This window comes from Streptomyces ortus (genome assembly GCF_026341275.1).
Classification (GTDB): Bacteria; Actinomycetota; Actinomycetes; order Streptomycetales; family Streptomycetaceae; genus Streptomyces; species Streptomyces ortus.
The window spans coordinates 245,244-302,914 of sequence record NZ_JAIFZO010000001.1 but is presented as its reverse complement, the minus strand read 5'-3'; the positions used below and the strand labels follow the sequence as shown (position 1 = coordinate 302,914).

Sequence of the window (57,671 nt, the reverse complement as noted above, 5' to 3'; positions counted from 1 at the left end):
TGCAGCGGGTCCTCGAAGCCGGTGCCGTACGCCCAGCGGGTGTCGTCCTCGTGTCCCTCGGCGAGGGACAGGTAGACATGGTCGTCGCTCATGCCCTGCTCCTCAGATGTGCGGGACGTCGTCGGGGATGTCGTAGAAGGTCGGGTGGCGGTAGACCTTGTCGGCGCTCGGCGCGAAGAACGGGTCCTTCTCGTCGCGGGTGGACGCGGCGATGTGCTCGGAGCGCACCACCCAGATCGAGACGCCCTCGTTGCGGCGGGTGTAGAGGTCGCGGGCGTGGGTGAGGGCCATCGTGTCGTCGGCGGCGTGCAGAGAGCCGACGTGCACGTGGTTCAGGCCGCGCTTGCCGCGCACGAAGACCTCGTACAGCGGCCAGTCGCCCCTGGAGGTCTCCGGAGTCGTGCCCGCCGGAGTGGAGTCACTCATGCCGTCGCCCCTTCCCGGGTGTGCGCACGCGCACGCCCGGCCTGCTTGGCCGCGTGGGCCGTGGCCGCCTCCCGGACCCAGGCGCCGTCCTCGTGGGCGGACCTGCGGCGCTCCATCCGCTCGGCGTTGCACGGGCCGTCGCCGCCGATGACCCGCTTGAGCTCGGACCAGTCGGGGGTGCCGAAGTCGTGGTGGCCGCGCTCCGCGTTCCAGCGCAGCTCCGGGTCGGGGAGGGTCACGCCGAGCTTCTCGGCCTGCGGGACGGTCATGTCGACGAACCGCTGACGCAGTTCGTCGTTGGTGTGCCGCTTGATCTTCCATGCCATGGAGGCCGCGGAGTTGGGCGAGTCGCCGTCGGGCGGGCCGAACATCATCAGCGAGGGCCACCACCAGCGGTTCACGGAGTCCTGGACCATGTCCCGCTGGGCCTCGGTACCGCGCATCATCGTCAGCAGCAGTTCGTAGCCCTGCCGCTGGTGGAAGGACTCCTCCTTGCAGATCCGCACCATGGCACGCGCGTAGGGCCCGTACGAACTCCTGCACAGCGGGACCTGGTTGCAGATCGCCGCGCCGTCGACGAACCAGCCGATCACGCCGACGTCGGCGAAGGTCGGGGTCGGGTAGTTGAAGATCGACGAGTACTTCTGGCGTCCCTCGATCAGCCGCTCGGTCAGGTCGGCGCGGTCCGCGCCCAGTGTCTCGGCGGCCGAGTACAGGTACAGCCCGTGGCCCGCCTCGTCCTGGACCTTGGCGAACAGGATGGCCTTGCGGCGCAGCGACGGGGCGCGGGTGATCCACTCGCCCTCGGGCTGCATTCCGATGATCTCCGAGTGCGCGTGCTGCGCGATCTGCCGGACGAGCGTCCTGCGGTAGCCGTCGGGCATCCAGTCGCGGGGCTCGATCCGCTGGTCCCGCGCGATCGTCGCGTCGAAGTGCTCCTGCAACCCCTGCTCCGGGAGCGGGGTCCCGGCGGAGTGTGTCGTGGTCATCGATACCAGCTTCCCAACCGACCATTCGTTCGGCACCAGTGTGCCGCCTTTCCCCGACCCGAGCAAGACCCGAGCCCGATCACACACGCGAAGGGCGTGCCCGGGCCCGGTTCGCGCTGTTCGTGCGCCCTCGCGCCCGTCGTGCGGGAGTGGTGGACCGGCGCGGGAGCGCGTGGGTGGTGGTGGTTCGCCTCGCGATACCGCGCGCCCCGCCCGGGGCGCGAACACGCCCCTTTCACGCGGTTCCCGACCGCCACCCGTGGCTGTTTGGCTTTACATGCAGCCCGCGCTGCCCAGTCGTCCGCACAGCCCCACAGCCACCGCACCCCTCGCACTCCCCTCCACCACCCCGTGAATCCGCGCCCGAACAGCCTCCCCGCGTCCGCCCTGCACCGCTCGCCCGTTCGCATCACGTACCCGGAGGACATGTGACCGCCCCGGAAAGTCCACCCGACAGCGCCGTCGCCCCGCCCGACGCCGAAACACCGTTCACCAGTCTCGGCACCCGGGCCGCGCGTCAGCTCGCCACCACCACCAAGTCCGCGCCGCAGATGCAGGCCATCACCTCGCGGTGGCTGCTCAAGATGCTGCCGTGGGTGGACGTCAAGGGCGGCACCTACCGGGTCAACCGGCGACTGCAGCTCCGCGTCGGCCGGGGCCGGGTGCAGTTCGACCACAACGGCGCCGACGACATCAAGGTCATCCCCGAGACGCTCACCGAACTGCCCGCCCTGCGCGGCTACTCCGACACGGCGGCCCTCCAGGAGATCGCCGCGCGGTTCCGGGTGCGGGAGGTCCGCGCCGGCCAGCTGCTCTTCGACGCCGGGCAGCCCGTCACGGAGGCGTATCTCGTCGTCCACGGCCGGTTCACCCGCTTCACTCCTGGCAAGTACGGCGAGGAGGAGGTCACCGGAGTCGTCACGGACGGCGCCCAGCTCGGTGACGAGGCCATCGGCCAGGAGGACCCGCGCTGGCACCACTCGGTACGGGCCGACACCGCGGGCGTGGTGCTGACACTCAACTGGGACAGCCTCGAACAGTTCGTGGCACGCACCCCCTCCCTCGCCGCGCAGCTGGCCGCGTTCGCCGAGCGGCAGAGCAAGCCCATGAACCGCAAGGGCGAGGCCGACGTCCCCCTGCAGGCGGGGCACGTGGGCGAGCCGACCCTTGCCGGCGGCTTCGTCGACTACGACCTCTCCCCCCGCGAGTACGAGCTGTCGCTCACCCAGACCGTGCTGCGCGTCCACACCCGCGTCGCGGACCTCTACAACAGCCCGATGGACCAGACCGAGCAGCAACTGCGCCTGGCCATCGAGGAGATCCGCGAACGCCAGGAGTGGGAGCTGGTCAACAACCGCGAGTTCGGCCTGCTGCACAACGTCGACCACGCCCAGCGCGTCAGCACCTTCTCCGGGCCGCCGACCCCCGACGACCTCGACGAATTGCTGTCGATGCGCCGCAAGACCCGGGTGTTCCTGGCCCACCCGAAGGCGATCGCCGCCTTCTTCCGGCAGTGCAACCGGCGCGGTCTCATGCCGGGCACGACCACCATCGAGGGCCATGAGGTGCCCGCGTGGCGCGGTGTCCCGTTCCTGCCCTGCGGCAAGATCCCGATCAGCCCGCAGCACACGAGCAGTGTCATCGCCCTGCGCACCGGAGAGGCCGACCAGGGTGTCGTCGGGCTGTACCAGACCGGCATTCCCGAGGAGTACCAGCCGGGCCTCAACGTCAGGTTCATGAACATCGACACCACCGCGATCATGAACTACCTGGTCACCGCCTACTACTCGATGGCGATCCTCGTTCCCGACGCGGCGGGAATCCTGGAGAACGTCCAGGTCGGGCGGACCGCGGAGTGAGCGTCCCGCCCGTACCCACCGCGGCACCGCGACTGCCCGGGCCGCCGAATCTCGCCCGCGCCACCACCCGCCGTCGCAGCGGCGCGGTCCCCGGGCTGCGGTACCGGCCCGCCGTGCCCGCCGACCCGGAGAAGGCCGCGGAGATCGACCGCGGGCTGGAGGCCTGGGCCCGGGAGCTGGACCTGTTCCCGCAGAGCTGGACGGGGGACTTCGCCGGGTTCCAGTGCGGCCGGGCCGTCGTGCTCCAGCACCCCGGCGCGATCAGCCTCGACCACCTCATGGCGGCCGGGAAACTGCTGCTCGCCGAGAACGTCGTCGACGACTGCTACTGCGAGGAGGTCGAGGGCCGGGGCGGGGCGGCACGGGGCCTGGGCGGCCGGCTGGTCATCGCCCAGTCGGCGCTCGACCCCTACCACGGCACGCCCGAGCTGGAGGAGGAGTGGCGCCGTGGCATGGAGGCCGACGGTCCGCTGCGCTCGTACCACCATGCCCTGCGGAACTACCGCGAGCTCGCCACGCCCAGCCAGAGCGATCGGATCGTGCACGACCTGGCCCGGCTGCACATGGGCTATCTCGCGGAGGCCGCCTGGTCGGAGATCCGGTACGTGCCGCAGGTCTGGGAGTACCTGGTGATGCGGCAGTTCAACAACTTCCGGCCGTGTCTGTCGATCGTGGACGCCGTCGACGGCTACGAACTGCCCGCGGCCCTGTACGCCAGGTCCGAGATCCAGCGGATCACCGCGCTCGCCTGCAACGCCACCACGATCGTCAACGACCTGTACTCCTTCACCAAGGAGCTGGCCTCCGACCCCACCCATCTGAACCTGCCCCAGGTCATCGCCGCCAACGAGCGGTGCGGGCTGAAGGCCGCCTATCTGCGGGCCGTCGAGATCCACAACCGGATCATGGAAGCGTTCGAGGAGGAGTCGGCGGTCCTCTCCGCCACCTCACCCCTGGTCGCGCGCTACGCCGAGGGCCTGGCCTCGTGGGTGTCGGGAAACCACGAATGGCACGCCACCAACTCCCACCGCTACCACCTGCCCAACTACTGGTAACACCCGCTACCGGTAACGCCGGCCGAACCGGCGGCCCATCGCCAACGCGCAACGAGGAGAACCCACTTGACCATCACCAACGCCGAGACCACCGCAGCATCGGTGCCGAGCCAGTCCACGTACCAGACCCGCGTCGCGGACTACTGGAACGCCGAGGAGAACGCGGTCAACCTCGAACTGGGGAAGATCGACGACCTGTACCACCACCACTACGGCATCGGAGCCGTCGACCGGTCCGTACTCGACGAGGGTCCTGGCTCGGGCCCCGACCGGATCACCGCCGAACTGCACCGGCTGGAGCAGGCCCAGGCCGATCTGCTCGCCTCCCGGCTCGGCGACCTCTCCCCCGCCGACCGTGTCTTCGACGCCGGCTGCGGGCGCGGCGGCGGCAGCGTGGTGGCCCATCTGCGGTACGGCTGCCACGCCGACGGGGTGACGCTCTCCCGGAAGCAGGCCGACTTCGCCAACGAGCAGGCCCGCAAGCGGAGCATCGACGACAAGGTGCGCTACCACCACCGGAACATGCTCGACACGGGTCTGGAGAGCGGCGCGTACGCGGCGTCCTGGAACAACGAGTCCACCATGTACGTGGAGCTGGACCTGCTCTTCGCCGAGCACGCCCGGCTGCTGCGCCGCGGCGGTCGCTACGTGACGATCACGGGCTGCTACAACGACGCCTACGGGCGGGCCTCCCGTGAGGTGTCGCTCATCAACGCCCACTACATCTGCGACATCCACCCGCGCTCGGAGTACTTCCGCGCGATGGCCCGCAACCGGCTCGTACCCGTCCATGTCCAGGACCTGACCGCCGACACCATTCCCTACTGGGAGCTGCGGCAGCAGGCCGGTCATCTGGTCACCGGCATCGAAAAAACGTTCCTGGACGCGTACAGGAACGGCAGTTTCCAGTATCTGCTCATCGTGGCCGACCGCGTCTGAGGTGCCTTGAACCGGAACCGGGCCCGGCCGTCGTGGTCGACGGCCGGGCCCGGTTCCCGACCTTCAGGCGGCCTCCGCGCTCTCCGTGGTGTTCCGCTGCACGCCGTCGCGGTGGATCGGGGTGCGCGTCCCGGTGAGAGGGGCGCCCGTTCCGCCGCGCCGGGCCGCGACGATCTCCGCCGCGATGGACAGGGCGGTCTCCTCGGGCGTACGGGCGCCGAGGTCGAGCCCGATCGGCGAGCGCAGCCGCGCCAGTTCCGCGTCGGTCAGGCCCGCTTCGCGCAACCGCCGGTCACGGTCCGCGTGGGTGCGGCGCGAACCCATCGCCCCGACGAAGGCGACCGGCAGCCGCAGTGCCTGCTCCAGCAGCGGGATGTCGAACTTGGCGTCGTGGGTGAGTACGCACAACACCGTGCGCCCGTCCGTCGCGGTGCCCCGCAGATAGCGGTGCGGCCAGTCGACGACCAGGTCGTCGGCCTCGGGAAAGCGGGCCCGGGTGGCGAACACGGGACGGGCGTCGCACACCGTCACGTGGTAGCCGAGGAACTTGCCGGCCCGCACGAGCGCCGCGGCGAAGTCGATCGCACCGAACACGATCATGCGCGGCGGCGGTACGTTCGACTCGACGAGCAGCGTGAGCCCGCCGGGGCAGTTGCTGCCGTCCTCCGAGAGATCGAGGGTGCCGGTCCGTCCGCCGTCCAGCATCGCCCGCGCCTCGGCCGCCGCCGTCCGGTCCAGCTCCGCGGAGCCGTTGCCGTACGACCCCTCGTACGAGCCGTCGGGGTGCACCAGCAGGGCCCTGCCGAGGAGTTCGGCCGGCCCCCGGACGACCCGGGCGAGTGCCCTGGGTTCGCCCGAGGCGACCGCCGACAGCGCCGAGCGGAACACCTCGCGGACCGGTGTCTGTGCGGCGACCGGGGTGACCATGATGTCGAGCACCCCGCCGCAGGTCAGACCGACCGCGAAGGCGTCCTCGTCGCTGTAGCCGAACCGTTCGAGGACGCTCTCGCCGTCCTGGAGCGCCTGCACGCACAGGTCGTACACCGCTCCTTCCACACAGCCGCCGGAGACCGAGCCGATGACCGTGCCCCCGCTGTCGACCGCGAGGGCCGCGCCCGGGCCGCGCGGTGCGCTGCCGCCGACGGCCACCACGGTGGCCACGGCGAACTCACGGCCCTCCTCGACCCAGCGGCTCAGCTCGTCGGCGATGTCAAACATGCGGGCCCGCCGTGATGACGCGGTCCGGCCTGATCGGCAGGTTGCGGTGGCGGACACCGGTCGCGTGCCAGACGGCGTTGGCGATGGCCGCGGCGGCACCCACGATGCCGACCTCGCCGATGCCCTTGATCCCGACCGGGTCGTCCGGGTCCGGGTCGTCGACCCAGTCCGCCTCGACGAGCGGGACGTCGGCGTTCGAGGCGACGTGGTAGCCCGCGAGGTCCGCGCCGTACAGGGCGCCAGTGTTGTGGTCCCTGACCGCCTCCTCGTGCAGGGCCATGGAGATGCCCCAGATCATCCCGCCGGTGAGCTGGCCGCGCGCGGTGAGCGGGTTGATGATCCGCCCGGCGGCGAACATGCCGAGCATGCGGCGCACCCGTACCTCGCCGGTGCTCACGTCCACGGCGACCTCGGCGAACTGCGCCCCGAAGGAGTGCCGTTCCTTCTGTGCGAGGGCCCCGACGGCCGCGGTGGTGTCCGACCGGACGGTGATGCCCTCCGGCGGGATGCCGTCGCTGAGGGCGAGCCGTTCGCGCAGTTCACCGGCCGCGGCCGTGACCGCCCAGGCCCAGGACCGGGTGCCCATCGACCCGCCGGCGATCATCGCCGGACCGAAGTCGCTGTCGCCGATCCGTACGCGCACCCGGTCGGTCGGCACCTCGAGGGCGTCGGCGGCGATCAGGGTGAGCGCCGTGCGGGCGCCCGTTCCGATGTCCGCGGCGTTGATCCGCACGGTGAAGGTGCCGTCGGCCTCCGCGGTCGCGGCGGCCGTCGACGGCATGGCTCCCACGAAGAAGGAGGCCGCCGCCGTGCCGGTGCCGATCAGCCAGCGGCCTTCGCGGCGCACGCCCGGACGCGGGTCGCGGTCCGCCCAGCCGAACCGGCGGGCGCCCTCCTCGAAGCAGGCGGGCAGGTTGCGGGTGCTGAACGGCAGTCCGGAGACCGGCCCCACCGCGGGTTCGTTGCGGGTGCGCAGCTCGATCGGGTCGATGCCGAGCTTCTCGGCGAGTTCGTCGAGGGCCGACTCCAGCGCGAACGAACCGGGTGCCTCGCCGGGGGCGCGCATGAACGTCGGGCTCGGCACGTCGAGCCGTACGACCCGGTTGGCGGTGTGGTGGGCGGGGGCGTCGTACATCACGCGGGCCACACCGGCGCCCGACTCGATGAAGTCGTGCACGGTCGAGGTCCGGCTCAGGCAGCTGTGTTCCAGCGCGCGCAGCCGCCCCTCGGCGTCGGCGCCGAGCCGGACCCGCTGGGTCGTGGGGCTGCGGTAACCGGCGAGCGAGAACATCTGGCGGCGGGTCATGACGACCCGGACGGGGCGTGACAGGACGGTCGCGGCCATCACGGCGGCCACCTGGTGGGCGCGGACGCCCTTGCTGCCGAAGCCGCCGCCGACGTGTTCGGAGCGCACGTGCACCGAGGCCGGGTCGAGCGAGAACAGGCTGGCGAGTTCGGCCGCGACCCAGAGCGTGCCCTGGTTGGAGTCCACGACCTCGAGACGGCCGCCGTCCCACAGGGCGGTCACCGCGTGGGGCTCCATCGAGTTGTGGTGCTCTTCCGGCGTGGTGTACTCGGCGTCCAGGACGACGGCGGAGGCGGCCAGTTCGGCTTCGAGGTCGCCCTTCTCCGTCACCGCGGGCCCGCCGGGGCCCGGGATCGGGGACGCGTCGGGGTGGTCTCCGGAGAAGGCGACGTCGTGCGCCTCCTCCTCGTAGTGCACCACCAGTGCCTCGGCGGCCTCCCTGGCCTGTTCGGAGGTCTCGGCGACGACCAGCGCCACCGGCCAGCCCGCGTGCGGCACGCGGTCATGCTGGAAGACGGCGATGGTTGGGTCCGGCGCCATGCCCAGCATGCCGACGTAGTCGGTGTCGACGCGCGGGGCGTTCCCGTGGTGCAGGACGGCGAGGACGCCCGGCATCGCCAGGACCGGAGCGTCCTCCACCGAGCTGACGCGGCCACGGGTGATGGTGGACAGCACCAGCCAGCCGTGGGTCAGTTCGGTGAAGGGGATCTCGGCCGCGTAGCGGGCCGCTCCGGTGACCTTGTCGCGGCCCTCCACGCGGGTGTGCGCGGTGCCGACGGCCGGTACCGCCCTGATTCCGGGTGTGGTGGTGGTCATCGGGCGGCCTCCTCGGCGAGTTCGCTCAGCACGGCGACGACGAGGTTGCGCATGAGTGTCACCTTGTATCCGTTGTGCGGCAGCGGCTTGGCGGCCGACAGTTCGGCGTCGGCCGCGGCGGCGAAGGCGGCGGCGTCGACCGGTCCCCCGGTCAGGGCCGCTTCGGCCGTGCGGGCGCGCCAGGGCCGGGACGCGACGGCCCCGAAGGCCAGGCGCACCTCGTGCACGACGCCGTCCCTGACGTCGAGCGCGGCGGCGATGGAGCCGATCGCGAAGGCGTACGAGGCCCGCTCGCGCACCTTGCGGTAGCGGGAGTTGGCGGCCACCGGGGCGGGCGGCAGGACGACGCCGGTGATCAGGGCCCCCGGCGGCAGGGCGGTCTCCAGGTGCGGGGTGTCGCCCACCGGCAGGTAGAAGTCGGTGAGGGGCAGCTCGCCCGGTCCGTCGGCGGTCTCGTAGGTGACGACGGCGTCGAAGGCCGTCAGCGCCACTGCGAGGTCGGAGGGGTGGGTGGCCACGCAGTGCTCGGAGGCGCCGAGGATGGCGTGGTTGTGGTGCTCGCCCTGGATGGCGGGGCAGCCGCTGCCGGGGTCGCGCTTGTTGCACGGCTTGGTCACGTCGGTGAAGTAGCCGCAGCGGGTGCGCTGCAGCAGGTTCCCGCCGACGGTCGCCATGTTGCGCAGCTGCCCGGAGGCCCCGGCGAGGACCGCCTGTGTCAGGGCCGGGTAGCGGCGGCGCACGTCGGGGTGCGCGGCGAGGTCGCTGTTGCTGACGGTCGCGCCGATGCGCAGTCCGCCGTCCTCGGTCGGCTCGATGCGGTCCAGCGGCAGCTCGCGTACGTCGACGAGCCGGCCGGGGCGCTCGACGCCGGTCTTCATCAGGTCGACGAGGTTGGTGCCGCCGCCGAGGAACCGGGCGTCCGGGTCGGCGTCGAGGAGCGCGAGGGCGCCGGAGACGTCGAGGGCGCGCTGGTATCCGAACTCCTTCATGCCGCTGCCCCTTCGTGCTCGGTGCCCTGCTCGGCCCGGGCGGCGGCGTCGGCCTCGGCCGCGCGGGCGACCGCCTGCACGATCGACACGTACGCGCCGCAGCGGCACAGGTTCCCGCTCATCCGCTCGCGGATCTCGTCCGGGGTCAGGGGTGGCGGTCCCGCTTCGGGACGTACGTCGTCGGTGACGGCGCTCGGCCAGCCGGCGGCGTGCTCCTCGATGACGGCGACGGCCGAACAGATCTGGCCAGGTGTGCAGTAGCCGCACTGGTAGCCGTCGAGGTCGAGGAACGCCTGCTGTACGGCGTGCAGCTGGTCGCCCTCGGCGACGCCCTCGATGGTGGTGATCTCCCGGCCCTCGGCCGCCACCGCGAGTTGCAGACAGGAGACGGTCCGGCGTTTGTCCACCAGGACCGTACACGCCCCGCATTGCCCCTGGTCACAGCCCTTTTTGGTGCCGGTCATATCGAGGCGTTCACGGAGGGCGTCGAGCAGGGTGGTGCGGTGGTCGACGGTCAGGGTGTGCTTCTCGCCGTTGATGTTCAAGGTGACGGCGCTGTACGTCGACGGGGGTGCTGTGGCCATGATCAGCCTTCTTTCGCATTCCCGGGCCGTCCCACAAGGACGGTCCGGCAGGCAGAGAGAACGGAAAAACGCTATAGACGTAGGAGACGCGGAGAGGCGTCGGAGCAACGGACCGGGAATGGTGTCGGGTGTCGGGTGGGGGATGACGCCCCGCGCGGCGGTGGCGGGCCGGAAGCGTGCATGATGCAAGTAAGCGGGCCAGACCACGGCCGACCACCGCCACCTGTCCAAGTTGGACGGCTCGCCGGTAAGGTGTACCTAACCGGACAGCTGTCCGCTCACGGGAAAAACGTAATGGACACTTGTCCGCTTAGCAAGGACGGGATTCGGCCACGAACCCGCGAGGAGGACCCGTGGGGCACAAGAAGGACGCACCTCTGCGCTCGGACGCGCAGCGCAACCGCGAGCGCATCCTGGAAGTGGCCGTGGCCGAGCTGACGCTCTGCGCGGACGCCCCGCTCAGCGCCATCGCCAAGAAGGCGGGCGTCGGGCAGGGCACCTTCTACCGCAATTTCCCCAACCGCGAGGCGCTCGTCCTGGAGATCTACCGCCACGAGATGCAGCAGGTCGCCGACGCCGCCTGCGAACTGCTCGACGCTCATGAGCCGGAGCGGGCGCTGCGCGAGTGGATGGACCACCTGGCCCGGTTCGCCATGACCAAGGCGGGTCTGGCGGACGCGATCCGGCAGGTCACCAGCGCGCCCGGCGGCCCGGCAAAGCCGGAACCCACTCCGGTGGCGGCGGCGGGCGAGCGCCTGCTCCGCGCCAACGAGGAGGCCGGCACCATCCGGCCGGGCGTCACCTCGGACGACTTCCTCCTCGCCATCGCCGGCCTCTGGCAGCTCGACCCCCACGGGGACTGGCAGTCGCGCGCGGCCCGCCTGCTGGACTTCGTCATGGACGGACTGCGGGCGGGGGCCCCGGGCCGCCGCTGAGGCCCGGTCCCCGCCGGTCTCAGGACAGGGGTTCCTCGCGCAGGGCGCCCCAGTCCTCGGCGCCGACCTGATGGAACAGGGTCGCGGTGACCGCGGCCAGGCCCGTCCAGCCGGTCTGGTGGGACGCGCCGAGGCCCGCCCCGTTGTCGCCGTGGAAGTACTCGTAGAAGAGCAGCAGGTCCTTCCAGTGCGGGTCCTTGGCGAACTTGGCCTGGGCGCCGTGCACCGGGCGGTGCCCGTCAGGACCGCGCAGGAACGTCGCGGTGAGCCGGCCGGAGATCTCCCGGGCGACCTCGTAGAGGTTCATCCGCCGCCCCGAGCCGGTCGGGCACTCCACCGTGAACTCCGCACCGTGATAGGCGTGCAGGTTCAGCAGGGCCCGGATCAGCAGGATGTTGACCGGGAACCACACCGGGCCGCGCCAGTTGGAGTTGCCGCCGAACATGCCCGAGTCGGACTCAGCGGGCAGATACCCGACGCCGTACGACCGGCCGTCGACCTCGAAGCTGTACGGGTGGGCGGCGTGGTGGCGGGAGAGCGAGCGGATGCCGTACGGGCCGAGGAACTCCTCCTCGTCGAGCATGCGGGCCAGGACGCGCCGGAGCCGGTCCGGGCCGAACAGGGCGAACAGGTGCCGTCCGCGCACCCCGGGCCCCTCGGTCTGCTGCGCGGACACGACGGCCTGCACGGCGGGGTGCCGGTCGATGAACTCCCGGGCTCCTGCCACCAGTTCGGGGAACCGCCGGTCGGCCCAGCCGCCGACCACGCTGGTGGCGGCGAGCGGGATCAGCCCGACCAGGGAGCGTACCCTGAGCCGGACCGCCCGGCCGTCGGGCAGCCGCAGGACGTCGTAGAAGAAGCCGTCCTCCTCGTCCCACAGGCTCTCGTTCTCCCGGCCGACGCGGTTCGTGGCGACCGCGATCCACGCGAAGTGCTCGAACAGCGTCTGCGCCTGCTCCACGTACACCGGGTTGTCGGCGGCCAGTTCGATGGCGATCTCCAGGAGGTTCTGGCAGTACAGCGCCATCCAGGCGGTGCCGTCGGCCTGGTCGATCTGGCCGCCGGTGGGCAGGGGTGCGCTGCGGTCGAAGACACCGATGTTGTCGAGGCCGAGGAAGCCGCCCTGGAAGACGTTGTTGCCGTCGACGTCCTTGCGGTTGAGCCACCAGGTGAAGTTCTTCAGCAGCTTGAGGAAGGCGTTCTCCAGGAAGGCGCGGTCGCCGTGTCCGGTGCGGTGCTTCTCCAGCTCGTAGACGAAGAGGGTCGCCCAGGCGTGCACCGGCGGGTTGACGTCGCCGAAGTTCCATTCGTACGCGGGGATCTGGCCGTTGGGATGCAGGTACAGGCGTCGCAGGAGCAGGTCCAGCTGGCCCTTGGCGAACCCGATGTCGACCATCGCGAGGGCGAGGGTGTGGAAGGCGAGGTCCCAGGCCGCGTACCACGGGTACTCCCAGGTGTCCGGCATCGACATGATCTCGTCGTTGACCATGTGGTACCAGGCGCTGTTGCGCAGCCGGGGGTCGGCGCCGAGCGGGTCGACGCCGTGTTCGGCCAGCCAGCGCTCGACGTCGAGGTGGTAGTACTGCTTGCTCCAGAGCATCCCGGCCAGGGCCTGCCGGACCAGCCGCCGCTCGTCCTCGCTCGTCCCCGCCGGGACGACGCCGTCGTAGAAGGTGTCGGCCTCGTCCCGGCGGGCCGCCATCACCTGCTCGAACTCCGCCCAGGGGTCGGCTAGTTCGAGCGCGTCGGTCAGCCGCAGGCGGATGCGCGCGCTCCCGCCGCCGGGCACGGTGAGCACGCTGTGCAGGGCCGCCTTGGTGCCGGTTCCGGCGGGATCGACGGCCGCGGTGTCGCCGTGGACGACGTGGCGTCCGATGCCGTCCTTGACGTACGGGGTGGAGTTCGGACTGCCGAAGACGCGCTCGTCGTTGGTCTCGTTCCCGGTGAACAGCGCCAAGGCGTCGCTCTCGCAGTACAGCCGACGCGAGCCCAGCTCCTCGTGCTCGGCGAGGATTCCGCCGGGCGCCCGTCGCAGGGCCGGCACGGCGGTGCCACCGGCCCAGGACCAGGTGTGCCGGAACCAGAGGGTCGGCAGCAGATGGAGCGTGGCGTCGTCCGGGCCCCGGTTGTGCGCGGTGATCTCGACCAGCAGATCCTCGGGACCCGCCTTCGCGTACTCGACGAACACGTCGAAGTAGCGGTCGTCGTCGAAGACACCGGTGTCCAGCAGCTCGTACTCGAAGTCCTCGCGGCCCCGGGCCCCGTTGGTGGCGACGAGATCGCCGTACGGGAACTCCGCCTGCGGGTACTTGTAGAGGAACTTCATGTACGAGTGGGTGGGAGTGCTGTCGAGGTAGAAGTAGCACTCCTTGACGTCCTCGCCGTGATTGCCCTCGCTGTTGGTCAGGCCGAACAACCGCTCCTTGAGGATCGGGTCGCGGCCGTTCCACAGGGCCAGGGCGAAGCACAGCCGCTGCTTGTCGTCGCTGACACCGGCGATCCCGTCCTCGCCCCAGCGATAGGCGCGGGAGCGCGCCTGGTCGTGGGTGAAGTACGCCCAGGCCTCCCCGTCGGAGCTGTAGTCCTCGCGGACCGTGCCCCACTGGCGCTCGCTCAGATACGGCCCCCAGCGCCGCCAGGGCGCCACCCCCTCGTCGGCCTCGGCCAGTCGCCGCCGCTCGGCGTCCGGTGTGCCACTGTCCACGCGGTCGGTTGTCATCGCCCGTCCTCCTCACAGCCCGGCACGTGCGTCCAGACTCGGACGGTCGCGGCCCGCCCGCAATGCTCCGGGGAGGACCGGCCGGGCCACTTCGGCGGACGATCGCACTCCGCCGACCAGGGGTGACGGCGGTCGACAGGAGTGACGGCCGGCCGGGGCGACAGCCCGTCGGGGCGACGGTCGATCAGGCCGTGGTGTCCCACAGGAGGTGCAGGCTGAGCGGCTTGCGGAAGACCAGGCCGTACGGGGCGGTGGGGTGGGCCGGGTCCAGGCGCAGGCCGGGGAGCCGTCCGAGCAGGTCCCGCAGGGCGATACGGGTCTCCAGACGGGCGAGGTGTGCGGCGAGGCAGTAGTGCGGGCCGTGGGCGAAGGCCAGTTGGAGGCGCGCGTTCTCGCGGCGGACGTCGAATGTGTCGGGGTCGGGGAAGACGTCGGGGTCGCGGTTGGCTCCGGCCAGCGAGACGGTGACCAGGTCGCCCCGGCGGACGGTGACCGGGCCGAGGACGGTGTCGCGGGTGGCGTAGCGGTCCACCACCGCGGCGCCCGGTTCGAGGCGCAGCGACTCCTCGATCGCGCCGTCCAGCAGACCGGGGTCGGCGCGGACCAGGGCGAGTTGCCCGGGGTGGCTCAGCAGGTGCAGCAGCGCGTTGGTGATCATGCCCTCGGTGGTCTCGATGCCGCCGAACATCAGGACCGCGGCGTTGGAGGCCACTTCGGCCGGTGTCAGCCGTCCGGCTGCGGAGACGAGGAGCGAGGCCGCGTCCCGGTCGGCGACGGTCGCCTCCACGGCTGCCCGCAGGCGCGCGTAGGCCGCGGTGCCGACGGGCTGCGCCTCCTGTCCGGCGGTGATGTCCGAGACAGCCGCCACGATGGAGTCGTACCAGGACAGGACCGTGGCGGTGCTCGTGCCGACCAGCCCGAGTGCCTCGGTCACGACGGCGACCGCGAGCGGACCGGCGAAGGCGCGGCGCAGGTCGGCGGTGCCGTCCTCCTCCAGTTCGGTGATGAGCCGGTCGCTCTCCCCCTCGATGAACGAGGCGAAGCCGTCATGGACCGCGCGGGGGCGGAAGGGCGCGGTGAAGGGCTCGCGGTGGCGGGCGTGCGCTTCGCCGTCCAGGGACAGCATGCTCGGCCCGACGACCTGCGCCGTGGAGAACCGGGGGTCGTCGACCGTGAAGGTCTCGGCGTCCCGCATCACGCTCATCGCGAGGTCCCGGCGGGTCACCAGCCAGCCGTCGAGTTCGGGCAGCCAGGACACGGGCTCGTGCGCGCGCAGACGGGCCAGTCGTGCGTGGGGGTCGCGGGTGAGTTCGGCGAGGGTGGTGGCGGCGCCGAGGGGGGAGGAGACGTCGGCGTTCATCGCGGGGGCCGGGGTGGTGAGATCCGGGGCCGCGAGGTCCGGACGGGTATGGGGTATCCGATCACACGCAAGGCTAACCCTGCCCGGTATGTACCTCATCCTGCCCGGCCGCTCCTCGGTGGACGCGGTAGGTGGTGAGCACGGCGGTGACCACTTCGGTGCGGGATCGCAGGCCGGTGCGGGCGAACAGCCGGGTCAGGCGGTTGGCGACCGCGTCCTCGCTGAGCCGCAGCACCGTGGCGATCTGGCGGTTGGTGAGCCCCTCGGCGATCAGGGTCGCGAGCAGTTGTTCGTTCTCGGCGGTGGCCTGTCTGCGGCCGGGGACGGTGGTTCCGGCCTCGCGCATGGCGGTCCTGGTGTGGAAGCGGGGCAGGGCGGCGCCGGCCAGGCCGAAGAGTTCGTACGCCTCGTGCAACAGGGCGGGCGGGCCCGCGCCGGCGTCCGCGGCGGCGACGAGGGTCACCGCCGTCTCGAACGGCTGGCTGCGGGAGCGGGCGAGTTCCACCGCCTCACGCAGATTCTCGTGGCCGGAGCCGAACCCGTCGGGGCCGTGCGGGCCGGTGTGGCCGACCGGGTCGGCTCGACCGGTCTGGTCGGCTCGGCCGGTCTGACTGACTCGGCCGGTCTGGTCGGCTCGGCTGTTCTGTCGCTGGACGTCGGCCGACGCAAGCAAGAACCTGAGCCGAGTCCTTGTGTCTCCCGTGCGGTCGGAGATCCGTCGCAGGCGTCGCAGGCAGGCCGCCGCCTCACCCGGACGTCCCTCGTCCGCGTGCACCTCGGCGAGCGCGGCCCACAGTTCACCGGTGCCGGCGATCTGGCCGCGGTCCGCTGCCGCGTCCAGACCTCGGCGCAGTACCTTCTCGGCGCCGGCCGGGTCGCCGAGGGCCCGCAGCAACTCCGCCTCGACGGCGTCCAGGGAGTACTCCAGCGGGCCCTCCCCGCCACCGCTCGCCGCGTCCCCGCGCACGCTGTCGAGAAGGCGGCGGGCGCTCGTGGGGCGGCCCCGGGCCAGCAGGACGGCAGCGGTCCGCGCCGGGATCAGCTGGCTGTCCGCCGCGGGGGTGCTCGTCTGGTTGTTCGCCAGCATCCAGCGTGCCGACTCCAGTGCCTCGTCCCACCGGCCCTGCAGATGGCGCCACAGGAACAGGCTCCGGGGGGCCAGCAGGTCGGCGGTCAGGCCGTGCGCGTCCAGCAGGGCTTCGGCCGCGCGCAGGTCCCGGCCGCTGAGCAGCTCGTCGAACATGGTGGTGGCCAGCGCGTGGACGTGACCGGTGTCGAGGCGCGCGGCCTCCGGGAACGCCAGCGCGTCCCGGAAGCGCTCCGGCCGCCCCAGCGCCAGTTCCGCCACGGCCCGGAAGTAGGCGGGCAGCACCCGGGCATGGGCATCGGTGGCCCAGACGGGCTCGGTCCGGGCCAGCAGGTCCAGTACCTCCTGCCACCTCTCCAACTGGCTGAGGGCCAGCGCCCGGCCGGTCACGGCGGCCAGGGCGGGCAGGCGCAGCTCGTCCCACCATCGCGCCGTGGCCAGCCGGGACAGGGCCCGCCAGTCGAGGTCGTTGGCCGTCGCCGCGGTGAACAGGCTGGCGGTGTCCTGCAGCGCCGGGGGGCCGAGGACGTCCGCCAGGTTGCGCAGGATCGACTCCGCGATGGTCCGCGCGGTGTGGTGGTCGCCGGCGTTGTAGGCGGCCTTGGCGTACCGGTGGAGGGCCGCGACCCGGTCGGCGGGCCGCTCGGCGAGGTGACCGGCCGCCCGGCACCACCGGAGCACTCCCCTGCCCTCGGAGTCGGGGTGCAGCCTCTGTGCGGCGGCCGTCAGTTCGGCTACCGCGCGGTCGGGGTCGACGAGCGAGCCGGCTTCCGCGACGCGGTCCGCGAGGTAGGCCACCGCGTCGGCCTCGTCCGGCAGGGCCGCGACCGCCGGTCTTCGCGGATGCGGGGTGGCGCCCTGCGGGCTCGCCTCGTCCTGGTCCGCCCACAACGCCTCCACGGCGGTGGCGGCCAGCCTGCTCCGCTCCAAGGGCCCCAGCCGCTCCCGAACGGCATACGCCACGAACGGCACCCGGAACCGCCACCCGTGCGGGGGTACGCGGTCGCCACCGGGGAGGCGACCGCTTCGGGGCGCGGGGACGGGGGCGGCACCGTCGTCGGCCCCGGGGGCGACCGTGTCGGCACCCGGGGCGGCAGCAACGACGGGCCCGGGGCCGGGGCCGTCGGCGCGGCCGGATCCGGGGACGGCAGTCAAGCCGTCGGCGACCGCAGCGGCTCCGGGGGCGACCGTGTCGGCACCCGGCGCGGCAGCAACGACGGGCCCGGAGCCGGGGCCGGGGCCGGGGTCGTCGGCGCGGCCGGATCCGGGGACGGCAGTCGAGCCGTCGGCGACCGCAGCGGCTCCGGGGGTGGGCGCCTCGGCCGCTTCGGGGGCCGTGGGGACGGCGGGGCCGACGGGGCCCGTCTCGGCGTGGCGGGGCGTGGGGGTGGCGCCCGGTGTCGGGAGGGCTTCGGTGAGCTCCGCTTCGGTCAGGGCGCGGAGCGCGTCGCTCACCGCATCCGCGGACAAGCCGGTCGCTGCCGCGATCAGTGGCGCGGCCCGCCCCCCGAGCGGCCACAGGACGCTCAGGGCCCCGGCCACCGTGCGGCACGACTCGTCCAGCTCGTCCAGCGCCGTCATGAACCGGTCGTCGTCCGGCAGCACCGGCGTCGGTCTGCGCGCGCCGACGAAGGCGTGGCCGTCGGCCACCCTGATCGCGCCCTGCCGCGTCCAGCCGGTGAGCAGCGCGTCGACGGCGCCGGGCACCCCGAGGGTGAGCTCCCGCACCCGCCGGGCCAGCGTCGTGTCGGGCGTGGCCCGCAACCGGCGTGCCAGCATGGTGGTGGTCTCGTGCGGTCCGAGCCGGGACAGGACGAGCGTGTGGGTCCCGTAGACGCCCTCCCACCCGGTCGCCCCCGGCCCACCGCGTCCCGCTTCCGAGGCCAACAACCGGACGGTGTGCGGCACATGCGCGAAGTCGGTCTCCCGCAGCACGGCCAGCGAAGCGGCGTCGGCGTGCTGGAGGTCGTCCGTCACCACGACCACGGGGGTGGGCCCGGAGTGCGTGAGAGCGGCGCGCAGCAGTCCCGCCATCGCCGTCCTGTCACGCTGCTCGGCCGCCCGCAGGGCCTCGGCGGCCGGCCGCGCCGACCGCGGGTGCGCCGCGGCCGTACGGTGCTCCTCCAGCGCCATGATCAACCGCAACGCCAGCAGGAACGGCCGTCCCCGGTCACCGGGAACACACGCCACGTCGAGGACGTCAGCACCCTCCGCGCGCAGCAGTTCACCGGCCGCCCGCACGAACTCGCTCCGCCCGACGCCTCGTTCACCGCGGACGAGCACCAGGCGCGGCCCCTCCGGATCGCTCAGCCGGCCGTGGACCTCGTCCACCTGCCGTTCGCGGCCCACCAGTCGACCGGCGGTACGGTCCAGGCTGACGGCCGTACCCCCGTGCAGCAGCCAGGGGGTGTCGGACGGAGCAGTCATTGTCCTCCGCGCTCTCCTCTACGACATGTGCCGGGCGGGCGGTGGCGCGCCCACGCGTGGAGAGCGCCGCCGGCCGGCCCTTCGTCCGGGCCTTCGGCCGGCGACAGCCATTATGGTCATGTGCGGACGGCTGTTCGCATGGGGCCGTTTCCGCTGGTCGTTCCCGTCCGGCGTGTCCCGGATCAGGAGGCGTGGGCGTGTATGACGGCCGGCCTGTCACAGGCCGCGACGGCGAGATCCGGGAGGTGACCCGGACCCTGCTGTCCACCGGTGACACGGCCCGTGTCCTGCTGATCGTCGGTGCCGCCGGAACGGGCAAGACCACCGTGCTGGAACACGCTCGGCGAGCGGCGGTCGAGGAGGGCGCCAGGGTCCTGCGGCTGCGCTGTCACGCCGACGCGAGCACGCCCGGTGCCACCGCCCTGGCCGACGGCGTCCACAGCGCGCTGGCCAAGGTCCACCGCCGCCGGAACACGGCCCGCGTCGGCGGCGCCCGCCGAGCGGCACGCCAACCCATCGCGCAACACGGCGAGTTGACCCAGCTCGCCGCCCTGAGTGAAGCGCTCACGGAGGCCGCCCGCGACACCCCGTTCGCGCTGGTCGTCGACGACGTCGAACACCTGCCGTCGGCCACGGCCGCCGCCCTCGGCCTGCTGATACGTGTCTTCCGCCCGGCCGGTGTGCCGATGGCGCTGGCCGGCCGACCGGTGCACCCGAGAGATGGCGGAGTTTCCCAACTGACCTCTGCGGCCGACCGGTTGCTCGAACTGCCGCCGCTACGTCCCACCGACGTCGAGGCCCTGATGGAGCACGTGCTCGGCCGCCCGGTCGAACCGGCACTGGTGACGGCGGTGCTGCGCGCGCTGGGCCCGATGGCGGGCACCCCCGAGGCCGTACTCTCGGTGCTGGACTCGATGGACGGGCACGGCGGCTTCCTCGAACTGGGCGGCCATGTCTGCCTGACCGAGCCGGAGCAGGCACTGCGGCTCACCACGGACGTGGCACAGCTGAAGCGGCTCTGCTGGCCCGGCGAGCCGCCGGACGCCGCCGGCCTGGACGGGGCCGCGGCGGTGGCCCGCGCCCTGGAACACGCCGAGATACGGTTCGCCGATCTGCACCGGCTGAAGCCGGGCGGCCCCCGCCGGGCCGGTCTCGTCGACCGGACCCTGACACCGCTGGTCGAGGAGGGGATCCTGACCGTGGACGAGGACGGCCGGGCGTCGTTCGCCGTCCCGGCGCTCGCGGCGGCGCTGCGCGCCCTGCCCACCCACCACGACGTCGCGTCCCTGCACGCCCTGATCACCAGGTCGCTGAGCGACCGGCTCGGCGCGGAGACCGCGGGGGGCGGCCATCCCTGCCTCGCCGATCATGTGACCGCCGCCGGGACCGAACTGGACGACGCGCTCGCGGTGGACGTGCTGCTGGCGGCGGCCCGTACGGACGCCAGGTCCGACTGGCCGCGGTCGGTCCGCGCCTACTCCTCGGCGCTGCGACGCCTGACTCCGTACGACCGCAGGACGACCGGTGTGCTCTACGAGTCCGCCGAACTGAGCCTGCGTCACGCCGACCATCCCGGCGCGCTGGCCCTGGGCGAACCCCTGCTCGCCCGCCTGTACGCCTCCTCCGCCGAGCGGACCACCGGTCCCGGCACAAGCACCAGCACTTGGGCCGGAAGCGACGTCCCGCAGGGAAGCGGCGGGCAGGACGGGCGTCAGGCCCATGGTCGGCTGGGATACGTCACCGAAGTGTGGGCCCTGGCGGCGCTGCACGAACACCGGTTGCCGCACACCCACGACTCCGGCACCTCGGACACCAGCCCTCCGCAACACCTGGCCGCGGTGCGGGAGTTCGCGGCGCTGGCCGGTCCGTACGGGATCGTCGGGGCCGTACGCCCCCCGGCAGGCGAGGACCGCCCGAGGGTGCGCCGGCCGGTCGCCGGCCACCGGCCCGGAACCGGGCCGCTCCCCTCCCCCGCCGAACTACGGCTGCTCGCCGCCGCGTCGGGCGGGCACACGGAGCTGCTGCGGGCACTGAACGCCCTGCCACCGGAGGCGAACAGCACGCACACCGTGGACCGGCTGCGGCACGCGGCCACCCACGCGGACCTCGCCGACGCCCTGGCCGCCGTGCTCGGAGACCGCTACACGGGGGCGGGGGACAGCACCGCCGCGCGCCACCACGCCATGGTGCGCCGCTATCTGGAGGGTGACTGGGACGGGGCTCTCTCGGCCGCCCGCCGGATCGAGGCGCGCAGCCGGACCCGTGGCACGGCAGCCGCCACCGCGCAGGGCGCCCGTGCTCTGGCGGCCGAGATCCACTGTGCGCGAGGGGAGTTGGGGCACGCCCGGGCATGGTTGGAGCTCATTCCCGACGGTGTGACCCATCCCCTGGTCGGCTGGGCCAGGTTGGGGTTGCGGTACTGGTCGGGCGGGGCGGCCCAGGCACTTCAGGAGGCGCGCGAGGACGTACGGCGGGCCCGTGGGAGCGGTCTGCTGTCGGGCATCGAGAAGGTGCTGCTGCGGCACCTGTCGTACGCCCTGCTGGAGGGCTTGCCCGAGGTCATGGGCCGGACGCTGGAGGAAATGGAAACGCTGCACGAGGAGGTGGGCTCCGCCCTGACCCGCGAGACGGTGCAGCTGGGGCGGGGCCTGGTGCACGGAGACGTGGACGGCGCGCTGGCCGCCCTGCGGTCGGTCGACGGGCGCGGTGATGTGTACATGGGCCTGCTCTGCCGGCTGTGCCTGGTGGAGATCGACGACGACTCCGACCGGCGGCTGGCCGAGGCCTCGTATCTCGCGCAGTCGCTGGGGATCGGGCGCGCCACCCGTACGACACTGGGTCACATGGCGCGGCGGCGCAGTCTCGTACTGCCGAGGGTGCGGCCGGCCAGGGACCGGTTGAGCGAGGCGGACGTCAGGCTGACGGTGCTGGTCAGCGACGGGGCGACGAACCGGCAGATCGCGGCACGGCTGGCGTCGAGCGAGAAGACCGTGGAGCGGCGGCTGACACAGCTGTTCCAGCGCACCGGGTGCCGCTCGCGGGCCGAACTGGCCGCGGCCTGGCTGGACGGCAGCCTCGCCGACCGCGGCCTGGTGCCGGACGGTGTGCCCGGCACCGTTCGGTAGCGGCCCGTCAGCCGCGTTGGCCGCGCTGGCCGCGCTGGCCGCGTTCACCGCGTTGGCCGCGTTCGCCGCCGGGTCGGCTCCGTCGGACGGGTCAGGAGAAGCGGGCGGTGTGGGTGTCGACGAGGACACCCAGGCGGCCGGTGTCCAGGGAGCCGTCCGTGTGCACCCCGATCTGCCACTCCGCGTCGGTGATCCAGCCGAGTACCAACAGCGCGTCGGTCTCGCGCAGCGGGGCGTCGGCCCATCTCTCGTCCCGGAACTGGGCGGCGGTGACCACGAAGAGACGACGAGTGCGCGCCGCGCCGGCCGTCGCCCCCGCGGACGTCCCGGTGTCCTCGTGGGCCAGGGCCTCCTTCCGGGTGGCCGCCGGGTACAGCCGGGCCGACCGCGAGCCCAGTCCGTCGGTCACCGGAGGGGTGGTCGCCGAACCCACCAGGACCACCGTGGCCAGGTGCCCGACGGGCCCCGAGACGACCTCGGTGATGAGAGCCTGCGCCAGGCGCAGCACCTCGTGGTCGTCACCTGTCAGCGCGATCGGCCCCGGCAGCTGCGCGAGGTCGACCAGCACCCTGTCTCCCCTGTGCAGGCCGAGGGTGACGGTCAGGGAGTACGGATGTGTGGGCGCGCCGCCGGAGGTGCCGGTCGCGCGCAGGCTCGCCGGGTCCAGCGACCACTCCTTGCCGGAGACGTCCGACGTCCACGGCGAAGGCGCCGCCACGTCGGCCTGCGCGAGACGCGCGGTGAGCCGCTGTCCCGAGTGGACGACCGTCTGCACGACGGGCAGTCGGCGCGCGTCCCTCGCGCGCCCCTCGGCCAGCGCCTGCAGCCCCAGGGCGACGGCCTCCAGTACCTTCCGGTCGGCGCCCGGCCCCGCGGGGCGGGCCTGTCCGGAGGAGGAACCGAGTTTCCGCCGGGTCAGTGCGGCGGCGGCCCCGAGAAGCACCAGGCCGAGCACCACGAACAGGACAAGGAACACGGTCATGGGACTACCTTTGTTGCTAGAAGTGCCAGAGGTTCGCGGGGCGGTGCCGGGAGTCGCCGCGAGCGGCCAGGAGTGGTCACGGGCCGCACGGCATCCCGCACACGCGCTCCGGCAACCGGAGTGCGTCGGAACCCGCTCGCACCCATCGTCGTGCGGTTGGCACCCCTGGTGAAGCCGTCCTTGCGAACCTTGCCGTTCCGTACAGGAAGTTCTTCGAAGTTCTCGCGCGTCTCCCGCCGAGCCGCCTTGCGCCGGGCCCGCTGCGGGGCGGCCGGGTGCTCGCGCCAGGTTTCCCTCGGTTGTGCGACGGCGGGCCCCGCCCACGGCTGTCCGGGGCCCGCGGATGGCAGCATCGGCCCCCGGAACCATCTGGACGGCCACATTCCTCATGGGCGACCACAGACCCGAGGCGGGAGGGCCCATGCCCCAGCAGGTCCAGCAGAGCGAGCAGGTCCAGCAGGCCCAACAGGCCCAGAAGGCCCAGCAGGTCCGGCAGGGACGCACCGAGACCGTGCGCGTGGCGATCCACGCGCCTGAGCCCTTGGTCCGTGCCGGACTGGCCGGCTTCGCCGCCCTGGACCCGTGTCTGCACGAGCTGCCCGGGGACAGGATCGGCGAGGCGGACGCGATCGTGGTCGCCATGGAGGTGGCTGACGCCTCGGTGCTGGACCTGCTACCCCGCCTGAGCGACGGACCCGACGCACGCTTCCTCGTGGTCGTGGGCAAGCAGTGGCGGGCGGATCTGACGGCGGCACGGAAGCGGGGCGTACGCGGCGTCGTGTGGTGGGACTTCTGCAGCCCGGCCGTCTTCGCCCGGAGCGTGCGAGCGGTGGCGGGCAGTGACGGGAGCGCTCCCACTCCCCCGCACGGACCCGCGTCCACGTCCGCGTCCACATCCACATCCGCGTCCGCACTGGGGGTGTCTCACACCGAGCACACGGGCGGGCACCTCCCCTCCGGCGCCACCACCGCCACGGCCACCGCTGGCGCCACCGCCACCGCCACCACCCGCGCCCGGACCGTACCCGAGCTGAGTTCGCGCGAGGTGGACGTGCTGCGTCTGATCGCGGAGGGAAAGCAGTGCGACGAGATCGCGGTCGAACTCTCCTACTCCGAACGCACGGTGCGCTACATCCTGTACGGCGCGATGAAGCGCACCCGGACCCGCAACCGCGCGCACGCCGTGTCATACGCGATACGCGCCGGACTGATCTGAACTCCGCCGTTCGACGACGCCGTCGGATACGTATGCGCGCGGGAGCAGTTCGGCCGTCCCGTGGGTTCGTTGCAGGCCCTGCGCCACCGGATCGCCGACCTCGCCACGGCAATCGAGTGCACCTGCCTGCTGGTGCGCCAAGTGGCCCTGGACGTGAACGGCTTGGGCGTCATGCCGCCGGGTGGGTGGCCGCTCGGGTGAGTGCGACCGCGGTCCGCACGGCGCTGGCGACGGCCTCGTCGGCTTCGAGTCCGCACAGGTCCGTGAGGACGAAGAGGGCCTCGGCGCTCACCACGACCGCCAGGCCGCGCTTGAGCTGGGCGAACGCGTCCGGGTCGGCCGCACCGAGCGTGTCCTCCACCGGACGGAGCGCTTCGTCGATGAGCCCGAAGCGGATGCCGGGGCGGGCCGCCACCGTCTCGGGACGGGTGATGGTGGCCGCGATCATCGCCCGCACCGAACCCTGCCGCGCGAGGATGCCGCGGAGCAGATAGTCGCAGGCGAACGCGATGCGCTCGACGGGATCCGCGGAGCCGGCCACCGGGGCGAGCGCCTCCGCGGGCGGCGACCAGGCACCGGCCAGCGCCTCACTGATCAGCGACGGCAGGTCGGGGAAGTACCGGTAGGCGGTGGCCTCGGAGACGAGCGCGGCGCGGGCGATCGCCGGCATGGTCACCTCGGAGCCCGCTTCGATCAACTCCCGTGCGGCTGCCAGGATCGCCGTCCGCGTGCGCAGCTTCTGGTTGGTGCGGCCCGCACCGGCCTGGGTCGCCATTCCCGCGCCCCCTCTCTCGTCGACAGCCACGTACACGATATCAGCGAGTTCTCGACATGAGAGCGCACTTGCATAACGACACTCGACCTCCGTACTCTCCTGAGGGTCAGCTCTCACGACGAGAGCGCGCACTTGAGGAGCTCCCTATGGCCGGCACCACCCACCCACTCCAGCTCGACCGGGGCACGGTCGATGTCACCGTCGACGTGCAGGGTCAGGAGGGGCGCACCTTCCTGCTGTTGCACGGAGGCGGCGGTCCGCAGACCGTCACCCCGTTCGCCGGCTTCCTGGCCGGGCAGCGGCCCGCCAGGGTCCTCACCCCTCTTCACCCGGGCTTCGGCGGCACGGTCCGCCCCGAGTGGCTGACCGATGTGCCGACCCTGGCGCAGGTCTACGCCGACCTGCTGGAGGAGCTCGACCTGCGGGACGTGGCCGTGGTGGGCAACTCCATCGGCGGCTGGATCGCCGCCGAACTGGCGGCTCTGGGCAGCGAGCGGATCAGCTGTGTCACCCTCGTCAACGCGGTCGGCGTCCGCGTCCCGGGTCACCCGATAGCCGACACCTTCTCGCTCACGCCCCCGGAGTTGGCACGCCTCTCGTTCCACGACCCCTCGAAGTCCCGCTTCGACCCGAACGCGCTCTCCGCGGAGCAGCGCGCGGTCATGGAGGCCAACCGTGCCGCGTTGCGGGTCTACTCGGGCCCGCACGACATGGCCGACCCCACGCTCACCGACCGGCTGGCCAAGATCGACCGTCCGACCCTGGTCGTCTGGGGCGCGAGCGACCAGGTGGTGGACTCCGACTACGGACGCGCGTACGCGCGGGCCGTCCCCGGCGCGGACTTCCGTCTGCTGGAGGGCACGGGCCACCTGCCCCAGGCCGAGACGCCGGAGCAACTGCTGCCGGTGGTCTGGGACTTCGCGGAGTCCCACACCGCGGACCGCACACGGAACTGACCGGACGCCCCACGGCGACGTCGGCACCGACATCGACATCGACACCGATACCGGTCCCGGCATCGGCATCGGCATCGGTCCTGGCATCCGTCGCAGCCTCGGCCTGGGACCCGGCCCCGGCCCCGGCGGAGCCAATGGCGGCAGGCGACGCGCTCAGGTCGTGTCGGCCTGCTGGATGCTGTCGCCGCTGTTGCCGATCGCGATGTACGTGCCGATGCGCCGGAAGTCGTTCATCACGCCGAACATGGTCTTGTTCGACGGCAGGAGGGCCCGGACGGCGGCGTCGTCGGTCAGCCGGGCCAGAAGCATCTCCTTGTAGGCGTTGTAGACCCTCGCCGTGTAGTTGGGCTCCTTCGCCGCGTTCATCCGGTAGTCGTTGGTGAGCGCGATGGAGGCAAGGTCCATCAGATAGCAGTCGATCAGGTCCGTGACGTCCTGGGCCTGGGCCCCGTCCTCGCCCACGCGGGCGTCCTCCGCCAGGACCCGGGCCATTTGCAGGACGATGTCGCGGTAGATCCGGTGCCTGGTGCTGCTGGGGTAGGCGGCCATGATGTGGTCGGCCTGGCCCGCGCCCTCGGTACTCATGGTGCGCGGCGTCGTCAGATCCCCCAGCCCCGGTACCGCCAGCGGGACTCGTTGGAACATCTCCTCCTCGTCGGGGATGTCCCGGTTCCGGGAGGCGAGCGGGTGCAGACCGATCTCGTGGGCGAGCATGCCCATGATGTGGCCGATGCCGTACTTCTCGAAGTAGTAGCTGGCCAGGTTGATGTCGACACCGGCGTCACCGCGGTCCGTCACGTCGGCCGGGGTCTCCGTCGTCCGCACGTGCAGGGTGATACGGACGCGACGGTCACCGACGTACTCCTTGATGGTGTCGTGCTTGCGGAGCAGGTCGATGATGCGGATCGCCTTGTCGCGGTATCTCTCGTTCGTGTGCTTCAGGTTGGTGAACTCGAACTTCCCCGAGGAGAAGGGGGCGTAGAGGGGCGTGGCCGGTGGGGCCGCCGGCGCCGTGCTCGGGTCCTGCTGCATACGGGCCGGAACTTCGGTGCCCCCCGACCGGCCGGTGCCGTCGGTTCCGTCAGTGCCGTCGGTGGAATCGGTGAGGTCGGTGGGATCGGCGAGGTCGGTGCCGTCGGCCGGGCGGGGCAGGGAGACCGGGTCCACCCAGACCGCCTCGCGGAGGATCCCGTCGATCCCCTTGCGTGCCTCGTCCCAGGTCTGTGCGATGTCCTGCTCGCCCGGTCGAGGCCGCTCGGGCTGGGGACTCACGTCGCCGATCAGCGCGCTCAGCAGGGCCAGGTGCCGCTCGCGGAGCCCACCGGCGGCCAGCGAGGAGTCCTCGGGAGCCGCGTTCAGGTCACCGAGCAGACTGCCCGCGATGTGCGGGCGATGCGGGGAGTCGGCATCCCGGTACTCGTCCCGCAGACCCAGCTGATGGGTCAGTTCGTGCACCAGCTGAATGGGGTCGGCATCCGCCCACCACGTGACCTGATCCATCGCCCGGTCCCGGCCCACCAGATCCACCGTCAGATGCGGAGACTCCGAGGCGGCGACAGGCTCGACGGTTACGTGCAGCAGGTCACCGTTCGGCAGCCGGTACTCGGGCCCGTTGAGGAACTCGTGCACTCCGGCGGAGAGTTGCTCGAAGGCGTGCGCCACCTGCGAGTCCGTACCGCGCATCAGGACGCGAACCGTGAGGTCCGTGACCTGTTCGCCCTGGTACGGGAGCCGCCGGACGTCGAAGCCCGACCGCACCACGAACCGCGGCCGGCTGTCGCGCGGACCCGCCAACCGCGGCGGCCCGACCAGCGCTCCCTCAGTGCTCTGCGGTGTAGCGGGTATAGCGGGTGTAGCGGGTGTAGCGGGTGTAGCGGGTGTACCGGCCAGAGCTTGTTCGATGCTGTCCTGGATCCGCTGCGCGCCGACGGCGGCCTGCGGGAGCCGGGGGCGCGCCTCGCCCGTCGGGAGGGGCCGCTGGATGCTGTCACCGCGGTTGTTGGTCGCGAGGCTGGCGGCCAGCGTGGTGAAGTCCCGTACGACTCCGAACATTCCCTTGTCGGCGGGGAGCAGGCCACGGGCGGGGCTGTCCGGGGCCATGCGCGCGGCGAACAGTTCCTTGTACGCGTTGTAGACCTTGGCCGTGTTACCGGGTTCCTTGGCCGCGTTCATCCGGTAGTCGCTGGTGATCGCGATGGAGGCGAGGTCCATGAGGTAGGTGTCGATCAGGTCCGTGACGTCCTTGGCCTTGGCGCCCTCCACACCGGCCTGCGCGGCCTCGGCCAGCATGTCGGCCATCTTCAGCACGATGTCCCGGTAGATCCCGTGCCGGGTGCTGCTGGGGAACGCGGCCATGATGTGGTCGGCCTGACCCGCGCTGTCGGTGTTCATCGTGCGCGGGGTCCGCAGGTCGCCCAGCCCTGGCACGGGCAGGGGGATGCCTCGGAACATCGCCTCCTCGTCGGGGATGTCCCGGTTCCGGGAGGCGAGCGGGTGCAGACCGATCTCGTGGGCCAGCATCCCCATGATGTAACCGATGTCGTACTTCTCGAAGTAGTAGCTCGCGAGGTTGATCTGGACACCGGCGTCGCCCAGGTCGCGTACGTCCGCCGGGGTCTCCGTCGTCCGCACGTGCAGGGTGATACGGACGGGGCGGTCGCCGACGTAGTCACGGATCGTCGGGTGGTCCCGCAGCAGTTCGATGACGCGGACAGCCTTGTCCCGGTACTTCTCCTCCGTGTGCTTCAGGTTGGTGAACTCGAACTTGCCGGACCTGAAGGGGGTCAGGGTGGGTTCGGCGGTCGCAGGGGCAGCAGCGGTGGCGGTGGTGGCCGGCGGCCCGTCCGGGTCCTGCTGCATGTCCGGGTCCTGCTGCATACGGGCCGGGACGTCGGTGACCGCCGTCTCACCCGTGGACGGCCTGGGCAACGACACCGGGTCCACCCAGACCGCCTCGCGGCGCACCTTCTCGGCGCTCTCGCGCACCTCGTCCCAGGTCTTCTCCGTGTCCTCCTGCGCGCCCGGCTCCGAAGGCCGCTTGGGCTGGGGACTCACGTCCCCGATCAGCGCACCCAGCAGGGCCAGGTGCCGACCGCGCAGCCCACCGGCGGCCAGCGAGGAGTCCTCGGGAGCCGCGTTCAGGTCACCGAGCAGACTGCCCGCGATGTGCGGACGATGCGGGGCATCGGCATCCCGGTACTCGTCGCGCAGACCGAGCTGATGGGTCAGCTCATGCACCACCTGAAGGGGGGTGGCGTCCGCCCACCACGTGACCTGGTCCATCGCCCGATCCCGGCCCACCAGATCCACCGTCAGGTGCGGGGACTGCGAAGGATCGACCAGCTCGACGGTTACGTGCAGGAGGTCGCCGTTGGGAAGTCGGTGGCCGGGGTTGTTGAGGAACTCGTGCACTCCGTCGCGGAGTTGGGCGAAGGCGTGGGCGTGGGCGTTCTGACCGTCCTTGCCACCGCGCATCGCGATACGCACCGTGAGGTCGGTGACCGGATCGCCGTCGTAGGTGAACCGCCGCGCATCGAAATCGGACCGCACGACGAAGCGAGGACGCTTGTCACGCGGCCGACTGGCACGCGGCCCCCTCGACGGCGTGGAGTCGGACGACCCGTTCTGCGGCCCGTTCTGCGACTTGGGCTCCGTGCCGCCCGGTGCAAGTCGCGGACGTGTCTCGTCGGCATCACTACTGCCGGGCATCGGAGTGGCGGTCTGGATGCTGTCGCCCTGGTTGTTGAACGCGACGCTGCTGCCCAGGCCCAGGAAGTTGCTCGTGACGTTGTACCAGCTCTTGTCGGCCGGGAGCAGCGCCCGAACGGGACTGTCCGGCGCGAGCTGTGCGGCGAACTGCTCCTTGTACGCGTTGTAGACCTTGGCCGTGTAACGCGGTTCCCAGGCCGCGTCCTTGCGCTTGTCATTGGTGAGCGCGATCGTCGCCAGATCCATCAAGTAGGTGTCGACGAGGTCCGTGACGTCCTTCGGCTTCGCGCCCTCCTCCCCCGTTCGCACCTCCTCCGCCAGGTCATCGGCCATGCCGAGCACGATGTCCCGGTAGATCCGGTGCCGGGTGCTGCTCGGGAACGCCGCCATGATGTGGTCGGCCTGACCAGCGCCCTCCGTACTCATCGTGCGCGGCGTCTTCAGATCGGCCAGGCCCGGAACGGTCAGCGGCACGCCCGCGAACATCTCCTCCTCGTCGGGGATGTTCGTGTCCCGGGAGGCGAGCGGGTGCAGGCCGATCTCGTGGGCCAGCATCCCCATGACGTAGCCGATGTCGTACTTCTCGAAGTAATAACTCGCGAGATTGATGTCGACACCCGCCTCGCCACGGTCCGTCACGTCGGCCGGGGTCTCCGTCGTCCGCAGGTGGAGGGTGATACGGACCGGACGGCCGCCGACATAGGCACGGATCGTGTCGTGCTTGCGAAGCAACTCGATGATGCGGACCGCCTTGTCGCGGTACACCTCGTTCGTGTGCTTCAGGTTCGTGAACTCGAAGTTCCCCGACTTGAACGGGGTGAGCGTAGAGGTCGGCTCGGCCGCGGTGGCGCTCGTCGAGGCCGGGGCCGCAGCCGTCGGTGTGCCATCGGTGTCGGACTGGGGCAGCCTGGGACGCGCCTCACCGGTATTGCCGCTCGCGGTCGGTTCCGGAGGAGCCGGCCGCTGGATGCTGTCGCCGCGGTTATTGGTTCCCACACTCGTGGCAAGCGCCGCGAAATCCGCCAGGACACCGAACCTGCCCTTGTCCCATGGCAGCAGAGCACGCACCGGACTGTCCTGAGCCAAGCGCTCAGCAAACTGAGCCTTGTAGGCGTTGTAGACCCTCGCTGTGTATGCCGGATCCCTCATCGCCCGCGCCCGATGGTCGTTCGTGACCGCGATCGACGCCAGATCCATGAGGTAGGTGTCGATCAGATCCGTGACGTCCTTCGACTTCGCACCCGCCACACCCACCCGCACATGCCGGGCCAGCACTTCGGCCATCTCCAGCACGATGTCGCGGTAAATACCGTGCCGGATGGTGTGCGGGAACGCCGCCATCACATGATCCGCCTGACCCGCACCCTCCGTATTCATAAACCGCGGTGTCGTCAAGGTCTCCAGCCCCGGCACCATTAGAGGCATGCCCTGATACAGCTCCTCCTCCTCAGGAATCTTCGAATTCGCCGAGGCAAGAGGGTGCAGACCGATCTCATGGGACAGCATCCCCATGATGTAACCGATGTCGTACTTCTCGAAGTAGTAACTCGCCAGATTGATCTCCACACCCGCAGCACCCAGATCACGCACATCCGCAGGCGTCTCCGTCGTCCGCACATGCAGCGTGATCCGCACCGGACGGCCACCGACAAAACTCCTGATCGTCCCGTGCTCATCCAGCAACTCGACGATCCGCACCGCCTTGTCCACATACCGATCCGTCTGATTCAAATTGGTGAACTCAAAATTCCCCAACTTGAAGGGGCGCAGGGTCGGCACCGCATCCGCATCCGCATTCGGATCCTGCGGCGTACGCGCCGGGACGTCGGTGACCGCCGTCTCACCTGTGGACGGCCGGGGCAGGGACACCGGGTCCACCCAGACCGCCTCGCGGCGCACCTTCTCGGCGCTCTCGCGCACCTCGTCCCAGGTCTTCTCCGTGTCCTCCTGCGCGCCCGGCTCCGAGGGCCGCTCGGGCTGGGGACTCACGTCGCCGATCAGCGCACCCAGCAGAGCCAGGTGCCGACCGCGCAGCCCACCGGCAGCAAGCGAAGAGTCTTCCGGGGCTGCGTTCAGGTCACCGAGCAGACTGCCCGCGATGTGCGGACGATGCGGGGCATCGGCATCCCGGTACTCGTCCCGCAGACCCAACTGATGGCTCAGCTCATGCACCAGCTGCACCGGATCGGCATCCGCCCACCAGGAGACCTGGTCCATCGCCCGGTCCCGGCCCACCAGATCCACCGTCAGATGTGGGGACTTCGAAGGATCGACCAGCTCGACGGTCACGTTCAGCAGGTCGCCGTTGGGGAGCCGATAGCCGGGACTGTTCAGGAACTCGGCGACGCCGGCGCTGAGCTGCCCGAACACCCGCGGCGTCTGCTCCGCCGCTCCGCGCATCGCGATACGCACCGTGAGGTCGGTGACCGGCTCACCCTGGTACGAGAACCGCCGGGCGTCGAAGCCCGACCGCACCACGAACCGGGGACGGGTGTCCCGTGTGCCGCGCATCGGCTCCTTGGCGGGCGGGGCTTGCTCGGCTCTCCCCTCGGCACTCCTCTCGGCACTCCTCTCGGCACTCAGTTCGGGCTGCTGAGCGCAGGCCTCCGCCTGCGGGAGCCGGGGCCGGGCCTCATCCGCGGTCGGAGGCGCGGGGGTGGACGCTGACTCGGTAGCGGAGGCAGGTGCGGGTACGGGTGCGGGCGGCTGGATGCTGTCGCCCCGATTGTTGGTGACCACACTGGCGGTCAGCGTCGCGAAGTCCCGCACGACTCCGAACATTCCCTTGTCGGGGGGCAGCAGCGCACGGGCGGGGCTGTTCGGGGCCATGCGCGCGGCGAACAGCGTCTTGTACTCGTTGTAGACCCTGGCGGTGTTGCCCGGTTCCTTCGCGGCCCGCAGGCGGTGGTCGCTGGTGATCGCGATGGAGGCCAGGTCCATGAGGTAGGAGTCGATCACGTCCGTGGCGTCCTGGAGCTTGGCTCCCGGTAGCTGCGCCTGCGCGAACTCCGCCAGCATCTCCGCCATCTTCAGCACGATGTCGCGGTAGATCCCATGCCGGGTGCTGCTGGTGTAGGCAGCCATGATGTGGTCGGCCTGGCCCGCACCGACCGTGTTCATGGTGCGCGGCGGTGTCAGGTGGGACAACCCCGGGACGGCCAGCGGCACCCCAGCGAACATCTCCTCCTCATCAGGGATGTTCGTGTCCCGGGAGGCGAGCGGGTGCAGGCCGATCTCGTGGGCCAGCATCCCCATGACGTAGCCGATGTCGTACTTCTCGAAGTAGTAACTGGCCAGGTTGATCTGGACGCCGTCGTCGCCCAGGTCACGTACGTCCGCAGGAGGCTCGTTCGTCCGCACGTGCAGCGTGATGCGTACGGGACGGTCGGCGACGTAGGCACTGATCGTCGGGTGGTCCCGCAGCAGTTCGATGACCCGGGTCGCCTTGGCGCGGTACCGCTCGTTCGAACTCTTCAGGTTGGTGAACTCGAAGTTCTCCATCACGAAGGGCCCGGGGGCGGGCGCGGCATCGGTGCCAGGTGCCGCGTTCGGGGTCTGGTTCTGGTTCTGGTTCTGCAGCATGTGTGCCGGGACCCCGGTGGACGCTGCGTCCTCGGCACCGTTCGTCGTGCTCGGCAGAGAGACCGGGTCGACCCAGACCGCCTCGCGGCGCACCTTTTCGGCGCTCTCGCGCACCTCGTCCCAGGTCTTCTCCGTGTCCTCCTGCTCGCCTGGCTCCGAGGGCCGCTCGGGCTGGGGACTCAGGTCGCCGATCAGCGCACCCAGCAGAGCCAGATGCCGACCGCGCAGCCCACCGGCAGCCAGCGAGGAGTCCTCGGGAGCCGCGTTCAGGTCACCGAGCAGACTGCCCGCGATGTGCGGACGCTGCGGGGCATCGGCATCCCGGTACTCGTCCCGCAGACCCAACTGATGGCTCAGCTCATGCACCAGCTGCACCGGATCGGCATCCGCCCACCACGAGACCTGGTCCATCGCCCGGTCCCGGCCGGTGAGGTCCACCGTCAGGTGCGGAGACTGCGAGGGGTCGACCAGTTCCACCGTCACGTGCAGCACGTCACCGTTCGGGAGCCGGTGACCGGGGCTGTTCAAGAACTCGCTGACACCCGCCCCCAGTTGGGAGAAGACCTGGGCGTTCAGCCCGTCCGTGCCGCCGCGCATCGCGATACGCACCGTGAGGTCGGTGACCGGATCGCCGTCGTAGGTGAACCGCCGGGCGTCGAAGCCCGACCGCACCACGAAACGCGGGCGCTTGTCACGCCCCCTTCCCACACGAGGCACGTCGGTCGACCGGGTCTGCGGCGCTGCGTCCGGGCCACTCCCGGTCAGCCTCGGGCGCGCTTCGCCGGTCTCGGTGCTGCTGCTCGGCATCGGAGTGGCGGTCTGGATGCTGTCGCCCTGGTTGTTGAACGCGACGCTGCTGCCCAGGCCCAGGAAGTTGCTCGTGACGTTGTACCAGCTCTTGTCGGCCGGGAGCAGCGCCCGAACGGGACTGTCCGGCGCGAGCTGTGCGGCGAACTGCTCCTTGTACGCGTTGTACACCTTGGCCGTGTAACGCGGTTCCCAGGCCGCGTCCTTGCGCTTGTCATTGGTGAGCGCGATCGTCGCCAGATCCATCAAGTAGGTGTCGACGAGGTCCGTGACGTCCTTCGGCTTCGCGCCCTCCTCCCCCGTTCGCACCTCCTCCGCCAGGTCATCGGCCATGCCGAGCACGATGTCCCGGTAGATCCGGTGCCGGGTGCTGCTCGGGAACGCGGCCATGATGTGGTCGGCCTGACCAGCGCCCTCCGTACTCATCGTGCGCGGCGTCTTCAGATCGGCCAGGCCCGGAACGGTCAGCGGCACGCCCGCGAACATCTCCTCCTCGTCGGGGATGTTCGTGTCCCGGGAGGCGAGGGGGTGCAAACCGATCTCGTGGGCCAGCATCCCCATGATGTAACCGATGTCGTACTTCTCGAAGTAGTAGCTCGCGAGGTTGATGTCGACGCCCGCGTCCCCGCGGTCCGTGACATCCGCGGGAGTCTCGGTCGTACGCACATGCAGAGTGATACGGACCGGACGGCCGCCGACGTAGGCACGGATCGTGTCGTGCTTGCGAAGCAACTCGATGATGCGGACCGCCTTGTCGCGGTACACCTCGTTCGTGTGCTTCAGGTTCGTGAACTCGAAGTTCCCCGACTTGAACGGGGTGAGCGTCGGAGTCGACTCGACCGACGTCGTGGGTGTGCCATCGGTGTCGGACTGGGGCAGCCTGGGACGCGCCTCACCGCTATTGCCGCTCGCGGTCGGTTCCGGAGGAGCCGGCCGCTGAATGCTGTCGCCGCGGTTGTTGGTTCCCACACTCGTGGCAAGCGCCGCGAAGTCCGCCAGGACACCGAACCTGCCCTTATCCGCAGGCAGCAGGGCACGTACGGGACTGTCCTGAGCCAGGCGCTCAGCAAACTGAGCCTTGTAGGCGTTGTAGACCCTCGCCGTGTATGCCGGATCCCTCATCGCCCGCGCCCGGTAGTCGTTCGTGACCGCGATCGACGCCAGATCCATGAGGTAGGTGTCGATCAGATCCGTGACGTCCTTGGGCTTAGCGCCCGCCACACCCACTCGTACGTGCCGGGCCAGCACTTCGGCCATCTCCAGCACGATGTCGCGGTAAATACCGTGCCGGATGGTGTGCGGGAACGCCGCCATCACATGATCCGCTTGACCCGCACCCTCCGTATTCATAAACCGCGGCGTGCTCAGCGTTTCCAGCCCCGGCACCATTAGAGGCATGCCCTGATACAGCTCCTCCTCCTCAGGAATCTTCGAATTCGCCGAGGCAAGAGGGTGCAGACCGATCTCATGGGACAGCATCCCCATGATGTAACCGATGTCGTACTTCTCGAAGTAGTAACTCGCCAGATTGATCTCCACACCCGCAGCACCCAGATCACGCACATCCGCAGGCGTCTCCGTCGTCCGCACATGCAGCGTGATCCGCACCGGACGGCCACCGACAAAACTCCTGATCGTCCCGTGCTCATCCAGCAACTCGACGATCCGCACCGCCTTGTCCACATACCGATCCGTCTGATTCAAATTGGTGAACTCAAAATTCCCCAACTTGAAGGGGCGCAGGGTCGGCACCGCATCCGCATCCGCATTCGGATCCTGCGGCGTACGCGCCGGGACGTCGGTGACCGCCGTCTCACCCGAGGCCGGCCGAGGCAGCGACACCGGGTCCACCCAGATGGCCTGGCGAGGTTCCGGGGTGGCACTCTGCCGGGCCGCCGCCCAGCTCTGGTCGGCAGGGTCGGACTGGTCGTCGTTCTGCCGAGGCGCCGGGGTCACCTCGCCGATGAGCGCTCCGAGCAGGGCCAGATGCCGGTCCCGCAAGCCGGCGGGGGCGAGCGAGGAGTCCTCGGGCGCCGCGTCGAGGTCGCCCAGCAGGCTGCCGAGGACGTGGGGTCGGTGCGGGGAGTCGGCATCCCGGTACTCGTCCCGCAGCCCGAGCTGGTGGGTCAGTTCGTGCACGAACTGGACCGGGGCCGCGTCGGTCCACCAGGTGATCTGGTCCATCGCCTTGTCCCGGCCCACCAGGTCCACGGTCAGGTGCGGGGCATCGGTGGCGCCCGGAGCACGCGGGACTTCCGGGAGGTCGACGTGCTCGACGGTCACGTGCAGCCGGTCGCCGTTGAAGAGGCGGTGGGCCGGGTCGTTCAGGAACTCGTCCACCCCCGCCCTGAGCTGGGCGAACACCTGGTTGACCTGCTCGTCCGTACCGCGCAGCGCGACGCGGACCGTCAGCTCGGTGACCGGCTCACCCTGGTACGAGAACCGCCGGGCGTCGAAGCCCGACCGCACCACGAACCGGGGACGGGTGTCCCGCGAGCCCCTGGGCCGCGGCGTGTCGGACGTCTGGGGCTGGGTCTGGGGCTGGGTCTGCGTCTGCGTCTGCGCCGCACCGTGGGGCAGTCTCGGGCGTGCCTCGCCCGTGTTGTCCGCGGTCTGCTCCGGAGCAACGGCCACGGGCTGCTGGATGCTGTCGCCCCGGTTGTTGGTCGCGATGCTGCTGGCGAGTTGGGTGAAGGACCGTGCGACGCCGAACAGGGTCTTGTTCGAGGGCAGCAGCGCCAGAAGCGCGGTGTTCCCCGCCAACTCTGCGCGCAGCAGGTCCTTGTAGGCGTTGTAGACCCTCGCCGTGTAGTTGGGTTCCTTGACCGCGTTGATCCGGTAGTCGTTGGTGACCGCGATGGAGGCGAGGTCCATCAGGTAGGTCTCGAACAGGTCCGTGACGTCCTGCGACTTGGCTCCCGCCACGCCGACCCGCGCGCGCTGCGCGAGCACCCTGGCCATCTCTATGACGATGTCGCGGTAGGTGGCGTACCGGATGGTCTTCGGGTAGGCGGCCATGATGTGGTCGGCCTGGCCCGCGCCGTCGGTGTTCATGGTGCGCGGAATCTTCAGGTCGGTCAGTCCCGGTACCAGCACGGGCCTCCCCTGGTACGCCTCCTCCTGCTCGGCGATCTCCGCGTTGCGGGTGGCGAGGGGGTGCAGGCCGATCTCGTGGGACAGCATGCCCATGATGTAGCCGGTGTCGTACTTCTCGAAGTAGTAGCTCGCGAGGTTGATCTGGACACCGTCGTCACCCAGGTCGCGTACGTCGGCGGGGGTTTCCGTCGTGCGCAGGTGCAGGGTGATGCGTACGGGACGGTTGCCGACGTAGGTCTTGATGGTGCTGTGTTCGTCGAGCAGCTCGATGATCCGGACCGCCTTGTCGACGTACCGGTCCGTCTGGTTGAGGTTGGTGAACTCGAAGTTCCCCAGCTTGAAGGGGCGCAGGGTCGGTTCCGGCGCCGGTTCGGGCGCGGGGTCCGTGGGGAGGTCGGTGCCGGTGTCGTTGCCGGACAACGTGTGCAGCTCGTACGCCTCCTCCTCCACGACGCCCGGGAGGTCGCTGCCGGTCGGTGACGGGGGCAGCGGGTGGGTGATCGCCTCCTGGACGAGCGGGTCCAGCGAAGCCGTGTCGACGGGCGCCGTCAGGTCCTTCGGCGCCACCTCCTGCGAGCCCTTGACCTCGGGCGTCTGCGAGTCCTTGGCCTCGGGACCCTTCGAGTCCTTGAGCTTCGGGCCCTTCGAGTCCTTGACCTCCGGCGTCGGCGAGTCCTTGACCGCGGGGCCCTTCGAGTCCTTGGGCTCCGGGCCCTTCGAACCCTTGGTCTCGGGAGCCTTCGAGTCCTTCGGTTGGGGCGTCGTCTGCGGGGGCGCCGCGGTGTGCAGGGTCAGCGGGACGAAGTCCCCGCCCCGGCGGCGGAGCCGGATGTGCGGGCCGCTGTCGCCGGACGGGCCCGCGTAGGTGTGCGCGGTCCCGTTCTCCTCGATCAGGGTGACGGTCGTACCGGTCGCCGCCGCGGCCCACTCGGCCACCGCGCGGTCGGCCCCGGGACCCCACGGTGCCTGGGCGAGGTATCGGCGCAGATGGCCGTCGCGCTCGTGCCGGGACGGTGCGGGGTCGCCGGGGCGGCCCGCGGGCAGCGGCGGCGGGGTGAAGAGCGTGGCGTGTGTGGTGGGGTCCCCGGGCAAGCCGTTCAGACGCATCAGCTGGGCGGGCGACATCGCGGCGCGCCTGCGCAGCCGCGCGACCTCCGGACCGATGACGCCGGGCTGCTGCGAGGCCTGCAGTACGGCCGTGGAGAGCGCGCCGAAGAAGCCGTTGCCGCGGCCGGTGGGCGTGCCCTGGGTGTAGGTGGCGCCGTCGGGGGCGGTGAGGACGGCGTCGCGGTCCAGGCGGTAGCGCGGGCCGGTGCTGTCGGCGGCCGGCAGCCAGGGCGCGATGGTGTGGCTGCGGTGCGCGGGCGGCTGCTCGGGGGCGGTGCGCGTGGTGTCGTCGGTGGAGGTCTCCGTCGTCGGATCCGAACCGGTCGTGTTCGGCGGCAGCGCGGTGGCGACCGGGGCCGGGCTGCCGGTCGGAAGCGCGGCGTGGAAGAAGCCGTCCGAGGAGAAGAGGACGGGGTCGTTGGCCGGGTCGACGGATGCCGGGTCGACGCCGTGCGGGAGGAACAGCTGGTCGCGGCCCTCGCCGGTCACCACGGTGAGCGGGGTGCCCAGGACCCGGGCGGCGAGGGCGGGCAGCAGGTCGGCGCCACCGTGGTCGCCGGCGCGGCGCTCGGGCGGTGCCGGTTCGCCGGCGGCGGGTTCCGTGCCGGTGTCCTGGCGGGGCTCGCTCGCGAACGGGCGGGACAGGGCGATCGTGGCGAGCGCCACCCGCTGGTCGGGGGTCGGCCAGTAGGTCTGCGGGAGGCGGCCGAACGCGTCGAACTCGGCCTGTTGCGTGGGCGTGAACACCACGCCCGCCAGGTCGAGTTCGGCCTGGGTGAAGGTGTCCGCGGCGTCCAGGGCGAGGGCGTCGAGCAGGTCCTGGTTGCCGTCGTCGCCCAGTGACCAGGCGAGGCGGTCACGGGCGGCGCCGATGGCCTCCGCGGTGACCGCAGGGTCGCCGGGGGCGTTGGTGAACCGGTCGGCGAGGTCGTCGCCGAGCAGGTACGGCAGGCGGCCCCGTGCCTCGGCCGTGGCGATCAGCGCGTGGAAGAACGAGGCGCCGTCGTGCGGCATGTCGTGCACCTCGCGCACCGTGGTGCCGTCCGGGGAGGTGAGGGTGCGCGGCGTGGAGTCGGTGGCGTCGGTGACGGTGAACGGCGCGGGTGCCTCGGAAGGCCAGTCCGGCGCGGTGTACGTCTGCGGGGCGTCCGGCACCGTGACCCTTGCCGAGCCCTGGTGGTGGGCGGTGAGGCGGGAGGCGGCGAGGTGCAGCCGGTGGTGGTCCTCGGCGGCGGCGTCGGTGCGCAACTGCCAGCGGTGGACCTCCTCCCGGGCGGCCTGCCAGGCGGCGACGGCCGGGGAGTAGAGCACGTCCGGGGGCAGGTCGGTGGGTTCGCCGGAGTTGTCGTCGCCGAGCGCGGCCCGGTCCTCGTCGCTCAGGTCCAGCCAGGTCTCGCGGGACCGCGCCCGGGCGTCGTAGTAGTTCTTCTCGGCCGTGGCGAGGTCGGCGGCGGCCTTGGCCTGGCTGTCCCAGGCCGCGAGGACCTCGTCGGTGAACGAGGTCTCGTCCAGGAGTCCGTAGTCATGGGCGAGGTCCTCGCGCAGCCAGACGAGGGCCGTGGTCTCGGCCTCGGCGGCGCGCGGCCCGCGCTTGGCCTTGCCGAGCGCGCGCAGCGGGCGGCTGTCGGTGAACCGGTGGTCCACCTCGGCCACCGAGAGCCAGCTCACCGGGATCGCGAAGAGCATGCTCCGGTCGGTGAGGACCTTGTTGTGGGTGCCGAGGGTGGTGTCGGTGGTGCCCTTGAGGGTGGTGCCGTCGTTCGTGCCGCCGATCGGGACCGTGGCGCCCGGGTTGGTGACACCGGCGTTGCTGGTTCCGGCCAGCGGCGCGGAGCCCATGGCGCCCTCGACGTTGTCGGTGATGCCGGCTTCCGACGCGTCGGAGGTCTTCGCCCGCTGCATGGCCTCCATACGGGGCTTGTTCTCCACGGCGAGCAGCCGGGCGCCACGGCGGTGCATCTTCGCGTAGAGGCGGGAGTCGGCGGTGTGCGACTGGCCGATGAGGTGGGAGGAGGACTGCGTGGGCAGGGAGGTGCCCTCCGCGCCGAGCGCCTCGCGGAAGCCGGACGTCAGGCCGACCTGCGCGGTGGCCTCCTGCTGGGCCTGGCCGGGGGCGGTGCCGACGCCGGTCAGGGAGGTGAAGTGGGCCATGCGTACGCGGCTCGCGAGGTGGGTGCCGGCGTGCCGTCGGCCGAGGTCGCTGTCGCCGAGGCCGTCGGCGCGGGCGGTGGCGATGGTCAGGGCGTCGTGCACGTTGGCGGCGCCGCGGATGTCCACGGCGAGGATGCCGGAGCCGATCCGGTCGTCGAAGGGCAGCACGTCCGGGTCGGGGCTGCCACCGGGGTCGCCGGCGGCGGAGGTGCGCCAGGCGGCGATGCCTTCGGGGCGGGCCTGGGCGGCCGTCAGTACGCGTACCGCGCGCTCGGGTTCCGGGACGTCCTGCTCGGTGATCGCGCCGTCGGACCCGTCGCCGTCCGGGGTGAGGAGGCTGGCGGGCAGGACCTCGTTGAGCGTGCCGACGGGGACGGCGGAGACGCCGGGGGCGAGCGCGTCCCCGGCGGAGTCCGTCATGGTGATGGTGAGGGCGTAGCTGGTGATGATCTCGGCGTGCGCCTGGGTGGTGGCGATGTTCGGCATCGCGGTGGTGCCGGCGGTCTGGGTCCGGACGCTGGACCGCTGTTTGGCCGCGGTGCCCTGGAGCGAGGGGTTGGCGATGAGGAGGCCGTCCTCGGCGGCGCGCTGGCCCGCGCTGAGCGTCACGTCGGCGCCGCGGTCCTGTGAGGTGCCCCCGGCGTCGTCGCGGGCGGTGGTGCGGTAGTCCTCCAGTTCGTAGCCGGTGCGCAGCCGGTCCACGGTGGTGGTGATCGGTGTCAGTTTGAACTGGAGCTGTCCGGGGCTGCCGTTGACGGGCAGGTGGAAGAGGTTCGACCAGGTGCGGTAGCGGACCGGCAGGGTCATTCCGTCGGTCGTCAGCTCGTGCAGATGCGCTTGGAGGAAGTCCGGGGAGAGCCGTTGGAGCACCTGCTCCCGGTCGTGCGAGGGCACCCCCATCCGCGCCAGTTGCGGGAGGAGCTGCTGGGCTGCGTCGCTTGCGTCGAGTTGGCCGCTCGGGTGGGTGGGGAAGCGGCGGAAGCGCAGGTAGGGGGGCACCCGGTAGCCGCGGCCGAGGTTGTGCGGGGTCTTGTCGCCGAGGCCGTCCGGGGCGAGGCCGGCCTCGATGACGTCCTGCATGGGCAGGTGGAACATCACCGCGTCGCGGATGCGCTGGAGGGCGGCGGCGGCCCGGCGCGGGGTGAGGCTGTTGCTCAGGCGGTCGGAGACGCGTCCGGCCGCGGCGCTGAGGCCGGCCCCGGCCCGGGTGCCGATCGCGCCCATCGCGGCCGTCCACCGGTCCCGTACGGCGATGGTCTCGGCGGTGTCGGCGACCACCAGGTACATCCGGCCCGCGTAGGTGAGGGTGGTGTTGCGGCCCCGGGTGAGGGTCTGCGAGACGCTGCGGCCCTTGCCCCAGGCGTACTGCAGGGCGCCCGAGTAGGAGCCGACCACCGCGGGCCCGCCCGGGGCCTGCTGCAGGGGTGTGTCGGCGCCCTGGAGGCCGAGGGTGGTGCGCGAGACGGTGCTCGCGCTGCCGTTGACGCGGTGTTCGTTGCCGACGGTCGTCTCGGAGCTGGCCGGCTTCGGGTCGCTCCTGACCCGGAAGTTGCTCAGTTCGCCGCGGACCACGCCCTTGAGGTAGTGGGTCCTGAACGGTCCCGCGCCGTTCAGTCCGGCGATCCGTGAGCCGAACGGGCCGAGATATTGGCCGAGTTGTCCGGCCACGCTGAGGTTGGCCATCGCGCGGCGCAGCGCGGTGCGCACGGGGGCGCCGGGTGCGCTGACGTGCCAGGAGGTGCCCGATGCCCGGTCGGCGGTGTCCTGCATGAGCTGCTGGCGCTGCGGGCCGCCCTCCGCGCTGAGCACGACGTGCGGGGCGCGCAGCAGTTTCTTGGTGAGCTGCTGGTCGGCCGAGTCATCATCGGTCAACGGGCGGGTGCCGTCGAGGAGTTGGTCCGCCACGTCGGCGGAGAGCTGCGTCGGGGCGGGCGTGGTCGAGGTAGCGGGTGCCGTACCGGTCGGGGGCGGGTCGGCGGGCGCGTAACGGTCGGAGCCGTGTGCGGCCGGTACGGCCAGCTCCACCCGGCCGACGGTCTCGTTGCCCCGGGTGAACAGGGGCCGCTCCACGACCTTGCTGACGAAGAAGCCCGCGCCGAGCAGACCGACCGAGGCGAGCCTCGCCCAGCCGCGCGGGCGGCGGTGGCCCTCGAAGGTGGCGCCCAGTTCGACCTGGTAGCTGTAGAGATCGGCGCCGTTCTGGAACATCAGGTGGTCGTGGACGACCGCGACCGTGTTCCTGGTGGCCTTCTGTTCGGTCCGCCCGTGCCGGAGGCCGACGGCCACGCTGCCGGCCTGTCGCGGCAGTCCCACCTCGGGCACCTTGTCGTGGTCGCGCGGCCCGACGCCCAGCTCGACACCGCCGGACAGGGTGACGGCCGCCTGCTCCCCCTGGCCGGCGACCTCGGTGCCGATCACCGCGTTGCGCAGCGACCGCTCGCTCATGGTGGTCTCGAACCGCCGGTCGGTCAGGCGCGCCTTGAGCACGAGCGTGTGGTGGCCGCGGCGCACCTTGCCGTCCTCGGTGAGGGTGACGGGCACCCCCGTGGTGGACAGGTCGTCCAGGCTCTGGGCCAGGCTGGGCCGGTTCAGCGCCTCGCGCACCTGGCGGTCGTTGTGCAGCGCGGTCCGCATCCGCCCGTCGCCGTACCAGAACTTGGCCAGGCGCGGATGCCGCAGCATGAACGGCGGCACGAACAGCGAGGGGTACGACTGATGCAGGGTGTCCAGGACCGCGTCCGTGAACGCGTGCATGGGGTCCTGGGGGGCGGGCGGCGGCGTCTGGGACTGGTCCTGGCTCTGGTCCTGGCTCGTGGACTGGTCCTGGCCGGACGGCTTCACCTGGGGCTGCGCCGGAGGCGTCGTCCCGGACTCGGGGCCGGAGTCGGACTGGGTCTGGATCTGGGTCTGCGGGGGTGTGACCGGGCGGAAGCCCTCGGCCCGGACCTGCCCGCTGAGGTGGACCGGGTCCTCCCGGGTGAGGTACCACGGCACCGGCGGCTCGGCGTCCGGGTTGGGTCCCGTCCGGCCGGGCGTACGGCTGTCCCAGCCCGCGAGGCGGCGCGCGTCCTGGGTGGAGATCCAGTCCAGGCTGACCACCCGCACCGGCCGGGCGGCGGACGGCGGTTCGCCGGGCTTGCGCACCATCAGGGTGCGCTCCACCCGGTAGAGCGCGACCGGGTGGTTACGGATACGTCCGGTGGTCTTGCGGGCCGCGTCGACGCCGAGGTAGTGGCCGCGCCCGGTGGAGAGGTCCGCGCGGACGAGGGGGCCGCCCTGGAAGCGTACGTCGGTCTCCGGGCCGGCGACGGTGTAGTTCGGCCCCGCGGTGACCTGTATGCCCAGGCGGGTGTCACGAACGTGCCCGCGGTCGTTCTGGTACGTGGTCTGCGTGAGGTCGCGCAGCTCCGCCTTGACGGACTCGGTGACCAGGGTGGCCCGGTGCGGCACCGAGCGCTCCACGATGAGGTGCCCCAGCGGGTGCTGTCCGCTGCCCCGGGTCAGCTCGGGCCCGGTGACCGGTCCGGAGAAGCGGCCGAACAGCGCGAGCAGCCGCCCCGGCCGGACGTACGAGACGAGGGTGCGGTGTGCCGAACTCCCGGGCCGTGCGCCGGAGAGGGCGATGGCGACGTCCTCCGGGGGATCCATCAGATGCAGCCCGGTGGTGTCGGTCATCCGCGGCTCGACGCCGTCCGGGAAGCTGAGCGTCTTCGGTGCCCGCTGGGGCCCCTTGTAGGGCACGGTGAGGTCGTCCGGCAGCCGCCAGCTCAGCCCGTCGCGCATCGCGAACTCGGCGGTGTGCACCTGCGTACGCCGCCAAGTGGGCTGCGGCGGCGCGGTGGTCGTCGTGGTGGCGGCCGTGCTGGTGCTCGTGCTGGTCGTCGGAGTGGTCTTCGGCGCCTCGGTGACGCGGTGCACCCGCACCCGGTAGTGGACGTCGTCCAGGTGCAGGTGCGAACCCTCCCAGTTGCGCCACTCGGTCTGGTTGTACGCCTGGGTGCCCTGCGCGTAGTCGGTCCTGCGGGTCCAGCCCAGTGAGAAGCCGATCTTCACCAGCCAGTTGAGCGGCGGGCCCATGCTGATGCCACCGGCGATCCGGCGCCCGAAGCCCACGCTGCGCCCACCGCCCGTACCCGCCTGGCCGCGCCGCATGGTGTCGAGCCGGACGGTGGCGCCGCCGATGTTGGAGAACCGCTCCCACCGGTGGTACGGGATGGCCTCGACCGTCATCTCATGGCCGACCCCGGACTTCTCCCGGCCGACGAAGCGCGCGCCGCGCGGGGCGGTGAAGGCGTCGGGCTGCTGGGTCAGCAGCCGCAGCAGTTCCGCCTCGTCGAACTGGGCGCGCAGCTTCGCCGGCAGTTTGCCGAGGATCTCCTCGGCCACCTGCTCGGGCGAGCGGAGGGTCGTCTTGCCAAGGCCGGTGAAGAGGCCGGTCCGGCGCCCGGGCGGCGTCGCCCCGGTCGTCGCGCCGGGCGGTGTGCCGTCGCCCGGGTCGGCATCCGGGTCGATCAGGACCGTGGGCAGCCTGCTGCCGTCCTCGAAGGTGACGGTCTTCGGTACCGGACCCGGCGGCCGGGCGTCCGGACCGGTCAGCAGCCGTGCCGGGCGGTACCGTTCGAGCTGGGTCTCCAGCGGTACCGGGTCGCCCCGCTCGGGGGTCTCGGGGGCGGGGGTGTCGAGGTCGGTGACCCCGCCCATGCTCCGCAGCCACTCCCCGAAGACACCGTCGGCACCCGAGTCCTGGGTGTCGGGGTCCTTGGCGAGCGGGTCCTTGGCAAGCGGGTCCTTCGTGACGGACCCCTCCGTGGCCGGTTCCTTGGTCGGGTCCGCGTCCGGCTTCGTGCTGTTCGGATCCGATACGGAGGTGAACGGCGCGGAGGCCGGGATCAGCGCGTCGAAGTGGTCGGTGCCGTTGTACGACAGGTGCAGGGTGCCGTCCTGACCGCCCGGGTTGATGACGTTGACGAAGGTGGTCCCCGGCGACCGCGGGTCGGGCTGGACGAGCCGCAGGTCGAGGTCCAGGGTGTGCGCCAGCGCCTCCGGAAGCAGGTCCGCGAAGGGAGACGCCCACAGGCCGGAGAGTTCGGCCGCCGCGGCGACGAGTCCCCGGGCTCCCAGGTCCCGCGCGGCGGCGGGGGTGGGCGCCACGGTTGCGAGCTGCGGGTAGTCGCTCTCCGCGATGATCCGCTGCCATTCGCCGGCGTCGGCGCCGGTGACGACGTCCTGCGCGATCCGGTTCCACTCCTGAGTGATCCGGGTCCGCTCCGCCCCGTCCCGCGCCCCGGCGAGGGCGCGCATCCGCAGGTCGTCGACCACGGAGAACACCGGGTCGGGGATCGAGAGGGCCATGTTGTCGCCCAGTTCGGAACCGGTGATCCGGTCGCGCAGTCGGCCACGCAGCGTGGCGACGTTCTGCGCGGCCCACGCCGGTGGGATCCGCCGGCTGCGCGCGCTGTCGATGGCCGACCGGAAGAGGCAGTCGCCGCCGCCCGGGGTGTCCAGTCGCCGGAAGACGCGGCCGCTCGCGCGCACGATGCCCACCGAACCGGGCTTGTTCTTGGACTTGTTCTTGCTCAGGAGGTCCAGGTCCTCGGCGAGGGACTCCGGACGGCTCGGCGTGGGTGCCAGGTCAGGTCTGCGACGGGCGAGTTCGGCGGTGTCCTCGGGGCTCAGATTCAGCACGGACAGCGGCAGCGGGGTACCGGCGAGCGACCAGGTGATCTGCGCGGCGGGCGCGTAGGACAGACCGCGTACGTCCTCCGGCGAGACCATGGTGGTGGGCGGGAGCGCGGGCGGCGGCGGGGGCAGCAGCGCGTCGAGCGTGGTGGAGGGCCCGGCGGTGGACCGCAACTCGGCCGCGGCGCGCAGGAGTTCGGTGTACTCCTCGACGGTGGGATCGGCCGCCGGGTCGGTGCCGGTGTCACCCGTGGCACGCCGCCGGTCGACGGCCATCCGGCGCAGCAGGTCCGGAGTCATCCGGCCGTCGCCGTAGCGGGCCGCGGTGTCCTGGCTGAGCCAGCGCAGGTTGTCCAAGAAGGCGAGCCCGGCGAGCAACTGCCGGTTCTCCGGGCGCTGTTCGGCATCGGTACCGAGCGCGCCGCGCAGGGTACGGATCTGCTGAAGGGTACGGGCCCCGGCGAAGGCGTCGGCCGGTCCAGGACCCGCGTGCAGACCCGCGTCGCGGGCCAGGGCGTCCAGGTCGGCGCCGCTGGGCTCCGGGGTGAACAGGCGCCACCCTCCCGGGCCGTCCTGGCCCTCGGTGAGCACCGCCCGGACGTTGCCGTCCGCGTCCAGCGCCGTGCCCACCTCCGTGGTCGGCGCGTACACCTGTCGCCCGGTGCGGTTCGCCACGTGCTGTGCCACCGGCAGTCCCGCGATCTCGGGCTGCCGCCCGGTCTCGCAGGAGAACAGCACCAGCGGCCGGTCCAGGTCGCCGTCCTGTGCCCAGGAGTTGAGCACCTCGCCGAGCTGCACACCGCTGATCTTCACGGTGGGGCGAGCCGCGTCGTCGGTACCGAGGGTGACGGTACGGGCGGTGCCGTGCCACACGAGGTAGTCGGCGCCGCGCTCGGTGCCCGAACCGGGCAGTGCGGTCGGCGGGCCGGTGAACACGGTACGGCGCACGGGCGGGTCCGCGGCGGTCTCCGGAGTCGGGGAGACCGAGGTCGTGCGCACACCGCGGAAGGTGTCCTGGCCGAGCAGCGCGCGACGCCTCGCGGCCTGCGCCGTACCGTCCTCGGCGGGTCCCTGCGAGATGGTCACCGTCTGGACGGCTCGGCCCGGCTGTGGCTTCACCGTCGAGTCCGGCACCAGGCGGCGCAGCTGGGCGACGGGCACGGTGTGGCCGTCCAGGGTGGTGACGACAGGACCGCCCGTGGGCCGGACGACGATGTGCCCGCTGGGCGGCGGCGCCACGGACCGCCCCAGCGGGGGTGCCGCGGCGCTGCTGTCCGACGTCTCGGGTGACGTGTCGGGTGAGAGCGGCGGCGGGGTGCCGCCGTCACCGGGGCCGCGTCCGCCGCCGGGGCCGTCGGTCCGACCGCCGGTCACTTCGCCGTTGCCCGACTCCAGGTGCAGGTCGGTGGCCGTCTCGGTCCAGGGACGCGACAGGGCGGCGAGCTTGGTCGTGACGGGGGCGCCGGTGTCCGTGGAGGTCGGACCGACCCCGTTGCCGTTCAGGCCCGTCGTCACGTCCGAGACCAGCTTCGGACGCGCGGCCGGGGCGGGGGCCGGGTCGCTGTCGACCTTCACCTCGGCCTGCGGGGCGGGGCCGGAGGACGTGGAGGGGGTGTGACCGAAGGCGTCGGCGAGCGGCAGCAGCACGTTGGCACCGGGGAAGTCGGTGTCGGAGGTATCCGAAGTGACTGCTTTATCCGAGGTGTCCGAGGTGTTCGAGGTGCCGTTCGTCGTCATGGCGGGCGGTAGCCCGGCGAGCGGGCGGACCCGGACCGGGGCGCTCGGCCCGTCACGGGTCAGCTCGACAGCGGCGCGTACCGGACGGCTCGATCCGTCCGGTGTGACCGCGGGTCCGAGCACCACGGCCCGGTCGACCCCGGCACCGTCCAGCAGCTCGGCCGCCTCGGGCGCCCCCTCCCCCGGCGGCGGCACCTCCGTGACCACGATCGTCAACGGCGGCGCCTTGGTCGACGCGGGGCTCGCGCCGGCGGTCGGCCCTGCCTTCACGTCCTTCACGTCGCTCGGACCGTCGAGGTCCCGTACGTCGCCCGTGTCGGCGTACGAGCCGGTGGTGTTCACCTTCGGCGGCGGCGCGCTGGTGTCACCTTGGGTGACGGTGTCAGTTCCGGTATCAGTGTCGGTGTCAGTGTCGGTGTCGTTGCCGGTACCGGTACCGGTACCGGTGTCGGTCTCCGGCGAGGGAGCGTTCTGGGCGGAATCCGAAGTAGCGGGATTCTGCGCGGAGTTGACCGTCTCCTGGGAGACGGGGGTCTCCGAGGTCTGGTCGGCGTCATCGGTCGTGGTCTGCGAGCCGTCCGCCGGGTTCGTGACGTCCGGGTCCGGGGTGCCCTCGGGCTGTGCCCCCGTGGAGGTCGAGGAGTTCGAAGGGTTCGAGGAGTTCGAGGAGTTCGAGGACGTCTGGTTGGTTCCACCGGCGGACGCACCACCCGTACGAGCACCCGTATTCGTACCGGTACCGGTGCCAGTGCCGGTACCAGTGCTCGTACCAGTGCCAGTGCCAGTATTTGTACCCGTACCCGCGCCCGTTCCCGTACCCGTACCCGTTCCCGTACCAGGCAAGTTGGTGGCCCCGTTGGACGCGACCGGCCCCCCGTTCACCTGCCCGGGATTCACCTCCGGGTTGTTCTGCGGCGTCTCGGAACCGCCGGGGCCGGCAGTGGTGAGCGGGGTGTCCACCGTGACCGGCGTGCCGAAGCTGTCGAGGGTGCGGCGGACCTCGTCGGCGTCGATCTGCGCGGCCGGGCCGTTCCCGGCCGGGACGACCCGGACCTCGGGCAGCTGCGACAGGTTGCTGTGCAGGTTGTCGCGGACGCCGAGCTCGGTGCTGCCGGGCTGCGGGGAGCCGCGCAGCGCCGCGAGATCGCGCAGCGCCTGCTCACGGACCTCGGCGGAGCCGTTGTGGACCTGCTGCCACAGCTCGTTCTCCGCGGCGGTCACGGGCATCGGACCCGGCGTGTACGCCGGCGGGTTCACGTCGAGGTACGGGGGTGGCTCGCCCACCGAGTAGGGCGGAGGTGCGTCGTTCCCGGTGAAGTCGCCTGTGCCGGTGTTCTGCTGCGAGACGACCGGCGGTGAGGTGCGGGGGGATCCGCCGTTCAGGGAGCTCGACGAGTTCGAGGAGCCCGGGGAACCCGACGTGTCCGTGTCCGAGGGGCCGTCCGCGCTGTCGGAGTCGCCGCGCGAGCGCGTGGAGCCGTCCGAGTCCCGGGTGTCGGAGTCGACGCCGCCGGCGGAGACGGTGGGCGGCTGGTTGCGCAACTTCTCGATGGCGTTGCGCAGTTCGGCACCACTGTTGATGGCGGTGGACGACAGGCCGCCCTCGACCGCGCTGCTGAGGCCGGCGCCGACGAACGTCGACCAGCTCGTGGACCAGTCGCCGTCGAAGGCACCCTTGATCAGGATCTCCGCGACCGCCTCACCGGCGCCGGCGGCGAGGAAGTCGGCGGTGCCCTTGAGGCCGTAGTGCCCGGCGAGCGCGCCCGGCCGGTCGGCGTTGTGCTTCAGGATCTGGTTGTTCCGCCACAGGCTGGTGTTGTTCTTGAAGGAGCTCGGGTTGAACCGGAACGAGAACGAGTTCTTGTTCGTGAGGTTGGGGCTGTTCAGGTTCGGGTTCGGCCCGGGGCTGTTGGCCGACGGACCGTTGTTCTTGGGACCGGGACCGGGGCCGGCACCCGGACCGGGGTCGGGCTTCGGCTTGGGAGCCGGAGGGCTGTCGAAGTCGAGCTTCGGCGGGTTCTTGAGGTTCGGGTTGTTCTTGAAGTTGAGATCCGGCCCGTTCTTCAGGAAGTTGCCGTCGAACGCCTTGACGATGTCCTTCGCGAACTTGTCGAAGATGCTGGTGAAGAAGCCCGCCGCGGCACCGAAGGCGGCGGACTTGAGGATGTCGTTCCAGTCGAAGCCGTCGGGGCGGCGGCCGTTCGGGGCGAAGTTCATCATCGCGAGGCGCACCGCGAAGGTGGTGAACGCCTCGGCGAACGCCTCGGTCAGCGAGGGGGCCAGGTGCAGCCGCTGGAGCAGATGGGTGAGCGTGGTGAGGATCATGAACCGGCTGCGCAGCTTGGCCATCATGATCTGGCTCGCCGAGGCGCCGCCGGTGAAGAAGGACATCGCCAGGTAGATGGCGATCTCGATGAGCAGCCGGATGACCTCGGCGATGACCTGCCACTTGGACTCCATGATGTCCATGGAGGTCTTGCGGCGGCCCTCGGCGATCTTGTCGAGCTGGTCGGAGAACTCGCGCAGATAGTTCTTGCCGCCGTCGTCGATGAGCATGCCCATCGCCTTGGCGTACGACTTGGAGAGGTCGTCGGGCATGACCTCGGCGATGTCGTGGATCGACTTCTCGATCAGGGACGACACCCGGTCGAGTTTGCGGCCCAGACCGGAGTAGGGCCGGCGGCTCTCGAAGGCCAGGTCCTCGTCGGCGTCGATGAGCTTCTCCCCGGTGAGGATGAAGAGCATCGCGTTGACCTCGGGCGACGCCATCATGCTCATCGGGGGCCGCCCGGTGCGCCGTCGGGGCAGGACGAAGCGGCCGCTCCCTGCGTCATGACGCGGGAGCGGCCTGCCGTGCGGAGGTCAGCGGCGACCATGCCCGCCCGGGCCGCCGTTGCCGTCCAGCCCATGGGTGTCGATTTCCCTGTTGTTCCGCTCGATGTCCTCGATATTGGCGTCACGGGTGTTCTTCATCAGCCGGACCTGGCTGACCGTGGCGTCGGTGATGCCCACCAGCGCGTCGCGGATGGACATCATGGTGTCCTTGGTGGTCTGCCGCTCCTTCTGCTCCTGCGGCTTGGCCTTCTCGGCGAACTCGCCCTCGGTGCCGGGCCACCTGACGGTGGGGGCCAGTTCGTCGAAGAACTCCTCGGTCATGCTCCTGGTGAGGGCGCCGATCTCCTCCAGCTGTCCCGCCAGGGCCTCGATGCGCTGCGGGTCGACGTAGTAGCGCTGTCCCATCGTCAGTCCTCCCCGTCCTCGCCGAGCGCGTCCCGCCAGCCGGGGGCGGCCTCGACGTCGCGTGCGGTGTCCTCGTCGTCGTCGCGCAGCACCTCCGGGCCGAAGACGCGCTCCCAGTCCAGCTCGAAGCCCTTCAGCTCCGGCACGTCGCTGCTGGGCTCGGCGAAGGGTGCCATCGCCTTCATGACGTGCTTGTTCATCTTCAGACGTGCCGCGTTCGCCGCCTCCAGGACACTGGCGGAGAGCTCCTGGTGGGACATGTCCCGGTACTTGTTCTCCAGGAACTCGATGCCGGTCAGTTCACCCTGCGGGCCCACGGTGGCGCGGACCGCGCGGTCGGAGGAGAGCACCGCGAACGACGCCTGGCGCAGCTCGCGCTCGGTGCGCGCGACCGCCTCCTGGGCAGCCTGGAGCTCGGCCATGGCCTTCTCCAGTCGCTTCTCCAGCGGTTCCGTCACGCCCGCCCCGCCCTTCTCGTCGGCAACATCCCTGCTGATACTGCCTGGTGAGGGCCCCTTCGCGGAAGTCGGGGAGGGGTGGCATTCGTCTCTCCCCGGTGGCCGCGCCGGTTTCCCTGGCGGTCGGACCGGTTTCCGCGGGGGTTCCGGAGGTCCCCGCGGGAGCCCGGGAGGTCCCCGCGGAGGTCGCGTCGGACCTCCGTCGTGCTCACCGGCCGATCACGGCGGGCGTGCCGCCCTCCTCGGTGCCCCACACGTCCGCGTCCTCCTCCAGGTAGTCGGAGCTGGTGGCCCTGCGGCCGGGCTCGGACTCCTCCTCGGTGGACTCGCCACCGCCGCCGGTGGTGTTGACCCGGGAGGCGGGGGCCAGGAAGGTGTCGCTGTCCTCCTGCCGGTTCCAGGGGCTGCGCCGGCGGCGGTTGCGGCGCTCGCTCTCCTCGGCCGCGTCGACCAGGACGGAGCGCACCCGCTCGCCGTTGCCCTTCTCCCCGCCACCGCCCATGCCGCCCATGCCGCCGCCCATCGGCATACCGGGGCTGCCCGGTGTCCCGGGGGCGCCGGGGGTCCCGCCCGAGGCTGCCGTTGCGGCGGCGCCGAGCGGGGTGGCCGTGCTGTCCGAGAGGGGGTCGACGGTGGAGGAGTTGAAGTCCGAGGACAGGCCCTCCGAACCGGAGAGGCCGCCACCGCCCCCGAGGCTCGTACCGCCGCCGCCCAGGCCCAGTTCGGAGAGCGGTACGTCCCTGGAGGTGGTGCCGCCTCCTCCGCCGCCGCCCCCTCCGACGCCGTTGAGGTCGCCGAGGCCGTCCAGGACGCTGGACCTGTTGTTGTCCGCGTTCGAGTTGAGGTCGTGCAGGTCCACCTTCTCGGTGTTGCCCTGCGCGTCGGTGACGGTGGCGATGCCGGTGTCCGGGTCGATGACCTGCTTGCTGCCGTCCGGGAAGGTGGTGGTCAGCTGGCCGTTGTCCAACGAGGTGACGGAACCGTCCGGGTTGGTGAAGCTCGCCCCGTGGGTCAGGTCGGTGGTCGTGGTGTTGCCGTTGGCGTCGGTGGTGGTGAGCAGCCCGTTGTCCGGGTCGAACGAGCTCTCGCTGCCGTCCGCGAACGTGGTGGTGAAGTCGCCGGCGTCGTCGAGTTCGACGTTGCCGCCGGTCGGGGTCTCCAGCCCGTTCTGGTCGCCGTTGAGGTCCCCGAGGTTGCCCAGGTCGTCGAGCGACTCGGTGGTGATGTCGTTCAGATCGCTGAGGTCGTTCAGGTCGTTCACATTGTTCTGGCCGTTGAGGTCGCCCAGGTTGCCGAGGTTCTCGGTGGTCGTCTTGCCGTCCGGGTCGACGGTGGTCGCCTGGCCGGTCGACGGGTCGACGGTCTGGGTGGTGCCGTCCGGGAACGTGGTCGTCAGCTTCCCGTCGTCGCCCAGCGATGTCACCGAACCGTCGGGGTTCGTCACCTTGAGACCGTCACCCAGATCCTGCGTCGTGACGTTGCCGTCCGGCGAGGTGGTGGTCAGCGTCCCGGTGTCGGGGTCGAACGAGCTGGTACTGCCGTCCGGGAAGTCGGTCGTCAGGTCGCCCGCGTTGTTCAGCTGGGAGTTGGAGCCGGTCGGGGGTCTTGAGGGAGCCGCCGTTCAGCGAGCCGAGGTTGCCGAGGTTCGAGGTGATCGGCCCCAGGTCGGTCTGGCCGTTCCCGTTGCCGTTCCCGTTGAGGTCGCCCAGGTCGCCCGGGCTCTCGGTGGTGATCGCGTTCTGCTGGTTCAGCAGGTCGTCGAGGCCGTCGAGGTTCTGCTGGTTGGCCGGGTTGTTGGGGTCGTTGATGCCTCCGAGGCTCTCCTGCACCTCCTTGGCCTGCTGCTCGGCCTCGCGTTTGGCCTCTTCCTGCTCGCGCTTCTGCTCCTCGCGGAGTTCGTCCGCGTACTTCTTGTCCTCGTCGCGCTGCTGGTTCTGCTCGTTGCGCAGGTTTTCGGCCTCGCGCTTGGCCTCCTCCTGCTCCGCCTTCTGCTCGTTGCGGAGTTCGTCCTGGTACTTCTTGTCCTCCTCGCGCTGCTTGTTCGCCTCTTCCCGCAGCTCGTCCTGGTACTTCTTGTCCTCCTCGCGCTGCTTGTTCGCCTCTTCCCGCAGCTCGTCCTGGTACTTCTTGTCCTCCTCGCGCTGCTTCCTCTGCTCCTCCCTCAGTTCCTCCTGGTACTTCTTGTCCTCCTCGCGCTGCTTCCTGAGCTCCTCTTCCTCCTCCTTCGCCTTCTTCTCCTCGTACTCCTCCGAGGCCGTGCTGGTCGACTTCGGCTTGGGCACGTTGTCCGCGAAGTCCTCGCCGAGTTCGAGGAAGTGGTTGTTGAGGTTGGACTGCACCGTGGCGGCGGGCTTGCTCAGGTAGTCCTCGACACCCTGGCTCCAGACCTTGACCGCCTTGTCACCGACCTTGGCCCAGTTGGCGATGTCGGTCAGGTCGCCGTACTCGGGGTGCGTCTGGGTGAAGCCGCCCTGCGGGCTGTGCCGGACGGTGGTGCTGTAGCGGGTGGTGGTGGACGTGATGTTCGTCTTGGCGACGTTGTTGGTGTCCACCCACTGGGCGAGGTCGTCCAGGACGTAGCGCAGCACCTGGTGCGGGTCGTAGTACGGGGACTTGGCCCAGGCCAGCCAGGCCTCCAGCAGCTTGGTGGCAGAGTCCTCCAGGTACTTGCGGCCCAAGGACAGGGCGCGCGAGTACACCGTGTTGCCGGTGCCGGTCTCGTCGCCGGTGCCGGCCGACGAGTCGAAGGTCTCGATGTAGGCGTCGTAGTTCTCGCGGATCTTCTTGATCAGGCTGCGGAACACTTCCGCGGCCTCGCCCTTCCAGCTGGCGTCGTCCTTGCCGAAACGGTCCTCCCAGTCCTTCAGGACCACCTGGTGGTCCCGGAAGAACTTGGCGGCGTAGTCGAAGGACTCGCCCGTCCGGTTGAAGGAGTTCAGGTCCACCGCGTCGCTGCCGCCCACGCCCAGGTTGCTGAACCGGGCGTTCTGGGTGCCGCCCCTCAGCAGCTCCAGGAGCGCCGTCCGCGGCCCGTTCATGTACCGGGCGAGCGGGATGGTGGACATCTTGTCCTTGTTGTAGTCCGTGAACTCGTTGCCCTCACGGACCTGCGCGTCGTTGACGTTGTCGGACCCGGGGCCGGCGAAGATGATCTCCTCACCGGCCTTCACGCGGCCCTCGAACACGATCCGGGCCTGCATGATCTTCGTCTTCTTGCCGCCGTCGAAGAAGAAGATGTCGTAGTCCTCGCCGGTGTTGGTCAGGAACCCGGAGTCCTTGACCATCAGGCTGAGGCTGCGCTCCTTGATGTCCATCCGGAAGAGCTTGCCGCCGTGGTCGGAGCGGAGCGTGTCGAAGATGGTGCTGCGGTCCGGCACGGGATAACCGGTGATGTGCTTGACCAGGGTGGCCCAGACGTCACTCGACGGGTCGCCGGCGTTGTCGAACTTGTCGAGGTTGGTGCCGGAGTTGGGGTCGTAGCGATCGGCCACCGGGCGCCCTTTCTGGTCGGTTGTCGTCCGCACCGGCACACCGTGTCCTTCGTACGGGTGCGCGGGCGTGGGTGTCTTACGGAGCGCGCCGGCCGGTCGTGGCCACCGCCGGCACGGGCGGGGTCAGTCCTCGTCTTCTTCTTCCGTGCCGCCGGCCGTGAGGGTGTCGACCTCTTCGAACGTCTGCAGCAGGGTTTGCGCGTCGATCGCGTCCAGGTTCTTGTTCTTGGTCTTGTTGGCCTCCTCGATGGTGTCCGAGAGGGCCTCCTTCAGCTCTTTGAAGAGATCCATCTGGTCGCCCAGCAGCTTGTCCAGGGCCTCCGCGGTGGTGCGGACGCCCTCGATCAGCTTCGGTCCCGAGACGAGGGGCTCGGTGGCCATCTTGCCGATGCGCAGGAGCTGCTGGTTCTGGTCGAGGTTGTCCGGGGTGGTGTGCCCGTCGACGAGGTGGCCGAGCGGGCGGATGGTGGAGCCGTCGCCCTGTTCGCGGTGCTTCTTGGCCGCCGTGTAGACCGGCTGTACCTCGTTGTCCCGGAAGTTCTCCATCTGCTTGAGGTCGAAATGCTTGACGTCGGCCTTTTCACCGCCATGGGACGATCTCCTGCTGCTGGGTGCCGGACGGGGGGCGGCCCGGTGGGCCTGATGGGGCGGGGGTGCGCGGCGGCCGGTCCGGCAGACCCGAGCGCGGGTCCGCCGGACCGGGCCGCCCGCTCACACACCTACGACGTCTGGCCCTCGCCCACACCCCTCGGGACTGACGGGGGGCAGGCTCGGGCCGGACACGGCTCGGACCTCAGCGGGCCCGGACGTTGCCCCAGTTGTCGGCGCTCTTGCGCTCGTCACGGGAGTGGTTGTCGTGGATGGTCCGGATCAGCTCGCCGTTGTCGCCGAGGAGCCTGGCCATGTTCTTGGTGGCGTTGTCCCACTCCGCCTGGACCACGCGGTACTGCTCCTGGTCCGCGCCCTCCCAGGTGCTGACGAGCGGCTTCAGCTCGTCCTCGAGGTTGTTGAGGGTGGTGATGATCACCTGGGTCTGCTCCAGCAGTTCCTCGATGGCCTGCTGGACCTTGGGGTATTGCACATCAATGATGCCGTCGGCCATGACGTCTCCTCTCGAAGGCCGGGCGCCTGGCCCGGAAAGCTCACGAAGTCCGGCTCCACCGAGGGAAGCCGGTACCGCGGGTGGTTCAGCTCAGTGCTTCGAAGACGCCCTGGCTGGTCTTGCTGTTGAGAACCTCGGTCAGGTCCTGGTTCTCCTTCGCCAGGCGGTTGGCGGAGGTCACGTTCTCCTGGAGCGCGTCGATCATCGTGCTGATCTGGACGACGACCTTCTGCGCCTCGGTGTTCCAGCTGCGGAAGAGCTTCAGCAGGGCCTGGCCCTCGTCGCCGCCGACTCCCGAACGCGCCGCGATCTCGGCGACGTTGTTCTGGGTCTTCTCGACCTGGTTGCGGGCCGACTCCAGAGAGGAGACGCCCCCCAAGCCCTTGGCATAGTCCGCTTTCCTTGCGGCGCTGTCCGCCATGTCACGCTCCCTTCGTTCAGGCGCGTCTCACGCACCGTTGCCCGCTGAGGCTAAAGAGAAAACAGGGTTCCGCGCAACGCGTGCAGGCAAGATGTGAGTAACAGCCGGTTCGGTAGAATTCGCCTGTATGGCAACGGAGTTGTGCGAACGTTGCAGTTGGATGAACGGGCACGCCCGTACTTCCGGGGATACAGCACGCGAACCGCCCCCCGGCGCCCCGCCAGACGGGCGAAAAGCGGGCACGCGGCGGGTCCGAACGGTCACGCAGAAGCATCGCCCCGGCATTGTGCACGTTCCCGCGGGATTTCCCGGGTGCGGTCCTCCGGGATATTTGAGCTTCTTCTGAGGTTGTCCGCCCTATTTCTATTCCTTTTCCCCGGCGCGAGTTCCCCGGCGCGAGCCGGGTTCCCCGCCGGAATCGGTGTCGGGTGTCAGCCCTTCGAAACGGCGCCGACCGCCTCCGCCCGCGCCTTGCCGTCGCCCTCGCCCTTCCCCGGCTTCTCGGCGGCTGCGCACCGGGGGGCCGTGGTCCTGGGTTCCGTGACGCCCGCGGCGGCGGCCGGATCGAGGTCCGCGCCGGTCGGGAAGGCCGCCAGCAGCGGGGCCGGGACCGAGCCGATGTCCGAGGCCTGGTACCCGAGCGCCGCCAGCGATTCCTTGCCGGAGAGGCGGTACTTCACCCCGTTCTCCGCCACCAGGTAGGTGGTCCCGGCGTGCGCGGCGCCACTCGCGTGCAGGGCCCGGACCAGGGCGCCGTGTCCTGGACGTACCACCGTGGCCTCGGTGGGCACACAGGCCGGTTCCAGCGGCTGCGCGGTGCCCTCCGACACGGCGACCGGGGTGAGCTCGGTCAGCGGGACCAGCACCGACCTGATCCGTACGCCGCCGTGGTCGCCGTCCACCTGGGCGCAGAGCGCGGTGCCGCGCTCCGCGGACTGCGGCAGGGGCGGCGCGTCCGGCAGTTCGGCGGAGGCGGCGTCGGCCGCGTCCTTCGCCGCGTGCTCGCGCAGCGCGTCCGCGCCGAGCGTGCGCACGTCGGGCGACTGCCCCTCGTAGGCGTCCTTCTGGGTGGCCGGGTCGCCCAGTACGAGGGCGGCGCCGAGCCGGGTCAGCGGCACCAGGCCGTCCTTGCGCAGCAGGTGGTAGGTGCTGCCGCCGCCGGGCACGCTGACCTTGAACAGCTGGCCGACGCGGCTTGCCTCGCCACCGAGTTCGGGACCCTTCCCGCCGCGCCCCGGCACGGCCGGCGGCTTGAGGGCGGGGCCGGGGGCCAGCGCGTCGAGGAAGGCCGCCGAGACGGGCATCGGCTCCTGGGAGCCGTAACCGAGG

28 protein-coding genes and 1 pseudogene (2 of these 29 cut by a window edge) are annotated in these 57,671 nt (G+C 71.1%); 8 read left to right on the top strand and 21 right to left on the bottom strand.

Annotated elements, in window-relative coordinates; all coding sequences use genetic code 11:
- The 3 genes in view from paaC to paaA are tightly spaced (at most 10 nt apart) and all read right to left on the bottom strand, a layout consistent with a single transcriptional unit that may run on beyond the window.
- Positions 1–92 carry the 5' end (the start) of a 1,2-phenylacetyl-CoA epoxidase subunit PaaC gene (gene paaC / locus K3769_RS01150; protein ID WP_267024514.1) on the bottom strand. Its footprint begins 736 nt before the window's first position, so the window shows 92 of its 828 coding nt (coding positions 1–92); it begins with the start codon at positions 90–92; the stop codon falls past the left edge of the window.
- A 10-nt stretch (positions 93–102) separates the two neighbouring features.
- Positions 103–426: a 1,2-phenylacetyl-CoA epoxidase subunit PaaB gene (paaB, locus tag K3769_RS01145; protein WP_267024513.1), complete on the bottom strand. Its 324-nt coding sequence runs from the start codon at positions 424–426 to the stop codon at positions 103–105.
- Positions 423–1,415: a 1,2-phenylacetyl-CoA epoxidase subunit PaaA gene (gene paaA, locus K3769_RS01140; protein WP_267024512.1), complete on the bottom strand. Its 993-nt coding sequence runs from the start codon at positions 1,413–1,415 to the stop codon at positions 423–425. Before paaA ends, paaB begins: the two co-directional genes overlap by 4 nt.
- A gap of 428 nt (positions 1,416–1,843) precedes the next feature.
- Here paaA and K3769_RS01135 point away from each other — a divergent pair, with 428 nt between their 5' ends.
- The 3 genes from K3769_RS01135 to K3769_RS01125 all read left to right on the top strand — a co-directional run bounded on the left by K3769_RS01135 (position 1,844) and on the right by K3769_RS01125 (position 5,268).
- Positions 1,844–3,274 carry a family 2B encapsulin nanocompartment shell protein gene (locus K3769_RS01135; protein ID WP_267024511.1) on the top strand — a complete coding sequence of 477 codons (1,431 nt, stop codon included), beginning with the start codon at positions 1,844–1,846 and terminating at the stop codon, positions 3,272–3,274.
- The gene (locus K3769_RS01130; RefSeq protein WP_267024510.1) at positions 3,271–4,329 is read left to right on the top strand and encodes a family 2 encapsulin nanocompartment cargo protein terpene cyclase; all 1,059 of its coding nucleotides are present in this window, start codon (positions 3,271–3,273) and stop codon (positions 4,327–4,329) included. Before K3769_RS01135 ends, K3769_RS01130 begins: the two co-directional genes overlap by 4 nt.
- 66 nt (positions 4,330–4,395) lie before the next feature.
- Entirely contained in the window at positions 4,396–5,268 is an 873-nt protein-coding gene (locus K3769_RS01125) for a geranyl diphosphate 2-C-methyltransferase (protein WP_267024509.1), read from the top strand.
- A 63-nt stretch (positions 5,269–5,331) separates the two neighbouring features.
- On the opposite strand, the gene K3769_RS01120 is transcribed toward K3769_RS01125, so the two are convergent.
- Genes K3769_RS01120 through K3769_RS01105 form a run of 4 tightly spaced genes read right to left on the bottom strand, consistent with a single transcriptional unit; the run spans position 5,332 to position 10,181 of the window.
- Positions 5,332–6,486, bottom strand: a complete 1,155-nt coding sequence (locus K3769_RS01120; RefSeq protein ID WP_267024508.1) for an XdhC family protein — start codon at positions 6,484–6,486, stop codon at positions 5,332–5,334.
- On the bottom strand, positions 6,479–8,608 hold the full coding sequence (locus tag K3769_RS01115; protein WP_267024507.1) for a xanthine dehydrogenase family protein molybdopterin-binding subunit: 2,130 nt from the start codon (positions 8,606–8,608) through the stop codon (positions 6,479–6,481). The genes K3769_RS01120 and K3769_RS01115 overlap by 8 nt, the downstream gene beginning before the upstream one ends.
- A complete protein-coding gene (locus K3769_RS01110; protein ID WP_267024506.1) occupies positions 8,605–9,597 on the bottom strand; it encodes an FAD binding domain-containing protein in 993 nt (330 codons plus the stop codon). The genes K3769_RS01115 and K3769_RS01110 overlap by 4 nt, the downstream gene beginning before the upstream one ends.
- Positions 9,594–10,181 carry a 2Fe-2S iron-sulfur cluster-binding protein gene (locus tag K3769_RS01105; RefSeq protein ID WP_267024505.1) on the bottom strand — a complete coding sequence of 196 codons (588 nt, stop codon included), beginning with the start codon at positions 10,179–10,181 and terminating at the stop codon, positions 9,594–9,596. The genes K3769_RS01110 and K3769_RS01105 overlap by 4 nt, the downstream gene beginning before the upstream one ends.
- 353 nt (positions 10,182–10,534) lie before the next feature.
- On the opposite strand from K3769_RS01105, the gene K3769_RS01100 reads away from it, so the two are divergent.
- Positions 10,535–11,116: a TetR/AcrR family transcriptional regulator gene (locus K3769_RS01100; RefSeq protein WP_267024504.1), complete on the top strand. Its 582-nt coding sequence runs from the start codon at positions 10,535–10,537 to the stop codon at positions 11,114–11,116.
- A gap of 19 nt (positions 11,117–11,135) precedes the next feature.
- Here the strand turns inward: K3769_RS01100 and K3769_RS01095 are convergent, their stop codons facing one another.
- The 3 genes from K3769_RS01095 to K3769_RS01085 all read right to left on the bottom strand — a co-directional run bounded on the left by K3769_RS01095 (position 11,136) and on the right by K3769_RS01085 (position 18,709).
- Positions 11,136–13,835, bottom strand: a complete 2,700-nt coding sequence (locus tag K3769_RS01095; protein WP_267024503.1) for an MGH1-like glycoside hydrolase domain-containing protein — start codon at positions 13,833–13,835, stop codon at positions 11,136–11,138.
- 184 nt (positions 13,836–14,019) lie between these two features.
- Positions 14,020–15,195, bottom strand: coding sequence for a cytochrome P450 (locus tag K3769_RS01090; RefSeq protein ID WP_267024502.1), 1,176 nt, complete (start codon positions 15,193–15,195; stop codon positions 14,020–14,022).
- A 73-nt stretch (positions 15,196–15,268) separates the two neighbouring features.
- The gene (locus tag K3769_RS01085; protein ID WP_267024501.1) at positions 15,269–18,709 is read right to left on the bottom strand and encodes an AAA family ATPase; all 3,441 of its coding nucleotides are present in this window, start codon (positions 18,707–18,709) and stop codon (positions 15,269–15,271) included.
- 191 nt (positions 18,710–18,900) lie between these two features.
- On the opposite strand from K3769_RS01085, the gene K3769_RS01080 reads away from it, so the two are divergent.
- Complete coding sequence (locus tag K3769_RS01080) at positions 18,901–21,834, top strand: helix-turn-helix transcriptional regulator (protein ID WP_267024500.1); 2,934 nt, start codon at positions 18,901–18,903, stop codon at positions 21,832–21,834.
- A gap of 91 nt (positions 21,835–21,925) precedes the next feature.
- Here the strand turns inward: K3769_RS01080 and K3769_RS01075 are convergent, their stop codons facing one another.
- Entirely contained in the window at positions 21,926–22,816 is an 891-nt protein-coding gene (locus K3769_RS01075) for a hypothetical protein (protein ID WP_267024499.1), read from the bottom strand.
- Between the two features lie 421 nt (positions 22,817–23,237).
- Here K3769_RS01075 and K3769_RS01070 point away from each other — a divergent pair, with 421 nt between their 5' ends.
- Positions 23,238–24,032 (top strand): helix-turn-helix transcriptional regulator, encoded by a 795-nt coding sequence (locus tag K3769_RS01070; protein WP_267024498.1) that lies wholly within the window; start codon positions 23,238–23,240, stop codon positions 24,030–24,032.
- 9 nt (positions 24,033–24,041) lie between these two features.
- Positions 24,042–24,185 (top strand): annotated as a pseudogene (locus K3769_RS01065) (acyl-CoA dehydrogenase family protein); the annotation flags it as partial.
- Between the two features lie 16 nt (positions 24,186–24,201).
- Here the strand turns inward: K3769_RS01065 and K3769_RS01060 are convergent.
- Positions 24,202–24,807, bottom strand: coding sequence for a TetR/AcrR family transcriptional regulator (locus tag K3769_RS01060; protein WP_267024497.1), 606 nt, complete (start codon positions 24,805–24,807; stop codon positions 24,202–24,204).
- 146 nt (positions 24,808–24,953) lie between these two features.
- Between K3769_RS01060 and K3769_RS01055 the strand changes: the two genes are divergently transcribed.
- Positions 24,954–25,763, top strand: a complete 810-nt coding sequence (locus K3769_RS01055) for an alpha/beta fold hydrolase (RefSeq protein WP_267024496.1) — start codon at positions 24,954–24,956, stop codon at positions 25,761–25,763.
- A 153-nt stretch (positions 25,764–25,916) separates the two neighbouring features.
- Here the strand turns inward: K3769_RS01055 and K3769_RS01050 are convergent, their stop codons facing one another.
- The 9 genes from K3769_RS01050 to eccB form a co-directional block, all read right to left on the bottom strand.
- Positions 25,917–50,408, bottom strand: a complete 24,492-nt coding sequence (locus tag K3769_RS01050) for a hypothetical protein (RefSeq protein WP_267024495.1) — start codon at positions 50,406–50,408, stop codon at positions 25,917–25,919.
- A gap of 84 nt (positions 50,409–50,492) precedes the next feature.
- Positions 50,493–50,870, bottom strand: a complete 378-nt coding sequence (locus K3769_RS01045; RefSeq protein ID WP_267024494.1) for a hypothetical protein — start codon at positions 50,868–50,870, stop codon at positions 50,493–50,495.
- Positions 50,871–50,872: 2 nt separating this feature from the next.
- Complete coding sequence (locus K3769_RS01040; protein ID WP_267024493.1) at positions 50,873–51,328, bottom strand: YbaB/EbfC family nucleoid-associated protein; 456 nt, start codon at positions 51,326–51,328, stop codon at positions 50,873–50,875.
- A 208-nt stretch (positions 51,329–51,536) separates the two neighbouring features.
- Entirely contained in the window at positions 51,537–52,772 is a 1,236-nt protein-coding gene (locus K3769_RS01035; RefSeq protein WP_267024492.1) for a hypothetical protein, read from the bottom strand.
- Positions 52,773–52,782: 10 nt separating this feature from the next.
- On the bottom strand, positions 52,783–54,852 hold the full coding sequence (locus tag K3769_RS01030; RefSeq protein WP_267024491.1) for an AAWKG family protein: 2,070 nt from the start codon (positions 54,850–54,852) through the stop codon (positions 52,783–52,785).
- A gap of 90 nt (positions 54,853–54,942) precedes the next feature.
- On the bottom strand, positions 54,943–55,365 hold the full coding sequence (locus K3769_RS01025; protein WP_372514841.1) for a type VII secretion system-associated protein: 423 nt from the start codon (positions 55,363–55,365) through the stop codon (positions 54,943–54,945).
- Between the two features lie 247 nt (positions 55,366–55,612).
- A complete protein-coding gene (locus tag K3769_RS01020) occupies positions 55,613–55,921 on the bottom strand; it encodes a WXG100 family type VII secretion target (protein ID WP_267024490.1) in 309 nt (102 codons plus the stop codon).
- Between the two features lie 85 nt (positions 55,922–56,006).
- Positions 56,007–56,342, bottom strand: coding sequence for a hypothetical protein (locus tag K3769_RS01015; protein WP_267024489.1), 336 nt, complete (start codon positions 56,340–56,342; stop codon positions 56,007–56,009).
- A 431-nt stretch (positions 56,343–56,773) separates the two neighbouring features.
- On the bottom strand, positions 56,774–57,671 hold the 3' portion of the coding sequence (gene eccB / locus K3769_RS01010) for a type VII secretion protein EccB (RefSeq protein WP_267024488.1). The gene runs 680 nt beyond the window's last position; 898 of the gene's 1,578 nt are visible here — the last part of the coding sequence; its start codon lies off the right edge, out of view; the stop codon is at positions 56,774–56,776.

Excerpts from the sequence above, each read along its gene's own strand:
- paaB (WP_267024513.1), bottom strand. The coding sequence starts at position 426 with ATGAGTGACTCCACTCCGGCGGGCACGACTCCGGAGACCTCCAGGGGC.
- paaA (WP_267024512.1), bottom strand. The coding sequence starts at position 1,415 with ATGACCACGACACACTCCGCCGGGACCCCGCTCCCGGAGCAGGGGTTG.
- K3769_RS01120 (WP_267024508.1), bottom strand. The coding sequence starts at position 6,486 with ATGTTTGACATCGCCGACGAGCTGAGCCGCTGGGTCGAGGAGGGCCGT.
- K3769_RS01115 (WP_267024507.1), bottom strand. The coding sequence starts at position 8,608 with ATGACCACCACCACACCCGGAATCAGGGCGGTACCGGCCGTCGGCACC.
- K3769_RS01110 (WP_267024506.1), bottom strand. The coding sequence starts at position 9,597 with ATGAAGGAGTTCGGATACCAGCGCGCCCTCGACGTCTCCGGCGCCCTC.
- K3769_RS01105 (WP_267024505.1), bottom strand. The coding sequence starts at position 10,181 with ATGGCCACAGCACCCCCGTCGACGTACAGCGCCGTCACCTTGAACATC.
- K3769_RS01095 (WP_267024503.1), bottom strand. The coding sequence starts at position 13,835 with ATGACAACCGACCGCGTGGACAGTGGCACACCGGACGCCGAGCGGCGG.
- K3769_RS01090 (WP_267024502.1), bottom strand. The coding sequence starts at position 15,195 with ATGAACGCCGACGTCTCCTCCCCCCTCGGCGCCGCCACCACCCTCGCC.
- K3769_RS01085 (WP_267024501.1), bottom strand. The coding sequence starts at position 18,709 with ATGACTGCTCCGTCCGACACCCCCTGGCTGCTGCACGGGGGTACGGCC.
- K3769_RS01075 (WP_267024499.1), bottom strand. The coding sequence starts at position 22,816 with ATGACCGTGTTCCTTGTCCTGTTCGTGGTGCTCGGCCTGGTGCTTCTC.
- K3769_RS01070 (WP_267024498.1), top strand. The coding sequence starts at position 23,238 with ATGCCCCAGCAGGTCCAGCAGAGCGAGCAGGTCCAGCAGGCCCAACAG.
- K3769_RS01060 (WP_267024497.1), bottom strand. The coding sequence starts at position 24,807 with ATGGCGACCCAGGCCGGTGCGGGCCGCACCAACCAGAAGCTGCGCACG.
- K3769_RS01055 (WP_267024496.1), top strand. The coding sequence starts at position 24,954 with ATGGCCGGCACCACCCACCCACTCCAGCTCGACCGGGGCACGGTCGAT.
- K3769_RS01050 (WP_267024495.1), bottom strand. The coding sequence starts at position 50,408 with ATGAGCATGATGGCGTCGCCCGAGGTCAACGCGATGCTCTTCATCCTC.
- K3769_RS01045 (WP_267024494.1), bottom strand. The coding sequence starts at position 50,870 with ATGGGACAGCGCTACTACGTCGACCCGCAGCGCATCGAGGCCCTGGCG.
- K3769_RS01025 (WP_372514841.1), bottom strand. The coding sequence starts at position 55,365 with ATGGAGAACTTCCGGGACAACGAGGTACAGCCGGTCTACACGGCGGCC.
- K3769_RS01020 (WP_267024490.1), bottom strand. The coding sequence starts at position 55,921 with ATGGCCGACGGCATCATTGATGTGCAATACCCCAAGGTCCAGCAGGCC.
- K3769_RS01015 (WP_267024489.1), bottom strand. The coding sequence starts at position 56,342 with ATGGCGGACAGCGCCGCAAGGAAAGCGGACTATGCCAAGGGCTTGGGG.